Source organism: Enterobacter sp. Ag1 (genome assembly GCA_000277545.1).
In the GTDB taxonomy this organism is placed as follows: domain Bacteria; phylum Pseudomonadota; class Gammaproteobacteria; order Enterobacterales; family Enterobacteriaceae; genus Cedecea.
The window spans coordinates 1-56,809 of the sequence record AKXM01000006.1 but is presented as its reverse complement, the minus strand read 5'-3'; the positions used below and the strand labels follow the sequence as shown (position 1 = coordinate 56,809).

The following is a 56,809-nucleotide window of genomic DNA, read 5'->3' as shown; positions in this document are numbered from 1 at the left end:
GGTAAAGACTGGATCAGCCTTGATATGCATGGCCAACGTCCAAAAGGCGTAACGGTGCGTACTGCTCCGCACCCGGGTTTCCCTACCGATATGCAGGCGCAATTCACCCTGCTGAACCTGGTGGCGGAAGGGACGGGCGTTATCACCGAAACTATCTTCGAAAACCGCTTTATGCATGTGCCTGAATTAATCCGTATGGGCGCGCATGCTGAGATCGAAAGCAATACAGTTATCTGCCACGGTGTCGAAAAGCTTTCCGGCGCTCAGGTAATGGCAACCGATCTTCGTGCGTCTGCAAGTCTGGTTCTGGCGGGCTGCATCGCAGAAGGGACAACGATAGTGGATCGTATTTACCACATTGATCGCGGCTATGAGCGTATTGAAGATAAGCTTCAGGCGCTGGGGGCTAAGATCGACCGCGTCAAGGGAAGCGAGTAAACATCCTCCCTTAAAGACGGATAGCCGGGGCATGCCCCGGCTTTTTTATAGCTGCCGGATCTTCCGTGTTCGGTCGATAAACTCACGTGTCACCGGGTCGTGGTAGCGTGAAGGCCAGATAACCTGCGGTGCAACACCTAAAGCCTTAGCGATAATAAACTCCCCTTTGGGCCAGGGGCGAGACAGCGCATTGGCGAGTGTTGATGAGCTTAAACCTGACTGGCGTGATAAGGCCGCGAGCGACGTTTTCTTTTTTCGCAGTCCGGCAATAATGTCCGCCGGATGCCAGTCCACAAATTGATTTTCCATAATCTCTCCCTGTGATCTTACTAATCCTGCTCTGAGATGAGCGATGGCACAGGAAATTTATAACATAAAAATTTCCAAATAATTCCAGTAAGTGCAAGGAATAATAGATTCTGTGTTTTCATCCGCAAATATGATGAAAGCTAGTGAGAATGAAATATTCAGGAAAGAGGGAAGGGTTGAGGACCTGTTTTACTGGAAACTTTAGCGCGCCAACTGGCGCGCTAAAGTTGATGTTAGTGGTCGCGTTGAACGGACATGTGCGCCAAAGAAATTAGCGCTTCACGGTAAGGAGTATCAGGCAGCACAGAAAGGGCATCGATTGCTTTATCTGCCTCTTCTTCGGCGCGTTGACGAGTCCATTCCAGAGAACCGCAATCCGACATAGCTCTCAGTACGGGATCCAGTAAATGACGGCCATTTCCCTGTTCGATCGCTTCACGAATCATCTGAGCCTGCTCTGGTGAGCCGTTGCGCATGGCGTGTAACAGCGGCAGCGTCGGTTTGCCTTCGTTCAGATCATCGCCGACATTTTTACCCAGCGTTTGCCCATCTGAGCTGTAATCCAGCAGGTCATCAATGAGCTGGAACGCAGTACCCAGGTACCGCCCATAATCCTGCAGCGCTTTTTCCTGAATCTCCGTTGCGCCTGCCAGAATTCCAGAGCATTGAGCCGCAGCTTCAAACAGGCGGGCCGTTTTGCTGTAAATGACCCGCATATAGCTTTCTTCAGTAATGTCTGGGTCATTACAGTTCATCAGCTGTAGCACTTCGCCTTCAGCGATAACGTTTACGGCCTCTGACATCACCTCCAGCACTTTCAGCGAACCGAGGCTGGTCATCATCTGGAATGCTCGCGTATAGATGAAATCACCGACCAAAACGCTCGCAGCGTTGCCGAAAGCGGCATTGGCTGTGGCTTTACCCCGACGCATATCTGATTCGTCCACGACGTCATCATGAAGTAGCGTGGCGGTATGTATAAATTCGATCAGCGCTGCAATTCTGACATGTGCTTGCCCTTCGTAAGCAAGCGCCCGCGCGGCAAGCACGGCAATCATTGGGCGGATGCGTTTACCGCCACCGCTGACGATGTAGTAGCCCAACTGGTTGATCAGTTGAACATCGGAATTCAATTGCTCAAGGATTGTCGCATTGACACCCGCCATATCTTGCGCGGTTAACTCATTAATTTTTTCTAAATTCATCGCAAAAGTCTGGCTTTCGTCCTGTTTATTCCATATCCATATGGCATAACGAGAGGGTTGAGGTTCGATACTGTAGTACAGATTGTACTGAAAAAACGAGGCAGATAAACGGTGTGTGTGCTGTTGCGTTTTTTTTCTACGGTAATTGACGATCGGGCTTGTCAAACCCTCACGATTTGCGTAATATTCGCGCCCTATTGTGAATATTTATAGCGCTACCTGAAACCTATGTAAGGTAAGCGCGGAAAGCGGAGTTTTATATGTACGCGGTTTTCCAAAGTGGTGGTAAACAACACCGAGTAAGCGAAGGTCAGACCGTTCGCCTGGAAAAGCTGGACATCGCAACTGGCGAAACTGTTGAGTTCGCTGAAGTTCTGATGATCGCAAACGGTGAAGAAGTCAAAATCGGCGTTCCTTTCGTCGATGGTGGCGTTATTAAAGCTGAAGTCGTTGCTCACGGTCGTGGCGAGAAAGTTAAAATCGTTAAGTTCCGTCGCCGTAAACACTATCGTAAGCAAGCGGGCCACCGTCAGTGGTTCACTGATGTGAAAATCACTGGCATCAGCGCCTAAGACCTGAGGAGTAGATTAAATGGCACATAAAAAGGCTGGCGGCTCAACTCGTAACGGTCGCGATTCAGAAGCAAAACGCCTGGGTGTAAAACGCTTTGGTGGTGAAACTGTACTGGCTGGTAGCATCATCGTTCGTCAACGTGGCACCAAATTCCACGCTGGCAACAATGTAGGTTGTGGTCGTGACCACACCCTGTTTGCTAAAGCAGACGGTAAAGTGAAATTCGAAGTTAAAGGCCCGAACAATCGTAAATACATCAGCATCGTTGCTGAGTAAGTTTTTCGGTCCGGTAACGGATGAAAGCCCCGCAACGTGTTGCGGGGCTTTTTACATTGTACGCCTGGTAAATTAAGACAGGGAATGGGCATGGGGCAGCAGGCGGGAATCGGTATTCTTTTAGCGTTAACCACGGCGATGTGCTGGGGGGCGTTACCCATAGCGATGAAGCAGGTGCTTCCGGTGATGGCGCCACCGACCGTGGTATTTTATCGATTTCTGATGGCCAGTATTGGCCTGGGTATTTTCCTTGCGATTCGGGGGAAATTACCGCCGCTCAGGATGTTCCGTAAGCCCCGGTGGCTAGTGCTGTTAGCGATCGCCACTGGGGGATTATTTGGCAACTTTCTGCTCTTTAGTTCTTCCCTGCAGTATTTAAGTCCTACTGCGTCTCAGGTTATTGGCCAGCTTTCTCCTGTCGGGATGATGGTGGCGAGCGTAGTAGTGCTAAAAGAGAGAATGCGTGGCACGCAGATTATTGGTGCCATTATGCTCTTGTGTGGTCTGGTGATGTTCTTCAACACCAGTCTTGTAGAGATTTTTACCCGCCTGACGGATTACACCCTTGGTGTTATCTTCGGCGTGCTGGCGGCAACGGTTTGGGTCAGTTATGGTGTGGCACAGAAGGTGTTATTACGCCGGTTAGCCTCACAGCAGATCCTCTTTTTGTTGTACACTTTATGTACTATTGCACTTTTGCCGCTGGCAAAACCTGGTGTGATTTTCCAGCTCAGTAGCTGGCAACTGGCATGTCTGGTTTTCTGCGGTCTGAATACGCTGGTAGGCTATGGCGCGCTCGCTGAGGCGATGGCGCGCTGGCAGGCCTCCCAGGTTAGCGCCATCATTACGCTAACCCCGTTATTTACGTTGCTGTTCTCAGACCTGCTGTCTCAGGCCTGGCCCGAGTGTTTCGCCATACCGATGCTTAACCTTGTGGGTTATATCGGGGCTCTCGTGGTTGTGGCTGGTGCGATGTATTCCGCGATTGGCCACCGCCTTTGGGGGCGCTGGCATAAAACCGAAACGGTCACGCCGGTGCAGCGTTCGGGCGAATGATTTACGGAGAAGTAAGATGAAGTTTGTTGATGAAGCAACGATCCTGGTCGTAGCAGGTGATGGCGGTAACGGCTGCGTTAGCTTCCGTCGTGAAAAATATATCCCGAGAGGCGGCCCGGACGGTGGTGATGGTGGTGACGGTGGTGACGTATGGCTTGAAGCCGACGAGAACCTGAATACGCTTATCGATTATCGTTTTGAAAAGGCCTTCCGCGCAGAGCGTGGCCAGAACGGCCAAAGCCGCGATTGTACCGGTAAACGTGGGCATGACGTCACTGTAAAGGTACCAGTGGGTACCCGAGTGATCGATCAGGGCACCGGTGAAACCATGGGCGATATGACGCAGCATGGTCAAAAGCTGATGGTTGCCAAAGGCGGCTGGCACGGTCTGGGTAATACCCGTTTTAAATCCTCCGTAAACCGTACCCCACGTCAGAAAACGATGGGGACTCCGGGTGAAAAACGCGATCTGCAGCTAGAGCTGATGCTGCTGGCCGATGTCGGTATGCTGGGTATGCCAAATGCGGGTAAATCTACCTTCATCCGTGCGGTATCTGCAGCGAAGCCAAAAGTGGCTGATTATCCGTTTACTACGCTAGTGCCAAGCCTGGGCGTTGTTCGTATGGACAATGAAAAGAGCTTCGTTGTCGCGGATATCCCGGGGCTTATCGAGGGCGCCGCTGACGGCGCTGGTTTGGGCATTCGCTTCCTTAAGCACCTTGAGCGCTGCCGCGTATTGCTGCATCTCATTGACATTGAACCTATCGATGGCTCTGACCCGGTTGAAAACGCCCGCATCATCGTTGGCGAACTGGAGAAATACAGCGAAAGCCTGGCGTCAAAACCTCGCTGGCTCGTGTTTAACAAAATCGATCTGATGGATAAAGCGCAGGCAGAAGAAAAAGCGAAAGCCATTGCCGAAGCGCTTGGTTGGGAAGATAAATACTACCTGATCTCCGCTGCCAGCCAGATGGGCGTGAAAGATCTCTGCTGGGATGTGATGACCTTTATCATCGAGAACCCCATTACGGCGGCTGAGGTCGCTAAGCAGCCAGAGAAAGTCGAGTTTATGTGGGATGATTACCATCGCCAACAGCTCGATGAAATGGAAGCTGAAGCAGAAGAAGACTGGGATGACGACTGGGATGATGAAGACGACGAAGGCGTCGAAATTATCTACCAGAAGTAAGTTTCAACGAAGAAGGCCGGTGCTCCCGGCCTTTTTTATTGGATGCTGTTCGGAAGCCAGCAGTCAGCCTGCAAGCCGCCTTCCGCACGATTGCCCAACGCCAGGCGGCCATGGTGAAGTTGAACAATCCGCTGCACAATGTTCAGACCCAGTCCGCTACCGCCATAGCGCTGATCCATACGCCTGAAGGGTTCCGTGATTTGTTGAAGATATTCGTCTTTAATGCCCGGGCCGCTGTCGGCCACGCTCAAGAGCGTTCCACCCTCTTTTTCCGTCAATGTTACATGAATTTCGCCTTTTTCCGGGCTATAGCGGGAGGCATTTTCCAGCAGATTACGCAACATTAAACGCAGCAGCACGGCATCACCCTGCACGGTCAGAGTGGATGCTGCAGGCCAGATTAGCTTTTGCGAACGCTGTGCCGCCAACTCTTCCATTTCCATTTTAAGCGGCGCCATGATGTCGTCACTCCAGACCAGTGTATTGTAATGCCCGCTGGCCAGAGCTTGCCCGGCGCGCGAAAGCATCAGGAGCTGTTCAATGGTATGCATAAGCTGGTCGATACGTGTTAGCAGCATCGGGGCCTGCGCTACCCCATTTTTTACCATCAATTCCAGATGTAACCTGAGACCAGCAAGCGGTGTTCTCAGTTCATGGGCCGCATCGGCAGTGAATAAGCGCTCCTGTTGAATCGTATGATCCAGCCGGCCAAGCAGCTGGTTGAGGGAATTGGTTACGGCCACCATTTCGTCCATGTCGGAAAACATAGGCAGGGGAGTGAGGTTGTCGGCTGAGCGGTTAGCCAGGCTTGAACGCAGCTGATTCAGCGGGCGGGTTATCCAGGTAATTGCCCAGAAAGAGAAAAACAGCGTAAAGGCAACCATGACCAGAGAAGGCACCAACAGGGAAGCAATCGCTTCACGAATCTCTTTTTCGACCTGCTGGTTTCGGGCTTTTGCGGAGAGCGTTTCACTCACTAAAAAACCAATCTGCTCACGGCTCTCATGCCACAGCCAGACAACGCTAATCAACTGGAAGAAAAGAAGAATAAGCGCCAGCAGGATCATCAGGCGCCGGCGCATGCTGCTCATGAGCGGCTTTCCAGCCGGTAGCCAACGCCGCGCACGGTTTTGATTCTGTCTTTGCCTAATTTTCGGCGTAGGTTGTGAATGTGTACTTCAAGGGTGTTGGAGCCGGGATCGTCCTGCCAGCTGTAAATATCCTGCTGTAGCGTTTCACGGTGGACCGTCTGGCCGATTCGCATCATCAGGCGTGTCAGAAGAGCGAACTCTTTGGGCGTAATTTCTACAGCCTGATTGGCGAGCAGCACCTGCTGAGTCTGCAAATTGAGGGTTAAATCGTCTTCCTGAAGCAGATTGTCGCTGTGTCCCTGGTAGCGACGGATCAGCGCTCTCGCACGCGCCTGCAGTTCTGCAAGCGCAAAAGGCTTAACCAGATAATCATCCGCGCCGGAGTCCAGACCATTTACTCTGTCTTCAAGCGCGTCACGAGCCGTCAGGATAAGCACCGGATTTTTTACCCCACGCCGACGCCATTGACTCAACAGCGTGGCACCGTCTTTGTCCGGAAGCCCCAGGTCGAGAATGATCAGGCTGTATTCACCGCTTTGCAGCAAGGCATCAGCCTCCGCAGCCGTCGCGGCGCAGTCCAGCGCGTAGCCTTCCCCACCTAACGCCAGCGCAAGACCTTCCTGTAACAGTAAATCGTCTTCAACAATAAGCAGTTTCATAACTAGTTATTCTGGTAAATGTCTTTGTAAAGCCGGCTTTCGAAGCGCACTAACGGGATGCGGCGATTACGCTGGTCCGCTGGTTCAACGGCATAACCAGAGAGATACTGCACAAAGGCCATGCGCTGCCCGCTTGCCGTGGTGATGAAGCCAGCCAGATTATAAACACCCTGCAATGAACCCGTTTTCGCCGACACTTTCCCATCCACGCCAGCCTGATGTAGGCCGGCACGATACTGCAGAGAGCCATCGTAGCCCGCGAGCGGCAGCATAGAGATAAAGTTTAGCTGATTATCGTTCTGCGCGATGTATTGCAGCACCTGCATCATTGTGGCCGGTGAAATCAGGTTATGACGCGAAAGGCCTGAACCATCGACGACAATACTGTTCCCCAAATCTACGCCCGCTTTTTGGCGCAATATCTGGCGTACAGCATCAGAACCTGCCCGCCAGGTGCCAGGAACACCCAGCCGGTTATGTCCGATGGTCCTGAATACGGTATCGGCAATCATGTTGTCGGATTTCTTGAGCATGATTTTAAGCAGGTCATGCAACGGGGCTGACTGTTTGCTGGCTATCACCGTGCCCGGTTCGTTGGGTTGAGTCTGGCGCAGTAGTGTTCCGCTATAGCTGATCCCTGCCTGCTTCAGTTCATCTTTAATGATGGCACCTGCATAGCTTGCACCATCCTGAATGGCAAAGGCTAAGGGCAGCGGATCGGCACGTTGTGTAAGGCAGCCGGTAAGCGTATAGCGGTTGAGATCGCCCGGGACAACATCCAGTTCGCAGTATTGAGCGTCAGGAGAACCTTTGGCCAGCGTTCTGACCTGACTAAACATCACGACCGGATAGTACGAAGCAATGCGGATATAGGCTAAATCGTCAGCTTTTGGCGCACTGTATAAGGAAATAGAGAAGCAGTTACGGTCCACGATGGCGGCGGCGGGTGGTGCGCTGAAGCACTGTGTCATGTCGTTCCACGGCCAGCCCGGTGCTTTATCGTGGCTGGCGAAAATAGACGTGTCGACCAGCACGTTGCCCTTAATCTGTTGGACGCCCGCTTTTTTTAATTCGGCAACCATGTTGCGAATATCCTGACGCTTTAGCGTAGGATCTCCGCCGAAACGAGCGATAAGATCGCCGTTAAGTACGCCATTATCGATTTGAGCACGGCTTTCCAGCGTGGTGGTAAAACGAAAATCCGGGCCCAACTGAAGGAGTGCCGCTAGCGCCGTAATCACTTTCTGCGTACTGGCAGGCAGAGCCATTTGTTGGCTGTGATAATCAATGAACGGGCTTGTCGCACCGACTTTTTGTACCATCAGCGCCAGGTTCGCCCCGTCAGGCAACTGGGAGGTGTACTCTTCAACGTTCGCAGCCTGAACATTGATGGCTACGGCAGCGGTCAACCCAATGACAAATCTCAAAAATCGCATAATCTCGCGGTAACGGCCTGGAAACGTGACCGCCATACTACGGTGCATTATGGTGCAAAGTAAACGATGACCCTCAGGGAACTCCAGGGTAAAATACCGGTCAATTTGAAAACTGTTACTGACCTGGAGTCATTACCCCGGGTCGGTTTTCTTTTATTTGTTGCCGGAGAGACTTGCGTTACCGGCCATGCTCTTAAGCCAGCACGGTGTTTACCCTGCTGCAGAGGACTGATTTTAAGAGGTATAACAAATGCAACCTATTCCGATGACCTTACGTGGCGCTGAACAACTCCGCGAAGAACTGGATTTCCTGAAGTCCGTTCGTCGCCCTGAAATCATTGCTGCGATTGCTGAAGCTCGCGAGCATGGCGATCTGAAAGAAAACGCTGAATATCATGCCGCGCGTGAGCAACAGGGCTTTTGCGAAGGCCGCATCCAGGATATCGAAGCGAAGCTTTCTAATGCTCAGGTGATCGACGTCACAAGAATGCCAAATAACGGCCGTGTGATCTTTGGTACTACCGTAACAGTATTGAACCTGGACAGTGATGAAGAGCTTACTTATCGCATCGTTGGCGACGATGAGGCTGATTTTAAAAAGAATCTTATTTCTGTAAACTCGCCTATTGCTCGCGGTCTTGTGGGCAAGGAATGCGACGATGTTGTCGTAATTCGCACGCCGGGCGGTGATGTCGAATTCGAAATCTTAAAAGTAGAATATTTGTAATTTTTACTACGCTGGCTAAAGGGTTGGCGTATTGTAAAGAAAAGAAAAAGGCCGCATAGCGGCCTTTTATCAACGAACATAGCGTGGCATTTTGCACACCTCTGCTTATTTCGGCAGAGAAATCTTACGCTCTTTAGAAGGGCGGTAGAGCACCAGCGTTTTACCGATGACCTGTACATTACAGGCGCCGGTTTCCCGCACGATGGCATCCACAATTAAGGTTTTGGTTTCGCGATCTTCCGTTGCGATCTTCACCTTGATTAATTCATGGTGCTCAAGCGCTTGTTCAATCTCGGCCAGTACCCCTTCGGTCAAACCATTATTGCCAAGCATAACCACCGGCTTGAGCGGATGGGCCAGACCTTTTAGGTGCTGTTTTTGTTTAGTACTCAGATTCATCGTATTTTTTGCTTACGTTGGGATTGAAAACGGTTCATTCTACCGCCATCTCCAGTGTATCGCCAAATCGGCTGTGCTGATTGTTAGTTAGCCTGCTATTCACGATGAACAAAGTTGGATATTGAGATGACAGGTAAGAAGCGTTCTGCCAGCTCCAGTCGCTGGCTGCAGGAACACTTTAGCGATAAATATGTTCAACAGGCACAGAAAAAGGGGTTGCGGTCCCGTGCCTGGTTTAAACTTGATGAAATACAGCAAAGTGACAAACTTTTTAAGCCAGGAATGACTATTGTTGATCTTGGTGCTGCACCCGGCGGGTGGTCACAATATGTCGTGACGCAAATCGGGAATCAGGGGCGAATCATCGCTTGCGATCTTTTACCAATGGATCCTATCGTTGGTGTGGACTTCCTTCAGGGCGATTTTCGTGATGAATTAGTCGTCAAGGCCCTGCTGGAACGTGTTGGTGACAGTAAAGTGCAGGTTGTCATGTCAGATATGGCGCCAAACATGAGCGGGACACCGGCAGTCGATATTCCCCGCGCTATGTACTTGGTTGAACTGGCACTGGAAATGTGTCGGGACGTGCTGGCGCCGGGCGGTAGTTTTGTAGTGAAAGTGTTTCAGGGCGAAGGTTTCGATGAATACCTGCGAGAAATTCGCTCCCTGTTTACGACGGTTAAAGTTCGTAAACCGGACTCTTCTCGTGCCCGCTCACGTGAAGTGTACATTGTAGCGACCGGGCGCAAACTATAGTACCCTGACGCTGTTTGTTAACACAGTTGTAATATGAGGTTAATCCCTTGAGTGACATGGCGAAAAACCTAATACTCTGGCTGGTCATTGCCGTTGTGCTAATGTCTGTATTCCAGAGCTTTGGGCCCAGCGAGTCAAATGGCCGTAGGGTGGATTACTCCACTTTCCTGTCTGAAGTTAATCAGGACCAGGTTCGCGAAGCGCGCATCAACGGACGTGAAATCAACGTTACCAAGAAAGATAGTAACCGATACACGACTTACATCCCCGTTAATGATCCCAAGCTGCTTGATAATCTGATTACCAAGAACGTGAAAGTTGTGGGCGAACCGCCTGAAGAGCAGAGTCTGCTGGCAACTATCTTCATTTCCTGGTTCCCAATGCTGCTGCTTATTGGGGTCTGGATCTTCTTTATGCGTCAAATGCAGGGCGGCGGTGGCAAAGGTGCCATGTCGTTCGGTAAGAGCAAGGCGCGCATGCTAACGGAAGACCAAATCAAAACCACCTTTGCGGACGTCGCTGGCTGTGATGAAGCGAAAGAAGAGGTGGGTGAGCTGGTTGAATACCTCCGTGAGCCGAGCCGCTTCCAGAAACTGGGCGGTAAAATCCCGAAAGGCGTCTTGATGGTCGGCCCTCCGGGTACGGGTAAAACGCTGTTGGCAAAAGCGATTGCTGGCGAAGCGAAAGTACCGTTCTTCACAATTTCCGGTTCTGACTTTGTTGAAATGTTCGTTGGTGTTGGTGCATCCCGTGTGCGTGACATGTTCGAACAGGCCAAAAAAGCGGCACCTTGTATTATCTTCATCGATGAAATCGATGCCGTAGGTCGTCAGCGTGGTGCTGGTCTGGGCGGTGGTCACGACGAACGTGAGCAAACCCTGAACCAAATGCTGGTTGAGATGGATGGCTTTGAAGGTAATGAAGGGATCATCGTTATTGCGGCAACTAACCGTCCTGACGTGCTTGACCCTGCGTTGCTACGTCCTGGCCGTTTCGACCGTCAGGTTGTCGTCGGTCTGCCAGATGTTCGTGGCCGTGAGCAAATCTTGAAAGTTCATATGCGTCGCGTACCGCTTGCACCGGACATCGATGCCGCAATTATCGCTCGTGGTACACCTGGCTTCTCTGGTGCCGATTTGGCTAACCTGGTAAACGAAGCTGCGCTGTTTGCTGCTCGCGGTAACAAGCGTGTGGTGTCGATGGTTGAATTCGAGAAAGCGAAAGACAAAATCATGATGGGGGCAGAACGCCGCTCCATGGTGATGACGGAAGCGCAGAAAGAATCGACCGCTTATCACGAAGCAGGCCATGCGATTATCGGTCGCCTGGTACCGGAGCACGATCCGGTCCATAAGGTAACGATTATTCCTCGTGGCCGCGCGCTGGGTGTGACCTTCTTCCTGCCTGAAGGCGACGCAATTAGCGCCAGCCGTCAGAAACTGGAAAGTCAGATTTCCACGCTGTATGGCGGCCGTCTGGCTGAAGAGATTATCTACGGGGCAGAACATGTTTCTACCGGTGCGTCGAACGACATCAAAGTAGCGACTAACCTGGCTCGTAACATGGTGACTCAGTGGGGCTTCTCCGACAAACTTGGCCCGCTGCTGTATGCGGAAGAAGACGGTGAAGTATTCCTGGGCCGTTCAGTGGCAAAAGCGAAGCATATGTCTGATGAGACTGCGCGTATCATCGATCAGGAAGTTAAATCCCTGATTGAACGCAACTATGCCCGTGCTCGCCAGTTGCTGAATGAGAACATGGATATTCTGCACACCATGAAAGACGCATTGATGAAGTATGAAACCATCGATGCCCCGCAGATTGACGACCTGATGGCGCGCCGTGAAGTTCGCCCGCCAGCGGGTTGGGAAGATGCGAGCAAAAACAGCAATAACTCTGACAACAACGGTACCCCGAATGCGCCACGTCCGGTTGATGAACCACGTACGCCAAATCCGGGCAACACGATGTCTGAGCAACTGGGCGACAAATAAGACGCTCACGGAGATGTTTTTGCAGTAATCTATAAACCCCGGGCCTGCCCCGGGGTTTTTGTTTTTGTACAGCCTAAGACGAACGCAAAGGAAGAAGAATGAAACTCACCGCGCAAGGCTCCACGCTGGATCTCTCGCATCCTCACGTCATGGGGATTTTAAACGTCACGCCGGACTCCTTTTCCGACGGTGGTCAGCACAATTCCCTGGTTGAGGCCCTCAAGCATGCAAATGCGATGATCAATGCCGGGGCGACAATCATCGATGTTGGCGGAGAGTCAACCCGGCCTGGCGCGGCAGAGGTGAGCACAGAAGAAGAACTTGAGCGCGTTATTCCGGTGGTCGAAGCGATTGCTCAACGGTTTGAAGTCTGGGTCTCAGTGGATACATCAAAAGCCGAAGTTATTCGCGAATCTGCACGAGTAGGGGCGCATCTTATCAACGATATTCGTTCCTTAACGGAGCCAGGTGCGCTAGCTGCCGCTGCGGAAACGGGGCTCCCTGTTTGCCTGATGCATATGCAGGGCGAACCGAAAACGATGCAACAGGCACCACAGTACGATGACGTATTTGCCGATGTGAATCGCTTTTTTGTGGAGCACATTGCCCGCTGTGAAGCCGCAGGGATTTCAAAAGATAAATTGCTGCTCGACCCGGGCTTTGGTTTCGGTAAGAATCTCTCCCACAATTATCAGTTATTGGCTCGCCTTTCGGAATTTCATCACTACGGTATGCCGCTACTGGTAGGCATGTCCCGTAAATCGATGGTCGGGCAACTGCTTAATGTTGGCCCGGATCAGCGCCTGAGCGGTAGCCTTGCCTGCGCGGTGATTGCTGCGATGCAGGGGGCTCAAATTCTTCGCGTTCATGACGTAAAAGAGACTGTTGAAGCTATGCGCGTGGTCGAAGCTACGCTTTCAGTGAAGGAAAACAAATACTATGAGTAACCGTAAATATTTTGGCACCGATGGTATCCGTGGTCGCGTGGGCGATGCACCTATTACCCCTGATTTTGTTCTGAAGCTTGGCTGGGCTGCGGGTAAAGTCCTGGCTCGTCATGGTTCGCGTAAGATTATTATCGGTAAGGACACGCGTATTTCCGGCTACATGCTGGAATCTGCACTGGAAGCAGGTCTGGCTGCAGCCGGGTTGTCTGCTTCATTTACTGGTCCAATGCCTACGCCTGCAGTTGCTTATTTAACTCGTACATTCCGCGCTGAAGCCGGGATTGTTATCTCCGCCTCACACAACCCGTTCTATGATAACGGTATAAAATTCTTCTCGATCGACGGGACTAAACTGCCGGATGAGGTCGAAGAAGCTATTGAAGCGGAGATGGAAAAAGAGATCACCTGTGTGGATTCGGCGGAGTTGGGTAAAGCCAGCCGTATTGTCGATGCAGCAGGGCGCTATATTGAATTCTGCAAAGGCACGTTCCCAAACGAACTGAGCCTTAATGGCCTTAAAATCGTCGTAGACTGCGCCAACGGCGCGACTTACCACATTGCCCCGAATGTATTGCGTGAACTGGGTGCAAAAGTCATTGCCATCGGCTGTGAGCCGGATGGGGTGAATATTAATGAAAAATGCGGTGCGACCGATGTGCGTATGCTGCAAGAGCGCGTGCTGGCGGAAAAAGCCGATCTAGGCATCGCGTTTGACGGCGACGGCGACCGGGTAATTATGGTGGATAACCAGGGCCTTAAAGTCGATGGCGATCAGATCCTTTATATCGTTGCCCGGGAAGGATTACGTCAGGGGCAGCTTCGCGGCGGTGCCGTGGGTACGCTAATGAGCAATATGGGACTTGAAGTCGCGCTGAAGCAGTTGGGTATTCCTTTTGCCCGCGCGAAAGTTGGCGACCGCTATGTTCTGGAAAAACTGCAGGAGAAAGGCTGGCGAATTGGGGCTGAAAACTCCGGTCACGTCATTCTGCTGGACCAAACCACCACCGGTGACGGCATAGTCGCAGGTTTGCAAGTGCTTACCGCAATGGTTCGTAACCATATGAGCCTGCACGATCTCTGCAGCGGAATGAAATTGTTCCCGCAGATTCTGGTTAACGTTCGCTTTACCGCAGGCAGCGGCGATCCGCTTGAAAACGAAGAGGTCAAGCGCGTTACGGCTGAAGTGGAAGCTGCATTGGGCAGCCGTGGCCGGGTGTTGCTGCGTAAATCCGGAACGGAGCCACTCATTCGCGTGATGGTCGAGGGTGAAGATGAAGCCCAGGTTACCGCGTTTGCTCATCAGATCGCAGACGCAGTGAAGGCCGTTTAATATTTTTTCTTCGCAAACTGATTGAAAAGGCGGCAGTTGCCGCCTGTTTCTTTGGTGGAAATTACTTGTTTGCTGTTTTTTTCCGCAGTCAGTGCATTGTTAATAAATTGCCCTTGCGCACCAGTCTGGCTTTGGTTAGTATTCTCACCCGCTTCAGTGGGTAATGACAAACGTATCCGCTTAACTGGTTTGAAGCAATTGGCGTGCGGTAACCCCGCAAGGAACAGGTTGATTATGTACGAAGCTCTTTTGGTTGTTTTCCTTATTGTAGCGTTGGGCCTTGTCGGTCTTATCATGCTGCAGCAAGGTAAAGGCGCTGATATGGGAGCCTCCTTCGGAGCAGGCGCTTCCGCTACGTTATTCGGTTCAAGTGGTTCTGGTAACTTCATGACCCGCATGACCGGTGTGCTCGCAACGTTGTTCTTTATTCTGAGCCTGGTTCTGGGTAACCTCAGCACCAACAAAACCAGTAAAGTAAGCGAGTGGGAAAATTTAAGTCAGCCAGCACAAACTGAGCAGACTGCGCCAGCGGCACCTACCAAGCCGAGCAGCGATATCCCGCAGTAAGTTTGTCAGCTTCAATGCGGTGACATGAAGGTTACCGTGTTCAAAGAGTGCCGAGGTGGTGGAATTGGTAGACACGCTACCTTGAGGTGGTAGTGCCCGATTGGGCTTACGGGTTCAAGTCCCGTCCTCGGTACCAAATCCTAGCAATTCTTGCATTTAATGCAATTCTGGCGTAGTATTTGCCACGTTTTCGGACGCGGGGTGGAGCAGCTTGGTAGCTCGTCGGGCTCATAACCCGAAGGTCGTCGGTTCAAATCCGGCCCCCGCAACCACTTTCCCTGAGAGTTCTTTTTCAAATATACTGTGAACACCAGTTTCGGTGCCTTCGCGAAGAATTTAGAAAAAAATTCTCCTGGACGGTGTCCGGGCCGCAGTTGCGGCATACAGGGTTCAGTTATATAAAGCCCCGATTTATCGGGGTTTTTTGTTATCTGACTTTAGAATAACTGGGCTATATGCCCTTTTTTTATGTCTTGGGGGTGGGCTTGTCCACATTAGAGCAAAAATTAACAGAGATGATTTCAGCACCGGTCGAAGCACTGGGCTATGAACTTGTAGGCATCGAATTCGTTCGGGGCCGCACGTCTACGCTGCGCATCTATATTGATAGTGAAGATGGCATCAATGTTGATGATTGTGCTGATGTCAGTCACCAGGTCAGTGCCGTACTGGATGTCGAAGATCCCATCACCGTGGCCTATAACCTGGAAGTGTCCTCACCTGGCCTCGATCGCCCAATGTTCACCGCAGAACACTACGTTCGTTTTACCGGCGAAGAAGTGAGCATTGTATTGCGTATGGCTGTGCAAAACCGCCGCAAATGGCAGGGTATTATTAAAGCCGTAGACGGTGAGATGATCACGGTAACGGTCGAAGGAAAAGACGAAGTGTTCGCGCTGAGCAACATCCAGAAAGCGAACCTGGTACCCCACTTTTAATAGTTTGGATTGAGGTGAAAACCCAGGATGAACAAAGAAATTTTGGCTGTTGTTGAAGCAGTTTCCAACGAAAAAGCGCTGCCGCGAGAGAAGATTTTCGAAGCGCTGGAAAGTGCGCTGGCAACGGCGACCAAGAAAAAATACGAGCAAGAAATTGACGTTCGCGTTGAGATCGATCGCAAAAGCGGTGATTTCGATACCTTCCGCCGTTGGGTTATCGTTGAAGAAGTCACTCAACCTACGCGTGAAATCACTCTCGAAGCGGCTCAGTTTGAAGATCCGGCTCTCGGCCTCGGCGATTACGTTGAAGACGAAATTGAGTCCGTCACCTTTGACCGTATCACCACTCAAACGGCGAAGCAGGTTATCGTGCAGAAGGTTCGCGAAGCCGAACGTGCGATGGTAGTAGATCAGTTCCGCGATCAGGAAGGTGAGATTGTTACCGGTGTAGTGAAAAAAGTTAACCGCGACAATATCTCCCTTGAACTGAAATCGGAAGGCATGTCCGGCAACGCTGAAGCTGTGATTCTGCGTGAAGATATGCTGCCACGTGAAAACTTCCGCCCAGGCGACCGCATTCGCGGCGTGCTTTACGCAGTACGTCCTGAAGCTCGCGGTGCGCAGTTGTTCGTTAGCCGTTCCAAACCTGAAATGCTGATCGAACTGTTCCGCATTGAAGTGCCGGAAATCGGTGAAGAAGTTATCGAAATTAAAGCCGCCGCACGCGATCCGGGCTCTCGGGCCAAAATCGCCGTGAAAACAAACGACAAACGTATCGACCCGGTCGGTGCTTGCGTTGGTATGCGCGGTGCGCGCGTTCAGGCGGTTTCTACTGAGTTAGGCGGTGAGCGTATTGATATCGTGCTGTGGGACGACAACCCGGCGCAGTTTGTTATCAACGCAATGGCACCGGCCGACGTAGCATCCATTGTTGTCGACGAAGACAAACATACGATGGATATCGCGGTAGAGGCAGGCAACCTGGCACAGGCCATTGGCCGTAACGGTCAGAACGTTCGCCTGGCATCACAGCTGAGCGGCTGGGAACTCAACGTTATGACCGTTGATGACCTGCAGGCTAAACATCAGGCTGAAGCGCATGCGGCTATTGATACCTTTACCAAATACCTCGATATTGACGAGGATTTCGCCACCGTGTTGGTCGAAGAAGGTTTCTCCACGCTTGAAGAACTGGCCTATGTGCCAATGAAAGAGCTGCTGGAAATCGACGGCCTTGATGAAGATACCGTGGAAGCATTACGCGATCGCGCTAAAAACGCGCTCACCACACTGGCTCTGGCACAAGAAGAGAGCCTTGGCGATAAAAAACCTACTGAGGATCTGCTGAACCTCGAAGGGATGGATCGCCCGCTGGCCTTTAAACTGGCTGCTCGTGGTGTTAGCTCGCTGGAAGACCTTGCCGAGCAAGGTGTTGACGACCTGTCTGATATCGAAGGCTTAACGGATGAGAAAGCCGGCGAGTTGATCATGGCAGCGCGTAACATTTGCTGGTTTGGCGGCGAAGCGTAATAAACTGTAGCAGGAAGGAACAGCATGACAGATGTAACCGTAAAAGCGCTGGCCGCAGAGATTCAGACCTCCGTGGACCGCCTGGTACAGCAATTTGCTGACGCAGGGATCCCGAAGTCTGCTGATGACTCCGTTTCGGCGCAAGAGAAACAAACGCTGCTGGCACACCTGAACCACGAACATGGTTCAGGCCCAGACAAGTTGACTTTACAGCGCAAAACGCGCAGTACTTTAAACATTCCAGGTACCGGTGGGAAAAGTAAATCGGTACAAATCGAAGTCCGCAAGAAGCGCACCTTTGTGAAACGTGATCCGCAAGAGGCAGAACGCCTTGCTGCGGAAGAACAGGCGCAGCGTGAAGCGGAAGAGCAAGCCCAGCGTGAGGCAGAGGAAGCTGCCAAACGTGCGGCACAAGAAAAAGCTAAGCGTGAAGCTGAAGAACAAGCTAAGCGCGAAGCCGCTGATAAAGCGAAACGTGAAGCTGCGGAAAAAGACAAAGTGAGCAATCAACAAACTGATGAAATGACGAAAGCCGCCCACGCCGAGAAGTCTCGCCGTGAAGCGGAAGCTGCTGAACTGAAGCGTAAAGCTGAAGAAGAAGCCCGTCGCAAACTCGAAGAAGATGCCCGTCGCGTGGCGGAAGAAGCCCGTAAAATGGCTGAAGCTAACGCTGGCGTTTGGGAAGAGCAGGAGAAGGTAGAAGACGATAAGTCTGACTATCACGTCACCACTTCCCAGCACGCTCGTCAGGCAGAAGACGAAAACGATCGTGAAGTTGAAGGCGGCCGTGGTCGTGGTCGTACTGCAGCTAAAGCGCCGCGTCAGAAAAAAGCTGGCGGTAAGCACGGCGAGTCTAAAGCTGACCGTGAAGAAGCTCGTGCAGCCGTTCGCGGTGGCAAAGGTAAGCGTAAGCCAAGCAGCCTGCAGCAGGGCTTCACCAAGCCAGCACAGGCCGTTAACCGTGACGTTGTGATTGGTGAAACCATCAGCGTTGCTGAACTGGCTAACAAAATGGCCGTTAAAGGCTCTCAGGTCATCAAAGCGATGATGAAGCTGGGCGCAATGGCGACCATCAACCAGGTTATCGATCAAGAAACCGCTCAGCTGGTTGCTGAAGAGATGGGCCACAAAGTTATCCTGCGTCGTGAGAACGAGCTGGAAGAAGCGGTAATGAGCGACCGTGACACCGGCGCTGCGGCAGAAACCCGTGCACCGGTTGTGACCATCATGGGTCACGTTGACCACGGTAAAACTTCTCTGCTGGACTACATCCGTTCTACTAAAGTTGCCTCCGGCGAAGCGGGTGGTATTACCCAGCACATCGGTGCTTACCACGTAGAAACCGACAACGGAATGGTTACCTTCCTGGATACCCCAGGTCACGCAGCATTTACTTCTATGCGTGCTCGTGGTGCTCAGGCAACGGATATCGTTGTTCTGGTTGTTGCTGCCGATGATGGCGTAATGCCACAGACTATCGAAGCTATCCAGCACGCAAAAGCGGCGCAGGTACCGGTAGTTGTCGCGGTGAACAAAATCGATAAGCCAGAAGCGGATCCGGATCGCGTTAAAAACGAACTGTCCCAGTATGGCATCATGCCGGAAGAGTGGGGCGGCGAAAGCCAGTTCATCCACGTTTCTGCAAAAGCCGGTACCGGTATCGACGACCTGCTGGATGCAATCCTGCTGCAGGCCGAAGTTCTGGAGCTGAAAGCTGTCCGTAAAGGTATGGCAAGCGGCGTGGTCATCGAATCCTTCCTGGATAAAGGCCGTGGTCCGGTTGCTACCGTTCTGGTACGTGAAGGTACCCTGAACAAAGGCGATATCGTTCTGTGTGGCTTCGAATATGGCCGCGTGCGTGCGATGCGTGACGAGATGGGGCGTGAAGTGACCGAAGCGGGTCCTTCTATTCCAGTTGAGATCCTCGGCCTGTCCGGCGTGCCTGCCGCGGGTGACGAAGTGACCGTTGTTCGTGACGAGAAGAAAGCTCGTGAAGTTGCTCTGTATCGTCAGGGTAAATTCCGTGAAGTGAAACTGGCTCGTCAGCAGAAATCCAAACTGGAAAACATGTTCGCCAACATGACCGAAGGCGAAGTGTCTGAAGTGAACATCGTGCTGAAGGCAGACGTTCAGGGTTCTGTGGAAGCAATCAGCGACTCCCTGCTGAAACTGTCTACCGATGAAGTTAAAGTTAAAATCATCGGTTCCGGCGTGGGTGGGATCACCGAAACTGACGCAACGCTGGCTGCAGCATCCAACGCCATTCTGGTTGGCTTCAACGTCCGTGCTGATGCGTCTGCGCGCCGCGTGATTGAAGCAGAAAGCCTGGATCTGCGTTACTACTCCGTCATCTATAACCTGATCGACGAAGTGAAAGCGGCGATGAGCGGTATGCTGTCTCCAGAGCTGAAACAGCAGATCATCGGCCTGGCTGAAGTTCGTGATGTCTTCAAATCACCGAAGTTTGGCGCGATTGCTGGCTGTATGGTTACCGAAGGTGTGGTGAAACGTCACAACCCAATCCGCGTACTGCGCGACAACGTGGTTATCTATGAAGGTGAGCTGGAATCCCTGCGCCGCTTCAAAGATGACGCAAGCGAAGTCCGTAACGGTATGGAATGTGGTATCGGCGTTAAGAACTACAACGACGTGCGCGTGGGCGATATGATCGAAGTCTTCGAAATTATCGAGATCAAGCGTACCATCTCCTGATAGCCGTACCGCATCAACTATCTTAGGGGGGCCGTGTGCCCCCCGTTTTGTCTGGAGAAATTATTATGGCGAAAGAATTTGGTCGCCCGCAGCGCGTTTCTCAGGAATTGCAGAAAGAAATTGCCATTATCCTGCAGCGTGAAATTAAAGACCCGCGTCTGGGCATGATGACCACCGTTTCTGGTGTTGAAGTCTCCCGTGACCTGGCGTATGCCAAAGTATTTGTGACCTTCCTGAACGACAAAGACGAAGATGCCATCAAAGAAGGCATCAAAGTTCTGCAGGACGCGTCGGGCTATATCCGAACTTTAGTTGGCAAGGCAATGCGTCTGCGCATCGTGCCTGAGCTGACCTTCTTCTACGATAACTCGCTGGTTGAAGGGATGCGCATGTCTAACCTGGTTTCCAATGTCATCCGTCATGATGACGAGCGTCGCGTGAATACGGACGACAGCAAGGAGGATTGATGAGTCGTCCTCGTCGTCGCGGTCGTGATATTCATGGTGTACTGTTGCTCGATAAGCCTCAGGGCCTTTCGTCCAACGACGCACTGCAAAAAGTAAAACGTCTTTATAACGCGAACCGCGCGGGTCATACCGGGGCGCTGGATCCGCTGGCGACCGGTATGCTGCCGATTTGCCTTGGTGAAGCAACGAAGTTCTCCCAGTACCTGCTGGACTCCGACAAACGTTATCGCGTGATTGCCAAACTTGGGCAGCGCACGGACACGTCAGATGCCGACGGCATTGTGGTTCAGGAGCGCCCGGTTAACTTTAGCACCGAGCAGCTTGCTGCCGCGCTGGAGAGCTTCCGCGGGGATACCGAGCAGGTTCCATCGATGTACTCTGCGCTTAAGCATCAGGGTAAGCCCCTGTACGAATACGCGCGCGCGGGGATTGAGGTTGAACGTGAAGCTCGCCCAATCACGGTGTACGAGCTGTTGTTTATTCGCCATGAAGGGGATGAACTGGAGCTGGAAGTCCATTGCTCTAAGGGAACGTACATTCGTACAATCGTTGACGATCTCGGTGAAAAACTTGGCTGTGGGGCGCATGTTATCTTCCTGCGTCGTCTGGCTGTAAGTAAATATCCGATTGAGCGGATGGTCACTCTGGAGCAGCTTAATGAGCTGGTAGAACAGGCACATCGGCAGGAGCGCGAGCCAGCGGAAATGCTGGATCCGCTGCTGATGCCGATGGACAGCCCAGCCTCCGATTTCCCGCTGGTGAATTTGCTGCCTGAAGTTGCCGTCTACTTTAAAAACGGTAATCCAGTTCGGGTGGCAGGCGTTCAGGCCGAAGGGTTGGTGCGCGTCACCGAAGGCGAAGAGAAGAAATTCATCGGTATGGGTGAAATCGATGGCGAGGGCCGGGTTGCTCCGCGTCGTCTGGTCGTCGAATATCCCGTCTGACTTTTGCCGCTACCTTGCGGTAAAAGGGCGCTACAGGTAAAATAGCGCGGCTTAACGGCTGGCCGATTGTTTAACAAACGGTTCAGACGTGCACTGGGGTTGCTGAATTAGAGATCGGCACCCTGTTTATTTATCTATAATGTTGGAGTTGAAAATGTCTCTAAGCGTTGAAGCTAAAGCTAAAATCGTTTCCGAGTTTGGTCGTGGTACTAACGACAGCGGTTCTACCGAAGTTCAGGTTGCACTGCTGACTGCACAGATTAACCACCTGCAGGGTCACTTTGCAGAGCACAAAAAAGATCACCACAGCCGTCGTGGTCTGCTGCGTATGGTTTCTCAGCGTCGTAAACTGCTCGACTACCTGAAACGTAAAGATGTAGCACGTTACACTGGCCTGATCGAGCGCCTGGGTCTGCGTCGCTAGTTCTTGCGAGTTTCAGAAAAAGGGGCCTGTAAGGGCCCCTTTTTTCAACCAGACGGCAGCAATTCTATGGAAACTAATGTATTGTTGCTGAGTGTGATCTTTATTGCAGAGGTTCGCGCGGCTAATGAGAGGCTTTACCCGTCAGAGCGGGTTAGGATTGTCATTAGTCGCGAGGATGCGATGAAGGTCGGGTACCAACGGCGGCGCGTGAAGCCACGTGCTGCCCGTCATTTTAAAGGATCTTATTTTGCTGAATCCGATCGTTCGTAAATTCCAGTATGGCCAGCATACGGTCACGCTTGAAACCGGCATGATGGCTCGCCAGGCTACCGCTGCTGTAATGGTAAGCATGGATGACACCGCGGTATTCGTTACCGTTGTTGGCCAGAAAAAAGCCAAGCCAGGCCAGGACTTCTTCCCGCTGACCGTTAACTATCAGGAGCGTACCTACGCTGCTGGTCGTATCCCAGGTAGCTTCTTCCGTCGTGAAGGCCGTCCAAGCGAAGGCGAAACCCTGATTGCGCGTCTGATTGACCGCCCGGTTCGCCCGCTGTTCCCTGAAGGTTTCGTCAACGAAGTGCAGGTTATCGCCACCGTTGTCTCCGTTAACCCGCAGGTTCACCCTGATATCGTAGCCATGATCGGTGCTTCTGCAGCACTGAGCCTGTCCGGTATTCCGTTTAACGGCCCAATCGGTGCCGCTCGTGTGGGTTACATCAATGACCAGTACGTGCTGAACCCGACCGCTGAAGAACTGAAAACCAGCAAGCTGGATCTGGTTGTTGCCGGTACCGAAAGCGCAGTGCTGATGGTTGAATCCGAAGCTGAACTGCTGAGCGAAGACCAGATGCTGGGTGCCGTTGTCTTCGGTCACGATCAGCAGCAGGTTGTTATCAAAGAAATCAACGCGCTGGTTGCCGAAGCCGGCAAACCACGTTGGGACTGGCAGCCTGAAGCGGTAAACGAAGCGCTGAATGCGCGCGTTGCCGCACTGGCTGAATCCCGTCTGAGCGATGCTTACCGCATCACTGAGAAGCAAGAGCGTTATGCACAGGTTGACGTCATCAAAGCTGACGTTATCGCGACGCTGACCGCAGAAGACGAATCTCTGGATGCCGCTGAACTGTCTGACATTCTGCACGCTATCGAGAAAAACGTTGTTCGTAGCCGTATCCTGGCTGGTGAACTGCGCATCGATGGCCGCGAAAAAGACATGATTCGTGGTCTGGACGTGCGTACTGGTGTTCTGCCGCGCACTCACGGTTCTGCACTGTTCACTCGTGGTGAAACTCAGGCGCTGGTTACCGCCACGCTGGGTACTGCACGTGACGCACAGACGCTGGACGAGCTGATGGGCGAGCGCACTGACAGCTTCCTGTTCCACTACAACTTCCCTCCGTACTCCGTAGGCGAGACCGGGATGGTAGGTTCGCCTAAGCGTCGTGAAATTGGTCACGGCCGTCTGGCGAAGCGTGGCGTTCTGGCCGTTATGCCAGAAGCTGACAAATTCCCGTACACCGTTCGTGTGGTTTCTGAAATCACCGAATCTAACGGTTCTTCTTCCATGGCCTCTGTGTGCGGTGCATCTCTGGCACTGATGGACGCTGGTGTGCCAATCAAAGCCGCCGTTGCGGGCATCGCGATGGGCCTGGTGAAAGAAGGCGACAACTTTGTTGTTCTGTCCGACATTCTGGGTGACGAAGATCACCTGGGTGACATGGACTTCAAAGTAGCCGGTAGCCGTGAAGGTATCTCTGCGCTGCAGATGGATATCAAAATCGAAGGTATCACCCGCGAAATCATGCAGGTGGCTCTGAACCAGGCTAAGGGTGCGCGTCTGCACATTCTGGGCGTGATGGAGCAGGCTATCGACGCACCGCGTGGCGATATTTCTGAGTTCGCACCACGTATTCACACCATTAAAATCAACCCAGACAAGATCAAAGACGTGATCGGTAAGGGTGGGGCTGTGATTCGTGCGCTGACTGAAGAAACCGGCACCACCATCGAAATCGAAGATGACGGTACCGTTAAAATCGCAGCGACCGACGGCGACAAAGCGAAACACGCTATCCGTCGTATCGAAGAGATCACCGCGGAAATCGAAGTGGGCCGTATCTATAACGGTAAAGTCACTCGTATCGTTGATTTCGGTGCGTTTGTTGCTATCGGCGGCGGTAAAGAAGGTCTGGTTCACATCTCTCAAATCGCCGACAAGCGCGTAGAGAAAGTGACTGACTATCTGCAGATGGGTCAGGAAGTTCCGGTGAAAGTACTGGAAGTTGACCGTCAGGGCCGCGTCCGTTTAAGCATTAAAGAAGCAACCGAGCAGTCTCCGGCAGAAGGTGCAGCACCAGCCGCGCCAGAAGCTGAGTAAGGTTTGCCAATTAAGCTCTCCATGGTGACATGGAGAGCTGTTTGTTACGGGACAGGATGTCTCGTTTGCAGCCGGGGGACAGGACGTTCATCCATTTGTTGTCTTCGGGAGTAGGAAATGAAGCCTTTTTTGCGCTGGTGTTTCGTTGCGACAGCTATCACGCTGGCCGGATGCAGCAACTCTGCCTGGCGTAAGAACGAAGTATTAGCGGTGCCATTGCAGCCTACGCTGCAGCAGGAAGTGATTCTGGCACGCATGGAACAAATACTTGCCAGTCGGGCTTTAACCGATGACGAACGCGCACAGCTTTTATATGAGCGCGGAGTGTTGTATGATAGCCTCGGTCTGAGGGCTCTGGCGCGGAATGATTTTTCACAAGCGCTGGCCATCCGTCCCGATATGCCTGAAGTATTCAATTACTTAGGCATTTATTTAACGCAGGCAGGCAATTTTGATGCTGCCTATGAAGCGTTTGATTCTGTACTTGAGCTTGATCCAACTTACAACTACGCGCACTTAAATCGCGGTATCGCCCTCTATTACGGTGGTCGTTATCGTTTAGCGCAAGATGATCTGCTGGCGTTTTATCAAGACGATCCCAACGATCCTTTCCGTAGCCTGTGGCTCTATATTGCTGAACGCAATTTGGACGAAAAACAGGCCAAAGTGGCGCTACAACAGCGTCTCGAGAAATCGGATAGAGAGCAATGGGGATGGAATATTGTCGAGTTCTACCTGGGCAACATTAGCGAAAAAGAGCTAATGGAACGCCTCAAGGCGGACGCAACGGATAACACCTCGCTCGCTGAGCATCTCAGTGAAACCAACTTCTATTTAGGTAAGTACTACCTAAGTCTGGGGGATAAGGACAGCGCCAAGGCACTGTTCAAGTTAGCGGTTGCTAACAACGTACACAACTACGTTGAGCATCGTTATGCATTGTTGGAATTAGCGCTCTTGGGCCAGGAGCAAGACGACCTGGCAGAATCGGACCAGCAATAGCTGACGAACAACGATCGTCCCATAAACTTTTTAACTAAAGTCATCACCTTCACGGGTGAGGGCGTTTTTGTTCGTTAATCAATCAAATTTGAGCCGGTTCACACTTTTCAATGAAAATTGCAGATCAATTTCACGATGAGTTACGTAGACTGGCCGCCATCAACGAGGCACATGTACTACATGACTGATATCATCGAAACCACTTTTTCTGATCTGGGGCTGCACGCCTCCATCATTCAGGCCCTGAACGATCTGGGCTACGAAAAGCCATCACCTATTCAGGCTGAGTGTATCCCACACCTGCTGAATGGCCGCGACGTTCTGGGTATGGCCCAGACCGGTAGTGGTAAAACCGCAGCGTTCTCTCTGCCGCTGCTGAACAACCTCGATCCTGAGCTGAAAGCACCGCAAATCCTGGTGCTGGCCCCGACCCGCGAACTGGCGGTTCAGGTTGCTGAAGCCATGACGGATTTCTCTAAACACATGCACGGCGTGAACGTTGTTGCCCTTTACGGCGGTCAGCGTTATGACGTGCAGCTGCGCGCTCTGCGTCAGGGACCACAGATTGTTGTGGGTACCCCAGGGCGTCTGCTTGACCACCTGAAACGCGGCACTCTGAACCTGTCCGGCCTGAAAGGTCTGGTCCTGGACGAAGCAGACGAAATGCTGCGTATGGGCTTCATCGAAGACGTTGAAACCATCATGGCGCAGATCCCGGCTGAACATCAGACCGCGCTGTTCTCTGCCACCATGCCGGAAGCGATTCGTCGTATTACCCGTCGCTTCATGAAAGATCCTCAGGAAGTGCGCATTCAATCCAGCGTGACTACTCGCCCGGACATCAGCCAGAGCTTCTGGTCTGTTTATGGCATGCGTAAAAACGAAGCGTTGGTTCGTTTCCTGGAAGCAGAAGACTTTGATGCGGCGATTATCTTCGTTCGTACCAAAAACGCGACTCTGGAAGTGGCTGAAGCGCTGGAGCGTAGCGGTTATAACAGCGCCGCGCTGAACGGTGACATGAACCAGGCGCTGCGTGAGCAGACCCTGGAGCGCCTGAAAGATGGTCGTCTGGATATCCTGATCGCCACCGACGTTGCGGCCCGTGGCCTGGACGTGGAGCGTATCAGCCTGGTTGTTAACTACGACATCCCGATGGACTCCGAGTCTTACGTTCACCGTATCGGCCGTACCGGTCGTGCTGGCCGTGCTGGCCGTGCGCTGCTGTTCGTTGAGAACCGCGAGCGTCGCCTGCTGCGCAACATCGAACGCACCATGAAGCTGACGATTCCTGAAGTAGAACTGCCAAACGCAGATCTGCTGGGTGAGCGTCGTCTGGCTAAATTCGCCGCTAAAGTTCAGCAGCAGCTGGAAAGCAGCGATCTGGATCTGTACCGTGGCCTGCTGGCAAAAATTCAGCCTTCCGCTGAAGAAGAGCTGGACATCGAAACGCTGGCTGCAGCATTGCTGAAAATGGCTCAGGGTGAACGTCCTCTGATCCTGCCACCAGATGCACCGATGCGCCCACGTCGCGAATTCAAAGAGCGTGACGATCGCTTCGAACGTCGCGGCGACCGTAATGACCGTGGCCCACGTGGCGACCGTCCAGAGCGTGGTGGTGAAGATCGTCCGCGTCGCGAACGTCGTGATGCTGGCGATATGGAACTGTACCGCATTGAAGTGGGCCGTGATGATGGTGTTGAAGTGCGTCACATCGTTGGCGCTATCGCTAACGAAGGCGACATCAGCAGCCGTTACATCGGTAACATCAAGCTGTTCGGGACCCACTCCACCATCGAGCTGCCGAAAGGCATGCCGGGTGAAGTTCTGCAGCACTTTACCCGCACTCGTATTCTGAACAAGCCGATGAATATGCAGCTGCTGGGTGACGCGCAGCCTCGTCCAGAGCGCAGTGGCGAACGCCGTGGCGGTCGTGACGGCGGTGGCCGTGGCTTCGGCGGCGAGCGTCGTGAAGGCGGTCGTGGTCCACGTCGCGAAGGCGCTGGTGCCGGTGCTGGCCGTAGCTTCAGCGGTGAACGCCGTGAAGGTGGTCGTGGCCCGCGTCGCGAAGACGGAGCTGCAACCGCACGCCGTCGTTTCGGTGATGCATAATTGACCTATAATCTGCCGTATTATTTTTAAACGGCAGTGATAAAAGCCCCGGTTATTGCAATCGGGGTTTTTTTTATCCCTTTTGTACTCATGTACTGGTACAATGAACCGCATAAGACAATTTCGTCGTGCTCAGTTTTTCAGGGATTCGATATGACAACGTTAACCGCCCCCGGCACAAAGCCTTCATTAATTGGCGGGGTGATGATCATCGGTGGGACAATCATTGGTGCAGGGATGTTTTCGCTCCCGGTGGTGATGTCGGGGGCCTGGTTCTTTTGGTCGCTGGCTGCGCTGGTCTTCACCTGGTTCTGCATGCTGCATTCCGGGCTGATGATCCTGGAGGCGAACCTGAACTACCGCATCGGCTCCAGCTTCGACACTATCACTAAAGATCTGCTGGGGCGCGGCTGGAACGCGATCAACGGCCTGTCGATTGCGTTTGTGCTTTATATCCTGACTTACGCCTATATTTCTGCCAGCGGCTCCATCCTGCATCATACGTTTTCAGAGATGTCGCTGGACGTGCCGGCTCGTCTGGCGGGGCTGGCTTTTGCGCTGGCTGTGGCGTTTATCGTCTGGCTGAGTACCAAAGCGGTTAGCCGCATGACGGCCATTGTGCTTGGTGCGAAAGTCATCACTTTCTTTCTGACCTTCGGCAGCCTGCTTGGGCACGTCACGCCAGTAACGCTATTTAACGTGGCGGAGAGCAATGCCTCCTACACGCCCTATTTATTAATGACGCTGCCGTTCTGCCTGGCCTCTTTTGGCTATCACGGCAATGTACCTAGCCTGATGAAGTATTACGGCAAAGATCCTCGCACCATTATTCGCTGCCTGGTTTACGGCACGCTGATGGCGCTGGGGCTGTATACTATCTGGCTGCTGGGAACGATGGGGAATATTCCACGCCCTGAGTTTATTGGCATCGCGGAGAAGGGCGGCAACATTGACGTGCTGGTGCAGGCGCTGAGCGGCGTGCTCAACAGCCGAAGCCTGGATTTGTTACTGGTGGTGTTCTCGAACTTTGCGGTGGCGAGCTCATTCCTCGGCGTCACGCTGGGGTTGTTCGATTACCTGGCGGATCTGTTTGGGTTTGACGATTCCTCACTGGGGCGTTTGAAAACGGCGCTGCTGACTTTCGTCCCGCCGATTGTCGGCGGCCTGCTGTGGCCGAACGGCTTCCTGTATGCGATTGGCTATGCGGGACTGGCGGCGACGATCTGGGCGGCCATTGTCCCTGCGCTGCTGGCGAGAAAATCACGTAAACGCTTCGGCAGCCCGAAATTCCGCGTCTGGGGTGGCAAGCCGATGATTGCCCTGATTCTGATCTTTGGCGTGGGTAATGCGCTGGTACACATCCTGTCTACCTTCGACGTCCTGCCGGTTTATAAATAAATACTAACGGGCCCTCCGAGCTGAGAGGGCCCCACACCACGTTAGCCTAAAAGCTCTTCTTTCACCTGCATGGCCAAATCGAACGAATGTAAGCGCGCCTGGTGATCGAAAATCTGGCCGTTAACCATAATTTCATCCGCTTCAGTTTCGCGCAGAACGGACTCCAGGCCGTGGCGCACCTTCGCTTTATCCCCCACCAGAGACATGCTCAGTGCCTGCTGAACCCCATATTGCTCAGAGGCAGACCAAAGCTGGTGCATATTCTCCACCGGTGGCGGAAGCTGCCCGGTTTCACCGCGACGGAGGCGAACAAAAGCCTGCTGCATGGAAGTAAACAGGAACTCGGCATCGCGGGTGCTGTCTGCCGCCACGATATTGATGCAGACCATCGCGTAAGGTTTTGCCAGCCGCTCGGACGGCTTGAAGTTTTCACGGTAGAGCTGCAGCGCCCGGAACAGCATATCTGGCGCAAAGTGCGAGGCAAAAGCAAACGGCAGGCCCAGCTGTGCCGCCAGTTGAGCGCCGTACAGGCTGGAGCCTAATAGCCAGACCGGTACCTTTTCGCCATAACCCGGCACGGGGCGTACATGCGGGTTCGGATCGCGGGCATCAAACCAGTCCACCAGCTCAGCAACATCCCGGGGGAAGTTATCCACGTCGCCGCTCATATGGCGTCGCAGCGCCCTCATGGTCGGCTGATCGCTGCCCGGCGCACGACCAAGTCCGAGATCGATACGCCCCGGATAAAGCGCATTGAGGGTACCGAACTGCTCGGCAATCACCAGCGGGGAATGGTTCGGCAGCATCACGCCGCCGGAACCTAAATGCAGCGTGGTGGTATTCGCGGCCAGGTAACCAATCAGCACCGAGGTTGCCGCGCTGGCAATACCGACCATATTGTGGTGTTCCGCCAGCCAGTAGCGGTGGTAGCCGCGTTTTTCGGCCAGCCGGGCGAGATCCAGAGAGTGGGAAAAAGCCTCCTGCGCCGACGAGCCTTGAGGGATCGGCGCTAAATCCAGCACCGAGAAAGCAACATTTTTGTCAGTCATAACCGCTCACTTTAGTTACAGCGTAGTCATCAGATTGAAGGTCTTCTTCCAGCCTGGCGCAGGAATACCGCGCCGGCCAGAAAAGCTGCACTTTTAATAGTGCATTAAACGATGACCAAATTTGTTAACAAAGTGAGCTATTATCAGGCCCGAAGCTCCAGCCCGGCGATGCGTCGCCAGTAGCCGTTACAGTCGCTGCGGTTGGCCAGCGGCAGCGGTGCGCTACCGTTCTCATTAGCGCGGAAGGCGTTCAAAATATCCAGCGTCCCTAAGCCCATGGGGGACAGCCGAACAATATCCACCAGCCCTTTCATCGACGTCAGCTCATTGCCGAGGTTATAGACATAGCCGCTCATGGTCTGAATGCCGTTCAGCACAAAGACCTGCTGCTGCTCCTGAGAGCGCATATCCCGGCCATTGGGGTACTTAATGCAGCACGTTTCGCATTCGTCCTTAGCGCGGTCTTCGGAGCGGGCGGTAAAGCAGCGGGCGGAATAAGCCAGCGGCAGATGGCCATAGCTCAGCACTTCCACTTCGAATTTGTCACGAATGCCGAGCTCATCGCACTGGTTGAGCATATTGGCTAACCAGTCGCGGGAAAGCTCGACCGGCATACACCAGCGCGTCATGCCCTGTTTTAATAACAGGCGCAGCGTCACGGCGTTGTAGCAGTTGAGCGCATGCCCGGCGACAAACGGCAGTTTGCGTTCGGCGGCCATATTCACGCTGCCGATATCATTGGCTTCAATCAGAAAGTCGCCGTTTTCTACATAGCGCTTCAGTTCCCCCAATTCTGACGGAGCCTGCACCAGCGCCAGCGTGGAAAGCACCACCTGCTTGCCCTGGCCTGCGAGCATTTTCGCCATATCCAGCCAGTCGCTAACTTTGGTTGCCCGGCGCTTGCTGCATACCGCTTCGCCCAGGTAAATCACATCGGCCCGGCTTTTCGCCGCGGCCTGATAAAACTTTTCCAGCGTCTCTTTTGGCCAATAGTAAAGCACCGGCCCTAATGAATATTTCATGCTTTTCCCTACTGCCATTTGCGGTGATAGGCACCAAGCGTTGTTTGCGTGCCTTCGGCCATAGATCCTAGGGTCTCCATCCAGGTAGGTTGGGCCTGGTAGCCTTTGGGATCGGCCATACAGCGATCGATAGCCTGGCGCCAGACTTTTGCCACCTGAGTCACATAAGCCGGACTGCGCTGGCGGCCCTCGATTTTCACCGACGCAATATTGGCGGCGAGCAGCTCCGGCAGCAGTTCGAGCGTGTTAAGGCTGGTGGGTTCTTCCAGCGCGTGGTAAGGCCTGTCGTCAACCAGATAACGCCCTTTGCAGAGGGTGGGATAGCCCGCATTTTCGCCGTCTTGATAGCGGTCAATCAGCACGTCGTTGAGACGGGACTCCAGCCCCTGGGACGTCTGCTGCCAGCGCACAAAGCGAGCGGGAGAGCAGGCACCCACGGTATTGGGCGACTCGCCGGTAAGGTAAGACGAAAGATAGCAACGCCCTTCCGCCATAATGCACAGGCTGCCAAAAGCGAAGACTTCCAGCGGTACCGGCGTGACGCGAGCGAGCTGTTTGACCTGATGAATAGAAAGCACGCGCGGGAGCACCACGCGGGCAACATCGAAGTGGCGATGATAAAACCGGATCGCTTCTTCATTGGTGGCCGAAGCCTGCACCGATACATGGCGCTCGATGTGTGGATAGCGCTCAGCGGCATATTCCAGCATGGCTAAATCTGCCAGGATCAGCGCATCGGCACCCAGTTGGGCGGCCATATCAACCGCCCGCTGCCAGCGGGAGTAGCCGTCCGGGTGGGCAAAAGTATTGATGGCAATATGCAGCTTACGGCCGCGAAGATGCACGTAGCTGACGGCTTCCTGCAGCTTTTTCTCGGTGAAATTAAGACCGGCAAAATGACGCGCATTGGTATCATCTTTCAGGCCGATGTACACCGCATCTGCACCGTTATCGATGGCCGCTTTCAACGCCGGAAGGTTTCCGGCCGGGCAAAGCAACTCCATATTTTATCCTGAATCATAGGGGGCATGAATACGTGCCCGCGCTGCACAGGGACGGGCAGCATAATTGTTAACGAACCGGAATTTTAGTTAACCTGTCGGCGACAATTTTTGATTTGGGGCAGAGAAAGGCGTATTGCTTAGTGTAGCCGCCGCCAATTCGGCCCCGCAGCAACCTGCGGAATTGTTGATTTGGCGCGCCATCGGGAATTGTCGTTATGGCAAAATAGCGACAAATCTTTTAAAGGAGTTAAACCCGTGTTCGAAAAACTGCGTTCTCGCCTGGTTCAGGCTGGTCCTTCTTTGCTGCGGGTTCCGGTCAAGCTAACCCCTTTTGCCGTTAAGCGTCAGGTCCTGGAGCAGGTGCTGGGCTGGCAGTTCCGTCAGGCGCTGCAGGATGGCGAGCTGGACTTTCTGGCAGGCCGCTGGCTAAGTATTGAAGTACGCGATCTGGGCCTGAAGTGGTTTACTTCCGTTGAGGACAATAAGCTGCTGGTGTGCGACGATGCACCTGCAGATGTGAGCTTTAGCGCTGAGGCCAACGATCTGTTGCTGATCGCCGCTCGCAAGCAGGATCCTGATACCCTGTTTTTCCAGCGTCGTCTGGTCATTGAAGGCGACACGGAACTCGGGTTATATGTGAAGAATCTAATGGATGCCATTGAGCTGGATGCCATGCCTAAACCGCTGCGCATCCTGCTATTACAGCTGGCTGATTTTGTTGAGGCGGGTTTGAAACACAACGCCGCCCCTGAAGGTAATTCGATAGGTGAGCCATGTTAATTCGTGTAGAAATTCCCATTGATGCACCCGGCATCGACGCGCTGCTGCGCCGTTCCTTTGAAGGTGAGGGTGAAGCTGAGCTGGTGAAAGCACTGCGGGAAGACGGGCTGTTAACGCTGGGTCTCGTCGCCACCGACGATGAAGGGCAGGTGATTGGCTACGTGGCCTTCAGCCCGGTCGCTGTAGAAGGCGAAGAGCTGCAGTGGGTGGGGCTTGCACCGCTGGCGGTAGATGAGTCGGTTCGCGGGCAGGGCATTGCCAAACAGCTGGTATACGAAGGGCTGGATTCTCTGAATGAGTTTGGCTATGCCGCCGTGGTCACGCTGGGTTCGCCGGAGATGTATGGTCATCTTGGCTTCCAGCCTGCGGCCCGTTACGATCTGCGCTGCCGCTGGCCTGGCACCGAAGCGGCATTCCAGGTTCATCCGCTGGCGGATGATGCCCTGAACGGCGTCAGTGGCCTGGTAGAATATTCTGACCACTTCAACACCGTTTAGCGAGTTTCCCCTTGAAGGCTTGTCAGCAGGTCTTCAAGGGCTACCTTGCCCACTACCAGCCGCTCTTTCTCGGCCTTGCTCAACTGTTTAATTCGGTATTCGGCCCGCAGCGCCAGCGACCGGTTGCCCACCACCTGACTAAATACCAGATCCAGCTCCCCCTTGCCGCGCAGCGCCTTGGCTCCTTTCCCTGACTGATGCTGGGCAAAGCGGCGAGCTACGTCGGTGGTGATGCCGGTATAAAGGCGGTTATCGGGGCAGCGAATTAAATAGAGATACCAGGGAGTCATAGGGCGGGCGCATAATTAACATTTGTCGCAGAGTAACACTGTTCAGGATGACGATGGAATCACTCAATGCCATCAGCCGCTGGCTGACAAAACAACATGTTCTCAGCTACTGCGTGGGCAGTGGGCACTCGCTTTGGTGCGCGAACGCGTTTTACGTTTTCGACCCTGAACGCGTGGCCTTTTATCTGTTGAGCGAGACTTCATCCCGCCACGGTGAGCTGATTGGGGAGCAGGCCCCGGTCGCCGGGACGATAAACGGCCAGCCCAAAACCGTGGCGCTTATCCGGGGCGTACAGTTCCGGGGGGAAATTCGTCTGCTGGCGGCAGAAGAAGCGGCTGACTTTCGTATTCGCTACCTGAAGCGTTTCCCGATAGCCAAAGTCATGTCGGCCCCGATGTGGGAAATTCGGCTCGATGAGATAAAAATGACGGACAACACGCTCGGCTTCGGGAAAAAGCTACACTGGCTACGTGACGAGTAAATTCATTCTCAGGAGGCAGTATGAGTCGTGTTCTGATCGTCGGCGCCACGGGGCTTGTGGGCGGCCATTTACTCCGCCTGCTTAGTCAGGACTCGCGCGTTACCTCGATTGTGGCACCCACCCGCCGTCCGCTGCCGGTAGCGCTGAACAAGGTTGTTAATCCACACGATCCACAGCTGTCAGACGCGTTCGCGCAGGTCACGGAACCGGTTGATACGGTCTTTTGCTGCCTGGGTACAACACTTCGCGAGGCCGGCAGCAAAGAGGCGTTTATCCTGGTCGATTACACACTTGTCGTGGACGCCGCTCTCACGGGCCAGCGGCTTGGGGCAAAACAGATGCTGGTGGTCAGCGCGCTGGGCGCGAACAGCCGCTCGCCGTTCTTCTACAACCGCGTGAAGGGTGAAATGGAAGATACGCTGATAGCGCAAACCTGGCCGCGTCTGACTATTGCCCGTCCCTCAATGCTGCTGGGACATCGCCAAACCCGTCGCTTAAACGAAGTCGTCATGCTGCCGATTTTTAAAATGCTGCCCGGCAATCTCAAAGCCATTGAATCGCTGGACGTGGCAAAAGCCCTGCTTTTTGAAGCGTTCAACCCCGTTCGGGAAGGAGTAACTATTGTTAATTCTGCCGAACTACGAGAACGCGCTCAGTACTATGCCGTGGAGTAATTGTTCCAGAGAGCTTATGTGGCATTATTTACGTTGGTTTTGTAAATAAAAGCCACATTATTACATGGCTTTTTAATAGCAAAGGCATGCCGCTCAATAAACTATTGAGAAGATAACTGTCAGGTGTTAAAGGCTAAATATTAAAAGGACTGCAGGTAATCAATATATCCTTTGGCGCTATTTTCCAGCTGCTGGGCGGAAACTTCATATTCAGCCCCATAAAATGCGTAGAAGGGCTGATAATCCGCTTCGACATATTTCGCGGTCATTTCAAACGGCAGAAGTATTTCCTGTAACGAATGCTGATAGCGCCCATCACGAGAAAAATCCTCCTCTTTGATACCGGCGCTTACCGCCAGCGCGAACTTACGGCCTCTGAGCTTATGCCCGCTGGTAGAGCCGTAGGCCCAGCCATAGGTAAAGACCTCATCCAGCCACTGCTTTAACAACGGTGGGCTGTTAAACCAGTACAGCGGGAATTGCAGAATAATTTTATCGTGCTGTTCAATCAGTTTCTGCTCCCTTTCCACATCAATAACACCATCTGGATAAGCCTGATAAAGATTGTGGATTGTATATAACTCTGGATGAGTTTCTAATTCGCTTACCCAACGCTTATTAATTTTAGACTCATTAATATTCGGATGAATAACAATAATTAACGTCTTCATGGTTTATTCCTCTTGAGGTGTTTGTCCGTTGGCATTTATTTGATGTTTGCATCATAGGAGGCTTTAAATTAAAGTACAATACTGTCATTGTTGATATGTACTATACCAAAGGATAGTGTTATGAGCGAAAAGGCTGTGCCGGATTCTTGCGCATTTATGGGCGACACGGGCTTTGCCTACACGCTGTCGCTGGTGAATGGGAAATATAAAATGATCATTCTCTATGCGCTGGCTGAGCATAAGCCGGTGATTCGCTTCAACGAGCTCAAGCGCAGCATTGAGACTATTTCGTTCAGAACCCTGAGCCTGACGCTGAAAGAGCTGGAGAATGACGGGTTGATTATCCGGAACGAATATCCGCAAATTCCACCCAAGGTAGAGTACAGCCTTTCAGAGCGTGGTAAGTCGCTGATCCCGGTTTTGGATATGATGTGTGAATGGGGAAACGTGCATCGTCATGATGTGCTGCAGTGAAGCTTCCCGCCGGCTATCGGGAAGCCTGATTTAACGCAGATGATGAACGACCTGGTTACTGCTGCCTCGCCAGATAAGCGCCGGGTCTTTTAAATCCTGAACAAACTTACCGTCCACCAGCACGTTGATTAACGCTACCACTTCCTGCTGTGCGGCGTTCAGTTCATCAATCTTATATCCCGTCCACACCCAGATGTCCTTGCCCGGGCATTCAGTACGCACGCGCTGCACCAGCTTTAGAATCTCGGGCACGTTCTGCGGATGCAGCGGATCGCCGCCCGAAAGCGAGATTCCCTGGCGCTTAACGCGGGTGTCGTTCAGGTCGGTAATAATGCGATCGGCCATTTCTGCGGTAAACGGCATGCCCGAATTTACGCGCCAGGTGCTTTTGTTGTAGCAGCCGGGGCATTCATGCACGCAGCCTGAGACAAACAGCGTGCAGCGAGTGCCGGGGCCATTGACGATGTCGACGGGGTAGTACTGGTGATAATTCATTTTCGCATCTCAATTGACGCCATAGCTGCCTCACTCACCCCGGCCCTCTGTCACAGGAGAGGGAGAAAACCAGCGCGCGGCGTAAGTATTTACACAGACAGTTCCCTCTCCCCTTAGGGGAGAGGGTTAGGGTGAGGGGAGTTCGCTTTATGGCTTAACCGATCTGCCCGTTGCCCAGGTGCTTCACGCGGCGCTTAACTTCTTCCTGCTTGCCGGCGTTAAACGGACGTGCGTCCGGGCTGCCGAGATAACCGCATACGCGGCGGGTAACCGACACGCGCGCCGCATCGTGGTTACCGCATTTCGGGCAGGTAAAGCCCTTGCTGGTACATTCGAACTCGCCGGTGTAGCCGCACTCGTAGCATTCATCGATTGGCGTATTGGTGCCGTAGTAAGGCACGTGCTTGTAGCTGTAATCCCACACATCTTCCAGCGCCCGCAGGTTGTGCTGGATGTTCGGGTACTCGCCGTAGCAAATGAAGCCGCCGTTAGCCAGAGGTGGGTAAGGTGCTTCGAAGTCGATTTTGTCGTAAGGATTCACCTTTTTCTCCACGTCGAGGTGGAAGCTGTTGGTGTAGTAGCCTTTGTCGGTAACGCCAGGAACGACGCCGAACTCAGCGGTATCCAGACGACAGAAGCGGTCGCACAGGTTCTCACTTGGCGTGCTGTAGAGGCTAAAGCCGTAGCCGGTTTCTGCCTTCCAGCTGTCGGTGGCTTCGCGCAGACGAGCCACGATAGCAACAGCTTTCTTACGCAGGGCTTCGCTGTCATACACGTGCTGATTACCGAACAGGGCGTTCACCGTTTCGTGGATGCCGATGTAGCCCAGGGAAATGGACGCCCGGCCATTTTTAAAGATCTCAGACACGTCGTCGTCGGCCTTCAGGCGCACGCCGCAGGCGCCTTCCATATAGAGGATCGGGGCCACTCGGGCTTTGACGCCTTCCAGGCGGGCAATGCGGGTCATCAGCGCTTTACGCGCCAGCAGTAAGCGTTCGTCCAGCAATTTCCAGAAGGTGGCTTCATCCCCTTTGGCTTCCAGCGCAATGCGCGGCAGGTTCAGGCTGATCACGCCGAGGTTGTTACGCCCGTCGTGGATCTGCTCGCCGTTTTCTTCGTATACGCCGAGGAAGCTGCGGCAGCCCATTGGCGTTTTAAACGAGCCGGTGACTTTCACCACCTGATCGTAGTTAAGGATGTCCGGGTACATGCGTTTGGACGCGCATTCCAGTGCCAGTTGCTTAATGTCGTAGTTGGCGTCGCCGAACTTATGGTTCAGACCGTCCTGGATCGCAAAGACCAGTTTTGGGAACACCGCGGTCTTGCGATTTTTACCCAGGCCGGCGATGCGGTTGCGCAGAATAGAAGTCTGGATCAGGCGTGATTCCCAACGGGTACCGAGGCCAAAACCAAAGGTGACAAACGGCGTCTGCCCGTTGGCGGTATGCAGGGTATTCACTTCGTATTCAAGGGACTGGAAGGCGTCGTAGCACTCCTTCTCGGTGCGGGAGTGAGCATATCCCTCCGCGTCGGGGATCTGCCACTCTTCAGCAATTTTACGGTGCTTGTTAAAGCTTTCGGTCACAAACGGGGCCAGCACTTCGTCAATGCGGTTGATGGTGGTTCCGCCGTAAATATGGCTGGCAACCTGGGCGATGATCTGCGCGGTAACCGCCGTTGCGGTAGAAATGGATTTTGGCGGTTCGATCTCGGCGTTACCCATTTTAAAGCCGTGGGTCAGCATACCTTTGAGATCGATAAGCATGCAGTTGAACATCGGGAAAAACGGAGAGTAGTCGAGATCGTGATAGTGAATATCGCCGCGCTCGTGCGCGAGCACCACGTCGCGCGGCAGCAGGTGCTGCTTGGCATAGTGCTTGGCGACGATCCCGGCCAGCAGGTCGCGCTGGGTAGGAATCACTTTACTGTCTTTGTTAGCGTTCTCGTTGAGCAGGGCGGAATTAGTCTGCTCAACCAGGCCACGAATTTCCTGGTTCAGGCGGCCACGCTTCTCGCGCTCAATATCGCGGTCATGGCGATACTCAATATAGGCGCGCGCCAGCTGCTTGTAGTTTCCGGCCATGAGCTGGTTTTCTACGGCGACCTGGATCTCGCCGATGTCGACCTGGCTGCGACCGGCCATCTGCTGACTGACGATATCTGCGACGGTGGCGCAATAGTCCGCGTCATCGACTCCCGCTGCTTTAGCTGCACGCAGAATGGCTTCTCTGATGCGCTCTGAAGTGAAAGGTACCTTGCACCCGTCTCTTTTCATCACATGCGGTGTCATGATTTCTCCGTTTATTTTTAGGTTATCCACAAATGTAGGGGGATCTCCGGGAGCTCGTAGCCAGTTGTCCTGTCAAAATTTCCCGAAAGTTGGCCCTTTTTATCCACAGATAATCCCCAAGCTTATCCTGAGGGCGTTGTCGTTATAATAGTCGATGAATACAACATGTAGGGCCGGGATGCATTCTAAGTTCTATATATAGTGATTTGCATCAAACATGTTTGCGATTTTATTGATTCAGAACAAAGTAAATCGGGGGCGGTAGAAACGGCGGGCGTTGTCTATGGGAGGGAAATTATCCGATTAATTTTTCGTATAAATATTCTACAAACACCCGAGTCTTTGGCGGGATTTTTCCTCCGGCATACTTCACCCAGAGCTGCTGCGGCTCGGGGGCTGAACCCTGCAAAATCGGCACTAACTTGCCTTCGGTGATGGGACGGGTGAGATACCAGTCGGCGAGATAAACGATCCCCATGCCGGACAGCGCGGCATCCATCAGAGAATCCGGCGAGGTGGAGATAAACCAGGCTGAAGGCTCATCAAACAGTGTTTCGTTATTCATCCATTGCTGAAGGCGCCCGGTGCCGGAGTTGCGGTGGATGAGGCAGCGATGCTTCGCGAGATCTTCCGGCGTTTGTGGCGTTCCGTGTTGAGCTAAATATGCCGGTGACGCCGCCGTAATCATTTTCGAGGTATACAGCTCGCGCGCCACCACGCGGTTATCTCTTACCGTGCGGTGGCCGATGGCCACGTCAATGCGCTCGCCAATGAGGTTGACGCTGCGGGCTTCCATCGACATCTCAAAGCGAATCAGCGGATAGCGCCGCTGGAATTCGGCCAGGATCGGCATCAGGCAGTGGCGGCCAAAGCCAGGGATCACGCTGACGCGCAGCAGCCCCGAAGGTTCCGCCCCCGGATTAACCAGCGCCTGGTTCAGCGCCTGCCACAGCGGAGCGACCTCTTCACGCAGCGCAGTCCCTTCTTCGGTCAGTACCACAAAGTGCGTATTGCGCACAAAGAGCACGATGCCCAGCCGCAGTTCAAGCTGACGTATGCTTTTGCTCACCGCCGCGGGCGTAATGCCCAACTGACGGGCTGCCTCGGAAAAACTCTGGCAGTCTGCCGCCGCCAGAAAAGCGGGAATGAGCCGATGAACGTCAGCGGAAAGCATCATACTTGTAACCTTTGGTTGAAACAGATGTGCCATGTTATGGACTACAGGTAAGCCCTGTCATCTGAAAAGATAGCCTCATCCCAAAAATGAGGTCTGAAAGATGAATAAAATATTAGTGCTGGCGGCACATCGTGCCCCTGAAGAATCCCGTATTAACCGCGCTGGCGTTACGGCCCTGAAAAGCATCGCAGGCGTCACCGTGCACGAACTTAAGCGTGAGTACCCGGATCATCAGATTGACGTTGAGCGTGAACAGGCGCTGCTGGTGGAACATGACGCGATTGTGCTGATGTTCCCGTTCTGGTGGTACAGCTCCCCGGCGATCCTCAAAGACTGGCAGGATCAGGTGCTAACCTTTGGCTTTGCCTATGGGACTAACGGCACCGCGCTGCACGGCAAAAAGCTGATGGTCATGACGTCGACGGGCGGCCAGGCGGAGGCTTATCGTGCAGAAGGTGCTAACCGCTACACGGTGGAAGAGCTGCTGCTGCCGTTCCACGCGATGGCGAATAAGACCGGTATGATCTGGCAGGCACCTGCGCTTATTCAGGGGGCGAATACAATTACGGAAGCGCTGATCGACGAAGGCGTCAACGGCTGGCTGAGCCGGGTTCAGGCGTTGAAAGGGTGATTTTTATTCTCACCCCGCAGGGGGGAAGGGGGATAAACAACGGGCAAAACAGTACTCAATCTATCCCCTCTCCCTTTAAGGGAGAGGGTTAGGGTAAGGGTCGGAAGCGGCATTGGGGATTAAGCCAGCGTCCTGGACTAACGCTTAATCCAGTACACCGCCTCAAACGGCCTCAGGCTCATCTCCGCAGGTTTAGGGGCGGCATCAGCGTAGTTACTCATCAGTACTTCCCATTCACCTTCGTGCCCTTCCAGCTGCAGCCATTGCGCCTCTGCGCTAAGGTTTGCGGCAACTACCAGCGTCTGGCCTTCATGTTGGCGGCTGTAACTCCACACCAGCGGGTGCTCCGGCAGCAGATCCTGATAATTCCCCCAGGTCAGCACCGGCTCTGCCTTACGCAGCTTGATCAACTGCTGGTAGGTATAGAAGACCGACTCTTTGTCCTCCAGCGCCGCTGCGGCGTTGACCGTCTGGTAGTTATCGCACAGGCCAATCCACGGCGTGCCTTCGCTAAAGCCGGCATTACTGCCCGCATCCCACTGCATCGGCGTGCGGCTGTTGTCGCGTGACTTACTGGCAAGAATAGCCATCAGCGTGTTGCTGTCGCGTCCAAGGGTTCGCAGCTCGGCAAACATATTCAGGCTTTCCACGTCGCGGTACTGATCGATGCTGGAGAAATGCGGATTGGTCATCCCAATCTCTTCCCCCTGATAGATGTACGGCGTGCCTTGCATGCCGTGCAGCACCATCGCCAGCATCTTCGCGGAGGTGGTTCGCAGCTCGCCTTCGTGACCAAAACGGGACACGATGCGCGGCTGGTCGTGGTTACACCAGAACAGCGCGTTCCATGCCACGTTGTGCATACCCTGCTGCCAGTGGTTGAAGATTGACTTCAGCTCCACGTAGTCAGGTTTTGCCAGCGTCCATTTCTCACCGCCAGGATAATCCACCTTGAGGTGATGGAAGTTAAAGGTCATCGACAGCTCGCTGCCGTCGAGAGCGCCATATTTCTGGCAGTTATCCAGCGAGGTGGAGGACATCTCGCCGACGGTCATCAGGCCGAGCGGCTTAAAGGCATCGCGGCTGAATTCCCGCAGGTACTCGTGAACCCGTGGGCCATCGGTGTAAAAACGACGTCCATCCCCGCCGTTCACGTCATTCGGGAACGTCTGGTCTTTTGAAACCAGGTTAATTACGTCGAGGCGCAGGCCGTCTACGCCGCGGTTGGCCCAGAACTCGCAAACCTGCTTCAGCTCGGCGCGAACCGTCGGGTTTTCCCAGTTAAGGTCTGCCTGCTCAGGCGCGAAAAGATGCAGATAGTATTGCCCGGTTTCCGCCTGCCACTGCCAGGCGTTGCCGCCAAACTTCGAACGCCAGTTATTCGGCAGAATATCCGGCGTGCCGTCGCGCCAGATATAGAACTCGCGGTACGGGCTGTGTTTATCCTGCGCCTGCTTGAACCAGTCGTGCTCCGTGGAGGTGTGGTTAAACACCATATCGAGCACCAGACGAATACCGCGCTGGTGGGCTTCGGCCACCAGCAAATCAAAATCTTCCAGCGTGCCGTAGGTCGGATCTATCGCGCAGTAGTCAGCGACGTCGTAGCCGTTATCTATCTGAGGCGACACATAAAACGGCGTCAGCCAAATGGCATCAACACCCAGCGTTTTGAGGTAATCCAGACGCCGAATCACGCCCTTCAGATCGCCGGTCCCGCTGCCGGTCGTGTCCTGGAAACTCTTCGGGTAAATCTGGTAGATGACGCCGTTCTGCCACCACGGAGGAGTGATATTCATAGCGAGTTCCTGCTAGCTGAAGGGGCGGAATTGCCCCATAAACTGATGACAAACTTCTGGCAGTAGAAAGAACCGTAAGTGCCATCAAAAATAAACAAGGAAAATCAACGGGCTGATTTTCAGCTGATAACCCACAAAGCGAGAAAAAGTCACTTTGCTCTGACGAAAAGGGGGCATTTCTGCCCCCGGTCTATCTCACTACACCACCAGCAGCGTGCCCTGGCGGAATTTACGCTTGTAGACGATGGAGGTCAGGATAATCGGCACAATCACCGCGATAACAATTGCAATGGCGTAGACGCCCCAGAACTTAGGCTGAATGGACAGGATGCCCGGCAGACCGCCGACGCCAATCCCGTTCGCCATCACGCCGTTCAGGCCGCACAGCAGGCCAGCCAGGCCGGAACCGACCATCGCGCACAGCATCGGGAAGTGGTACTTCAGGTTGATCCCGTACATAGCCGGTTCGGTGACGCCGAGGTAGGCAGAAATGGCCGCCGGGACGGAGATTTCACGTTCATTCTGCTTGCGGCTACAGATAATGATGCCGACAACCGCAGAAGCCTGCGCGATGTTAGACAGCGCAATCAGCGGCCAAACCGGTGTCCCGCCCAGGCTCTGGATCATCTGCATGTCGATGGCCAGCGTGGTCTGGTGAACGCCGGTAATCACCAATGGTGCATACAGGAAACCAAACAGCGCGGCGCCGATAGGGGCGAAGCTGCCGGTCATCAGGTGGCGAACCGCGAACGCCACGCCGTCGCCGATCATACGGCCAAACGGCCCGATGACGGTGTGCGCCAGGAAAACTGCCAGGATCAGCGAGCAAACCGGCACGATAACCAGATAAAGATAATCCGGCACGATGCGCTTCATACGAGTTTCGATGAAGCCGAGCGCCAGACCGGCCAGCAGCGCCGGGATAACCTGCGCCTGGTAACCGACTTTCTCAATAGTGAACCAGCCGAAGTTCCACACTTCCGGGATCTTGGTGCCCAGTTCGTAGGCGTTCATCAGCTGCGGGGAGACCAGCGTAACGCCCAGCACGATGCCGAGGATCGGCGTGCCGCCCATTTTCTTCACCGCAGACCAGCAAATGCCCACCGGCAGATAGAAGAAGATCGCTTCACCAATCAACCACAGGAAGTCATAGACGGTTTTCAGCGCCGGGTACATCTGGGCAAGGGTTTCCCCGTTGCTCATCGGCAGGTCGCCAATGACGTTACGGAAACCGAGGATCAGGCCTCCGCTGATAAGCGCAGGCAGCAGCGGGAAGAAGATCTCTGCGAAGTGGGAGATCAGCTGCTCGTGCCATTTCATATTTTGACGCGCCGCCGTCTTGGCCTGCTCTTTGTCGGCGGAGTCCAGCCCGGTCGTGGCGATCAGCGCTTTGTAGTAATCATCCACATCGGTACCGATAACCACCTGGAACTGGCCGGCATTGGTAAAGCAGCCTTTCACCATGGGCAGATTTTCGATCTCTTTAGGATGGGCATTTTCGGGATGGTTCAGCACAAAACGCAGTCGGGTAATGCAGTGGCTGACGGTGGCGATATTCTCGCGCCCGCCAACCAGTTCGATCAGTTTGTCGATGTCTTGTTGTTTTACTTTGCTCATAAGTAACACCCTGGGTAGGAGGTAATGACCTGTTGTAAGGGTAGCCAGGTTTCTATTTTGCGAAAATGGGAACGTTCCCGAAACCGGGCGAAGATCACAAAATCCCGATCAGGGGCGGTTTTATTGCAGGTGACTAGGGATGACGATTTGCCGCAGCTGTTGGCCCTGAGAAATCTGCCCGATCAGCTGTAAAGCCGCGGCACGACCGGCTTCGGCGTAGCCTGGGTCAACGGTAATGATTTCAGGATGCAAGAATTTCATCAGCGGCGTGTTCCCCACGCTCGCCAGTTGAATATCGCTGCGGTTTTGCTGCTGGAGATATTTGCTTGCGCCCAGCGCCAGGGTGTCAGTGGCGCACAGCAGGGCGGTGGTTTTCGGGGTCAGAACTTCAACCACATGCTCGTAGCCCTGCTTCATGGCAAGGCCGGGCAGGGCGGCATTTGGAACGATATCGTGGTCACGGCAAAAAGCGAGATACGCCTGGTGGCGGCGGTAACCGGTGGTGACGTCGCCGTGCGGTACGCCAAGGAAGCTGATGTCCCGGTGACCCTGCTGATAAAGCGTGGACATCAGGATGTGAATAGAGCCTTCATCGTCATAACACACCGAAGCGAAGCCGCTGGCGTCTCGCGCCATCAGCACCAGCGTGGAACGCCATGGCTGCAGCACTTTCTCGTTGATGCCGGTGAAGCCAAACAGAATCACGCCGTCGATGTTGCGGCGGCGCAGCATGCCAAGATGCTCCTCAACCATCTCTGGTGAGAACTGGCTTTCCATCATGATCGGATCGTAGCCCTGCTCGTAAAGGCAAGGCAGCATGGTTTGCACCGCCAGATTTTCCGACAGTGAGTCCAGGCGGGTCACGATAATGGCGACGACTTTATCGCTTTGGCCCCGCATCGCGCGCGCCGAGCGGGAGGGGGAAAACTCATGCTGCTGCATTACCGCTTCAACCCGTTCCCGCGTGCGGGCGCTGACGCCGCTTTCATTGTTCAATACGCGAGAAACGGTAGATTTCCCCACGCCGCTCAGGCGGGCAATATCTTTGATGGTAAGGCGACTTTGCATGGTTGTTCTTTTCCCTGGCGGTCACGGTGCAAATTGGTTGGTTAGACAATGGCGGCTAGCCCTGTTCCCTTTGGGACACGAATGCGGTGATTGTCACTCGTTTGCCACCAACCTGTAATCCGGATTATTTAGAATATACTTATCAGGAGTAAAGTTTTAACGCGCTATCCCGTTCCCGATATGGGCAAAATCTGGTTTACAGACGGTTTAGTTTTACGGGCGTAGTATACCTGGCATTCTCATTATGCCAGAAGGCGTAATGCTATTTTTCTTTCAACGCTACCGGAGATGACATGGAACCCGATCCCAGTCCTCACCTTGAAGTAACAGGAATTTTCCGGTAAGCCACAGGTTAACGCCCGCTGCCTTACCGGTTTTGTAAGGCAGTGACGACCGCTCTCTTTTACGTCCCTGCTTGTTGATGCTCTCCTGCCTGATGCAGCTTTGTTGCGCCTGCAGGAAACTTAGGTACCGCTCAAGACGGTGCTAAGGACGTTTATGCAATTCAAAAACCTCACGCGCCAGCTGATGTCCCAGCTGAGCCGCCATCTGCCGCGCCGCCTGGTGCAGCGCGATCCTATGCCTGACGGGAAAGTGGTGGCGAAGGCCGCCGATATTCCGGCGACGCTGACCCAGGCCTGCCTGAAATATGCCGCCGCCAGCGAAGAGCAGCTCTACGTTGAGTTTGGCAGCCACCCGGAAGGGCTGGACGCTCGCGAAGTCGAAAAGGCGCGCGAAACCCACGGTCTGAACCAGATCCCGGCGCAGCAGCCCGCGCCGTGGTTTGTGCATCTCTGGGTTTGTTACCGCAACCCGTTCAACCTGCTGCTGACGGCGCTGGGGATTTTCTCCTACGCAACGGAAGATGATCTGTTTGGCGCCAGCGTCATCGCGCTGATGGTGGTGATTTCCACGCTGCTGAACTTCATCCAGGAAACCCGCTCCACCCGCGCGGCGGATGCGCTGAAGGCGATGGTTAGCAACACTGCGACCGTGCTGCGTGTGATCAACGAACAGGGTGAATATGCCTACGTCGAAGTTCCGCTGGACCAGCTGGTGCCGGGGGATATCGTTAAGCTTGCCGCAGGTGACATGATCCCGGCGGATCTGCGCGTGATTCAGGCGCGTGACCTGTTTGTTGGCCAGGCGTCGCTGACCGGGGAATCTCTGCCAGTCGAGAAAGTTGCCGTCAGCCGCCAACATGACCAGCACAACCCGCTGGAGTGCGACAACCTCTGCTTTATGGGCACCAACGTGGTCAGCGGTACCGCGCTGGCGATGATTATCGCCACCGGCGGCAACACCTGGTTCGGCCAGCTTGCCGGACGTGTCACCCAGCAGGAAAGCGAACCTAACGCCTTCCAGCGGGGTATCAGCCGCGTAAGCTGGCTGCTGATCCGCTTCATGATGGTGATGGTGCCGGTGGTGCTGCTGATTAACGGCTTCACCAAGGGCGACTGGTGGGAAGCGGCGCTGTTCTCGCTCTCCGTTGCCGTCGGCCTGACGCCGGAAATGCTGCCCATGATTGTGACCTCTACGCTGGCGCGCGGGGCGGTCAAGCTGTCGAAGCAAAAAGTCATTGTGAAACACCTGGATGCTATCCAGAACTTTGGCGCGATGGACATCCTGTGTACCGATAAAACCGGCACCCTGACGCAGGACCGCATCGTGCTGGAAACCCACACCGATATCTTCGGCGAACAAAGCGATCGCGTGCTGCATACCGCCTGGCTGAATAGCCACTACCAGACCGGCCTGAAAAACCTGCTCGACGTGGCGGTACTGGAAGGCGTCGATGCCGATCACGCCCGCACGGCGGTTGCCCGCTGGCACAAAATAGATGAAATTCCTTTCGACTTTGACCGTCGCCGCATGTCGGTTGTGGTCTCCGAGCAGGCCGACGTGCATCAGCTAATCTGCAAAGGCGCGTTGCAGGAGATCCTCAACGTCTGTACCCACGTGCGCCACGGCGACGAAATCGTACCGCTCAGTGAAGGGATGCTGACGCGTATTCGCAGCGTAACCGACTCGCTAAACAGCCAGGGGCTGCGCGTCGTTGCCGTTGCCACCAAATTCCTGCCAGCCCGCAGCGCAGACTACAGCCGCGTGGATGAGTCCGATCTGATCCTCGAAGGCTACATTGCCTTCCTCGATCCGCCGAAAGAAACCACCGCTCCGGCGTTAAAAGCGCTGAAAGCCAGCGGCATCGCGGTGAAAATCCTGACCGGTGACAGCGAACTGGTCGCGGCGAAAGTATGCCGTGAAGTCGGCCTGGAAGTCGGCGACCTGATTATCGGCAGCGACATCGAAGAGATGAGCGATGACGAGCTGGCTCGTGTGGCGCTGCAAACCACGCTGTTTGCCCGCCTGACGCCGATGCACAAAGAGCGTATCGTTCGCCTGCTGCGCGGTGAAGGCCATGTGGTTGGCTTTATGGGCGACGGCATCAATGATGCTCCAGCGTTACGTGCGGCGGATATCGGTATTTCCGTTGATGGCGCGGTGGATATCGCCCGTGAAGCTGCCGACATCATCCTGCTGGAAAAAAGCCTGATGGTGCTGGAAGAGGGCGTGATTGAAGGCCGTCGTACCTTCGCCAACATGCTCAAGTACATCAAAATGACCGCCAGCTCCAACTTCGGCAACGTCTTCAGCGTGCTGGTGGCCAGTGCCTTCCTGCCGTTCCTGCCGATGCTGCCGATCCACTTACTGATTCAGAACCTGATGTACGATGTCTCGCAGGTCGCGATCCCGTTTGATAACGTCGATGATGAGCAAATCAAGCAGCCGCAGCGCTGGAATCCGGCCGACCTGGGCCGCTTTATGGTGTTCTTCGGGCCGCTCAGCTCCATCTTCGATATCGTGACCTTCGGCGTGATGTGGTGGATTTTCAAAGCCAATTCCCCGGAAGCGCAAACGCTGTTCCAGTCCGGCTGGTTCGTGGAAGGCCTGCTGTCGCAGACGCTGATTGTGCACATGATCCGTACCCGTCGCATTCCGTTCCTGCAAAGCCGTCCGGCCTGGCCGCTGATGGTGATGACGCTGCTGGTGATGGCGCTCGGGATTGCGCTGCCGTTCTCCCCGCTGGCGGAGTACCTCCACCTGCAGGCGCTGCCGCTGAGCTACTTCCCGCTGCTGGTGATCATCCTGGTAGGCTACATGATGCTGACTCAGGCGGTAAAAGGTTTCTATAGCCGCCGTTACGGCTGGCAGTAATCCAAATATTGACGAGATGTGATCCACGTCTCGCCACCGCCTTGCTGAAAAATCCTTCACGTGATAACAGATTGTTTTTGCTGTTTTCTGGCCCGTCACGTGAAAGGATTATCCATGTTCAAATCGCTTCGTTTCAGCCTGCTGGCCGCAGGTATCGCCGTTGCCTGCCAGGCGCAGGCCGCCCCGGCAGGGGATCTCCCGTTAATGCCCTGGCCGCAGCAGGTCGAACTCCCGGCCACGCAGGGCAGCCTGGCGCTGACTAACGCCGTGTCTATTGCCATTATCGGCGACAAGCTCGACGGCGCCATTGACCGCTGGCGGCAGCGTATCAGCCTGCAAACCGGCTGGCAGCTTCAGCCTGCGGCTGCACAGCCGGCCAAACCCACGATTGCTATTCAAATCAAACAAGCCGTTGATCCACTGCCTAAAGCTGACAGCGACGAAAGTTATGCCTTAAGCGTGACGGCGGACGGCGTGAAGCTCACCGCTAACACGCGATTTGGGGCAATGCGCGGCATGGAGACCTTGCTGCAGCTGATTCAAAATGGCCCGCAAAACACGTCGATTCCTTATGTAGAAATCAAAGATGTCCCGCGCTTCCCGTGGCGAGGGCTGCTGCTTGATTCGGCTCGCCACTTTATGCCGGTGAACGACATTCTCCGTCAGCTGGACGGGATGGCCGCCGCCAAGCTGAACGTCTTCCACTGGCACCTGACGGACGATCAGGGTTGGCGCTTTGCGTCGACTCATTATCCAAAGCTGCAGCAGCTGGCGAGCGACGGGCAGTTCTATACACAGGCGCAAATGAAACAGGTGGTACGCTATGCCACCTCGCTGGGCATTCGCGTGGTGCCGGAAATCGACCTGCCGGGCCACGGTTCAGCGCTGGCTGTCGCTTACCCTGAGCTGATGAGCGCGCCGGGGCCTTACCAAATGGAGCGCAACTGGGGCGTCCTGAAGCCGTTGCTAAACCCGGCAAACGAAGCGGCCTACAAATTTGTTGATACGCTGATTGGCGAAGTTACAGCCATTTTCCCGGACAGTTACTTGCATATCGGCGGCGATGAGGTGGATGACACCCAGTGGAAAGAAAACGCCGCCATCCAGCAATTTATGAAGCAGCACAACCTGGCGGACTCTCATGCGCTGCAAACGTACTTCAACCAGCGACTGGAGAAGATCCTCGAGAAACATAAGCGCCAGATGATGGGCTGGGATGAGATTTATCACCCGGATCTGCCGAAGAACATTTTGATCCAGTCCTGGCAGGGGCAGGATTCGCTGGGGGCGATTGCGGCCAAAGGCTACAAAGGCATTCTGTCCACGGGCTTTTACCTCGATCAGCCGCAGTCCACCGCCTACCATTACCGCAATGAAATCCTGCCGGTTGGGCTAAACGGGGTGGATCACATCCGCGAGGCCGACAGCGCACAGAGCTGGTTCTTCAACATGCCTCGCCTGAAAGGCAGTGCGGTAGAGGGCAGTTTTACGCTGGTGAAAAGTGACGGCGGCTGGCGCGGATTTATCGACTTCAAGGGCAAATCCCGCCGTGCAGTTCATGACGTAAAATGGCTGAACCCAACTCAGGTAACCTTTACGGTAGACACCTGGATGGGGGAAACGCGCCCGGTAGTCACGCTGGAAAACGACAAGCTTAATGGCTACTTCCTGGTGGGCAACGTGCGCTATCCGGCGACCGGGCAGAAGCTCGAGGGCATCCCGGATGGCAAACAGCCTGTGGTCCCAACCGAAGCGCAGATGAGCAATATCCTCGGCGGCGAAGCGGCGCTGTGGGCGGAAAACGTGATCTCCCCGCTGCTGGATATCAAGCTCTGGCCGCGGACTTTTGCCGTAGCCGAGCGGCTGTGGTCGGCTAAAGACGTCACAGACGTGGACAATATGTACCAGCGTATGCAGGCCATTGATGCCTGGTCCACGGTCTCCGTTGGCCTGCGTCAGCACACCGAGTCCGTTACGCAGCTCACTCGCCTCGCCGGTACACCGGAGATCATGCCTCTGCAAATCCTCGCCCAGGCCATTGAGCCGGCGCAGTACTACACGCGCCAGCATCTGAAATTCCAGGCCGGGAATTACAACCACTTTGAGCCGCTGAACCGCTTTGCCGATGCGCTTGGGGCCGAAAGTGGGCAGGTCAGGGCGATTAACGGTTGGGTGGACAAACTGATTGCCGACAGGGAAGACGGGAACAGTGCGGAAGCGTTGCGCCATATCTTCACTCGCTGGCAGAACAACACCCCGGATGTATTGGCGCTGATCGACGGCAACTACGTGCTAAAACCGCTCAAGCCGGTTGCTGAAGACGTGGACAAGCTCGCCGGGCTGGGCTTAAGGCTGACGGATTTGGTGGCGAAGCAAGGTTCGCTCAGCGATGACGAGCTGAAGGCCATTCAGGCTCAGCTGGATGCTGCGGCGCAGACTCGTGATGAAGTGGTGATTGCGGCGGTGTATCCGCTGGAGAAACTGCTGCGGGCTGCCGTGAAGTAAGAAAGAAATGGCCCCGTGAAAGCGGGGCCAGAAGCAAAGCGCGACGGCGAACTAGCGGCGAACGGCGATAGCTTCGATTTCGATTTTAACGTCTTTCGGCAGACGAGCCACTTCAACGCAAGAGCGAGCCGGGAAGGTCGCATTATGTTCGTTGAAGAAGGCTTCGTAGGTGGCGTTTACGGTCGCGAAATCGTTCAGGTCTTTCACAAACACGGTAGTTTTCACGATGTCGCCCACTTTCAGACCTGCGGACTCAACGATAGCCTTCACGTTTTCCAGGGACTGACGAGCCTGAGCGGCTACATCTTCCGGCACTTCGCCGGTTTTTGGGTTCACCGGGATCTGCCCGGAAGTGATGATCATGCTCCCGAGATCGACACCCTGAACATAAGGACCGATAGCGGCCGGTGCATTTTCCGTGCTAAGCGTACGTGACATACTTTCTCCTTAGTATTGGATATAAACTCCGCCCATTATAGGGACGGGAAATTGCTTGTCATTAGTGGTCGTTAATCTACCAGAACCACGTGGCGAGCGAACTCTTTCTCGCAATACTTGCACTTCAGGCTGATATCGTCGGCGCGCTGCTTCACGGCGAACGAAGAAGCCACCGGCTCGTTGTGGCTGATGCAGTTGGTGTTCGGGCACAGCAGCACTTTCTCGATGCGATCCGGCAGGCTTGGGGTGCTTTTGCCCACCACTTCGTATTCGTCGATGCGGTTCACCGTGGCGTGCGGGGCGTACAGCGCCAGCTGATTCACCTGCTCGTCGGTCAGGAAAGTATTTTCAATTTTGATCAGATCTTTGCGACCCAGCTCGCGGGACGGCAAATTCAGGCCGATGGTAATGCGCTGGTCGGTTTCGGTCAGTTGGAACAGGGTCAGCAGCTTAAAGCCAACCTGAGCCGGAATGTGGTCGATAACGGTGCCGCGCTTGATGGCTTCAACCTGTAATTTATTATCGTGCGTCATCTTCTTGTCCTCTCACTTAAACCAGTTCGCGATTCAACACCAGCGCCAGCAGCGCCTGGCGAGCAAAAATACCGTTCCCGGCCTGCTGGAAGTACCAGGCATGCGGCGTGCTGTCTACGTCGGTGGTGATCTCATCCACGCGCGGCAGCGGGTGCAGCACCTTCATGTTGCCGCGTGCGCCGGCCAGGTCGGCGGCGCGCAGGATAAACTGCGCCTTAACGTTGGCGTACTCAGACGGATCCAGACGCTCTTTCTGCACGCGGGTCATATACAGAATGTCCAGCTCGCCCACCACTTCGTCGATAGACTCGTGGCGGCTCCAGGCAATGCCTTTTTCATCCAGCATGTCGAGAATGTACTGCGGCATCGCCAGGGCATTTGGCGCGATGAAATAGAAGCGGTTGCCGTTGAACTTCGCCAGCGCCTGGGCCAGCGAATGCACGGTGCGGCCATATTTCAGGTCGCCGACCATGGCGATATTCAGATTCTCCAGGCGGCCCTGAGTTTCCTGAATGGTGAATAAATCCAGCAGGGTTTGGGTCGGGTGCTGGTTCGCGCCGTCACCGGCGTTCAGCACCGGGATCTCACCGGAAAACTCGGTGGCCAGGCGGGCCGCGCCTTCCTGCGGGTGGCGCATCACAATGGCGTCCACGTAGGTACTGATGACGGAGATGGTATCCGCCAGCGTCTCACCTTTCTTGCCCAGCGAAGTGTTGCTGCTGTCGGAGAAACCCACCACGGACGCGCCCAGACGGTGAATGGAGGTTTCAAACGAGAGGCGGGTTCGGGTCGACGCTTCAAAGAAGCAACTGGCGATAACTTTGTGCTTCAGCAACTCCGGCTGTGGATTAGCTTTTAGCTTTGCCGCGGTTGCCAGCACCAGTTCAAGTTCTTCACGACTGAGATCATTGATGGAAATGATGTGTTTTTTATAGAGCGGGTTAGTCATGCTTCTCTCCTGTTCTCGGGCCGACGGGCAAAAAAAAGGCCCCTCAACGAGGGGCCTTAGCAATTTGGGAATTTAGACATTCGACGGTGCAACGGGAAGAAAAACGCCCTGCCGCGTCTGCTTTCAGACGTCGAGCTGCGACATTTTTTTGAACACAGTAAACCATGCTTCCTCCCGGCAAATTGTGGCGCATTATACGCGCGTGGGTGTTCTCTGCAAGCGCTAAAATCACACTTTTTCATGGGCGCTGCAATCGGTTGCGGTGCATTCAGGCCTGGCCCAGCATACGCATGATGCGGCGATGCACCAGCGGCGTTTTTTGCACTTCACGCGGCGCAATCCAGACCACGCTGCTGCCGGCGACCACGCCCAAAATCTCTGCGATGGCGTGATGATCGAGAATTTTTGCTATCGCTTTGCCGTAACCTGACACCGTATGCACCATGACAAATTCGCTGTTGTGCTCAACGCTTAACACCATTTCGGCCACCGAACGCGCCGCGTTGGGCTGGGGCAAAGTCTGCGGGCTAAGAGCATAGATTTTTTGCCCTTTGGCATTGCGCAATTTGATAACGCCCAGCAGCTTGAGCAGGCGGGAGACGGTGGACTGACTGATGGCTTCGAAGCCGTGCTGTTTCAGGTCATGGCGCAGTTGCTCCTGGGAGTGATAACTCTTGTGGCTGATGAGCTGTTGGCACAGTTCAAGCTGGCGCTGCTCTTTCTCGAACGAGAGGCGGGATGTCCTCATGATCTCTATACACTCCTGTGATGGCCGGTGCGTTTTCATTGCACGGTGGATGAACGTAATTTATTGATAGAAATGATTTTTATTAATTTTATCTTTTTAAAATGTTGCCAATGGATGGAGATGAAGCGTTTAACGCCACAATCGTGGCGTTAATGGCGTCAGGCTATCTGTAAATTTCCACTTATGACCAGTTTTAATGTCCATGCGGCCAGAGCCAGAATGGCCACGGCGATCGCCAGTTCATAGCTTTTCAGCAGCGGCTGACCCTGGGTTTTTTTCTGCCACAGGAACACCAGAATGCCCGGCGTGAATAACAGCGAGCTCAGCAACATCGAATCGCCTGCGGCGTAGCAAAGCCAGAAGCCGTAAGCCGTGGCAATCAGGCCAAGCACGATGCCGCCGGTTCGTGATTCCCCCTGTCCATAGCGCTCCCCGGTCCAGGCCAGCTTCAGCCCGTAGGCTGCGCTGAACAGGTACGGAGGTAAAATGGCCGCCGTGGCAATGGAGAATAGCGCCTGGTAGCCGGCGGCGTAGAACAGGGTAAGGATCAGGAAGAGCTGAATTAAGCCATTGGTGATCCACAGTGAAAACGAAGGTGAATGACGGGCGTTCTCTTTGGCGAAAATTTTAGGGAAAATGCCGTCAATTGCCGCGACACGCGGTAATTCTGCGGCAAACAGCGTCCAGGCCAGCAGCGCGCCGGCTACGGACAGAATCACGCCTCCGGCAACGAACTTCGCTCCCCATGCCCCGACCACGCTTTCCAGCACGCCGGCCATCGACGGATTCTTCAGCCCGGCCAGGCTCGCCTGATCGAGGATCCCCATCGACAGCACGCTGACCAGCACGTAAATCGCCAGCGCGCCCAGCAGACCAATGACCGTTGCCTTACCGATATCCTCACGTTTTGCGGCCCGGGCAGAAACAACGGTTGCCCCTTCAATGCCGATAAACACCCAGGTAGTTACCAGCATGGTGTTTTTAACCTGGTCGAAAATTTCCGGGCGAGATCCTTCGACCAGCATCATGCGGCCCCAGAAATCCGCCGTGAACACGCCAATCCGAAAGGCAATCAGCACCGCGACAATAAAGACCAGCAGAATGATGACCTTGACCACGGTGAGGATGGTGTTGATGTAGGCGGCTTCTCGCACCCCGCGAAGTACCAGGGCATGAACTAACCAAAGCACGATGGAGGCGCCGATAATCGACGGCAGGTTATTCCCGTCGCCAAACACCGGAATGAAAAAGCTCATGGCGCTGAACAGCAGCACCGCGTAAGAGACGTTCCCGAGCCAGGCGGAGAACCAGTAGCCCCAGGCGGACTGAAAGCCAATAAAGTCGCCAAACCCGGCCCGGGCATAGCTGTAAACGCCGCCGTCAAGATCCGGGCAGCGAGCGCTGAGATTCTGATAAATAAACGCCAGGCAAAGCATGCCGACGCCGGTAATGGCCCAGCCGATCAGCAATGCGCCGGGGGACGCTACCGAAGCAAAGTTTTGCGGCAGGCTGAAAACGCCCCCGCCAATCATGGATCCTATAACCAGCGCCACCAGCGCGCTGAGTCCGAGTTTTCTTTCACTGCTTGTGGAGGTGTCTGCGGCACCTTCATGGGTAACATCGGCCATTTCCTTTTCTCCCGCTGCGCGAAGCAGCACAAGGGCAATACGGGCAGCGAGGGGTTCCCACTGCCCGACAGCGTTACGCGCCGAGCGTGGCGACCATCACGGCTTTAATGGTGTGCATGCGGTTTTCGGCTTCGTCGAAGACAATGGAGTGTGCTGACTCAAAGACTTCCTCGGTCACTTCCAGCCCCTTCAGGCCGTAGGTTTCTTCGATCTCTTTGCCGACTTTGGTGTGTTCGTTATGGAAGGCAGGCAGGCAATGCATGAACTTGACGTTCGGGTTGCCGGTCGCATTAAGAACGCTCTGGTTAATCTGGTAGGGCGTCATGATGCTTACGCGTTCAGCCCAGGCTTCTTTAGGCTCGCCCATCGAAACCCAAACGTCCGTGTAGAGGAAATCCACGCCCGCAACGCCTTCTTCCACGCTGTCCGTCAGCATGATGCGGCCGCCGGTTTCTTTGGCGATGGCGCGGCATTGCTCGACCAGCGCCGCTTCAGGCCAGAAGGCTTTCGGCGCGACAAGACGAATATCCATGCCCATTTTGGCTGCGCCCACCATCAGGGAATTGCCCATGTTGTTACGGGCATCGCCGAGATAAGCGAAGGAGAGATCCTGCAGTTTTTTACCCGGAGCGTGCTCCAGCATGGTCATCAGGTCGGCGAGGATCTGGGTCGGGTGAAATTCATTGGTTAGCCCGTTCCACACCGGCACGCCAGCGTATTCCCCCAGCTCTTCGACAATGTCCTGGCCATAGCCGCGGTATTCAATCCCGTCGTACATCCGCCCCAGCACGCGAGCGGTATCTTTCATGGATTCTTTATGGCCGATTTGCGAGCCGCTTGGCCCCAGATAGGTCACCAGCGCGCCCTGGTCAAACGCGCCAACCTCAAAGGCGCAGCGGGTACGGGTGGAGGTTTTCTCGAAGATCAGCGCGATGTTTTTACCGCATAGCGTTTTTTTCTCTGTTCCGGCCTGTTTGGCGGCCTTCAGTTCACGGGCCAGGTCGATGAGGTACTGAATTTCTGCCGGTTTGAAGTCGAGGAGTTTCAGGAAATTACGGTTTTTTAGGTTGATAGTCATTTTCGTTATCCTTTGAATGAGAAGTTTTTTTACCCTCACCCCGGCCCTCTCCCTGGAAGGGCGAGGGGGGAAATGCTGGTGATTCTGTTTCGTTTCCTGTCCCCTCTCCCCTGGGGGAGGAGGAAGTGCAGGCGGCTCGGTTTTATCCCCTCTCCCCCAGGGGATGTACAGTCCGGGGACATGGTAGACAGGTGTTCGCAGACATGGTGAACACTTTTTAACATCCTTTACCCATGGTGATCGACTTATTCTTCAGGTCGATCACCCCCACTTTCGTGCTGTACCACCACACTTCATAACATCCGTCTTCCATCGTCTCTTTCAGCCCCACATATTCTCCTCTGAACGCTTTACCTGCCTTCAGACTGCTGCCCCTGAAGCTCAGCTTTCCGCTGATATCTACCTTCCGTACCTCCACTCCCTCATCGTATTCCGGTGGCTTAACGTCTGCACTGTACTGCCGGGACGATGGCTGATATCGCGAAGCCGGTGCCTTCATCGCGAGTGCCTCGTGGGGCCGCTCCAGGTTATACACCGTCCGCCAGTGGTCGAAGGCCCGTTGCACCTGCTGGCTGTCCGTAAACCACTGGCCCTGCAGCACTTCCGCCTTCAGACTGCGGTGAAAACGCTCCAGCTTGCCCTGCGTCTGTGGGTGGTAAGGCCGGGAATGGCTCACCCGGATACTCTGGCGCATCAGCCACAGTTCCAGTGCTGTCCAGGTCCCGGTGGTATCTCCCCACGGCGCACCGTTATCCATCGTCATCCTCTCCGGCAGGCCATAACGTTCAAAGACATTAATCAGTTGGGTCTGCACGGTGACACGGCGTTCATCGGTACAGTGAGC

55 protein-coding genes and 2 tRNA genes (1 of these 57 cut by a window edge) are annotated in these 56,809 nt (G+C 54.3%); 32 read left to right on the top strand and 25 right to left on the bottom strand.

Going from position 1 to position 56,809, the window contains the following annotated elements:
- Positions 1–438, top strand: the 3' end of a protein-coding gene (murA, locus tag A936_RS03840) for a UDP-N-acetylglucosamine 1-carboxyvinyltransferase (protein WP_008454818.1). The gene continues 825 nt to the left of window position 1, outside the view; the window shows 438 of its 1,263 coding nt (coding positions 826–1,263); its start codon lies beyond the left edge, outside the window; it ends in the stop codon at positions 436–438.
- Positions 439–483: 45 nt separating this feature from the next.
- On the opposite strand, the gene sfsB is transcribed toward murA, so the two are convergent.
- The gene (sfsB, locus tag A936_RS03835) at positions 484–747 is read right to left on the bottom strand and encodes a DNA-binding transcriptional regulator SfsB (protein ID WP_008454817.1); all 264 of its coding nucleotides are present in this window, start codon (positions 745–747) and stop codon (positions 484–486) included.
- A 233-nt stretch (positions 748–980) separates the two neighbouring features.
- The gene (gene ispB / locus A936_RS03830) at positions 981–1,952 is read right to left on the bottom strand and encodes an octaprenyl diphosphate synthase (RefSeq protein WP_008454813.1); all 972 of its coding nucleotides are present in this window, start codon (positions 1,950–1,952) and stop codon (positions 981–983) included.
- 260 nt (positions 1,953–2,212) lie between these two features.
- On the opposite strand from ispB, the gene rplU reads away from it, so the two are divergent.
- The 4 genes from rplU (at position 2,213) to cgtA (ending at position 5,046) form a co-directional block, all read left to right on the top strand.
- Complete coding sequence (rplU, locus tag A936_RS03825; protein ID WP_008454812.1) at positions 2,213–2,524, top strand: 50S ribosomal protein L21; 312 nt, start codon at positions 2,213–2,215, stop codon at positions 2,522–2,524.
- Between the two features lie 19 nt (positions 2,525–2,543).
- Positions 2,544–2,801, top strand: a complete 258-nt coding sequence (gene rpmA / locus A936_RS03820) for a 50S ribosomal protein L27 (RefSeq protein ID WP_007673187.1) — start codon at positions 2,544–2,546, stop codon at positions 2,799–2,801.
- A gap of 90 nt (positions 2,802–2,891) precedes the next feature.
- On the top strand, positions 2,892–3,857 hold the full coding sequence (locus tag A936_RS03815) for a DMT family transporter (RefSeq protein ID WP_008454809.1): 966 nt from the start codon (positions 2,892–2,894) through the stop codon (positions 3,855–3,857).
- A gap of 16 nt (positions 3,858–3,873) precedes the next feature.
- Positions 3,874–5,046 carry an Obg family GTPase CgtA gene (gene cgtA / locus A936_RS03810; RefSeq protein ID WP_008454808.1) on the top strand — a complete coding sequence of 391 codons (1,173 nt, stop codon included), beginning with the start codon at positions 3,874–3,876 and terminating at the stop codon, positions 5,044–5,046.
- Positions 5,047–5,081: 35 nt separating this feature from the next.
- On the opposite strand, the gene pmrB is transcribed toward cgtA, so the two are convergent.
- From pmrB to dacB, 3 genes are read right to left on the bottom strand one after another with little or no spacing between them, the layout of a single operon-like run.
- Positions 5,082–6,137, bottom strand: a complete 1,056-nt coding sequence (pmrB, locus tag A936_RS03805; RefSeq protein WP_008454806.1) for a two-component system sensor histidine kinase PmrB — start codon at positions 6,135–6,137, stop codon at positions 5,082–5,084.
- Positions 6,134–6,796 carry a two-component system response regulator PmrA gene (pmrA, locus tag A936_RS03800; protein WP_008454804.1) on the bottom strand — a complete coding sequence of 221 codons (663 nt, stop codon included), beginning with the start codon at positions 6,794–6,796 and terminating at the stop codon, positions 6,134–6,136. The genes pmrB and pmrA overlap by 4 nt, the downstream gene beginning before the upstream one ends.
- 2 nt (positions 6,797–6,798) lie before the next feature.
- Positions 6,799–8,232: a serine-type D-Ala-D-Ala carboxypeptidase gene (dacB, locus tag A936_RS03795; protein ID WP_008454802.1), complete on the bottom strand. Its 1,434-nt coding sequence runs from the start codon at positions 8,230–8,232 to the stop codon at positions 6,799–6,801.
- 250 nt (positions 8,233–8,482) lie between these two features.
- On the opposite strand from dacB, the gene greA reads away from it, so the two are divergent.
- On the top strand, positions 8,483–8,959 hold the full coding sequence (greA, locus tag A936_RS03790; protein ID WP_008454799.1) for a transcription elongation factor GreA: 477 nt from the start codon (positions 8,483–8,485) through the stop codon (positions 8,957–8,959).
- 105 nt (positions 8,960–9,064) lie between these two features.
- On the opposite strand, the gene yhbY is transcribed toward greA, so the two are convergent.
- Complete coding sequence (gene yhbY / locus A936_RS03785) at positions 9,065–9,358, bottom strand: ribosome assembly RNA-binding protein YhbY (protein WP_008454796.1); 294 nt, start codon at positions 9,356–9,358, stop codon at positions 9,065–9,067.
- 126 nt (positions 9,359–9,484) lie between these two features.
- On the opposite strand from yhbY, the gene rlmE reads away from it, so the two are divergent.
- The 4 genes from rlmE (at position 9,485) to glmM (ending at position 14,385) form a co-directional block, all read left to right on the top strand.
- Entirely contained in the window at positions 9,485–10,114 is a 630-nt protein-coding gene (rlmE, locus tag A936_RS03780; RefSeq protein WP_008454794.1) for a 23S rRNA (uridine(2552)-2'-O)-methyltransferase RlmE, read from the top strand.
- A 56-nt stretch (positions 10,115–10,170) separates the two neighbouring features.
- The gene (gene ftsH / locus A936_RS03775; protein ID WP_008454792.1) at positions 10,171–12,108 is read left to right on the top strand and encodes an ATP-dependent zinc metalloprotease FtsH; all 1,938 of its coding nucleotides are present in this window, start codon (positions 10,171–10,173) and stop codon (positions 12,106–12,108) included.
- Between the two features lie 98 nt (positions 12,109–12,206).
- On the top strand, positions 12,207–13,055 hold the full coding sequence (gene folP, locus A936_RS03770) for a dihydropteroate synthase (RefSeq protein ID WP_008454791.1): 849 nt from the start codon (positions 12,207–12,209) through the stop codon (positions 13,053–13,055).
- Positions 13,048–14,385, top strand: a complete 1,338-nt coding sequence (gene glmM, locus A936_RS03765) for a phosphoglucosamine mutase (RefSeq protein ID WP_008454789.1) — start codon at positions 13,048–13,050, stop codon at positions 14,383–14,385. Before folP ends, glmM begins: the two co-directional genes overlap by 8 nt.
- Here glmM and A936_RS23395 read toward each other — a convergent pair.
- Positions 14,382–14,555, bottom strand: a complete 174-nt coding sequence (locus A936_RS23395) for a hypothetical protein (protein ID WP_157141373.1) — start codon at positions 14,553–14,555, stop codon at positions 14,382–14,384. The genes glmM and A936_RS23395 overlap by 4 nt on opposite strands.
- 64 nt (positions 14,556–14,619) lie before the next feature.
- Between A936_RS23395 and secG the strand changes: the two genes are divergently transcribed.
- From secG to mtr, 14 genes are all read left to right on the top strand, one after another.
- A complete protein-coding gene (gene secG, locus A936_RS03760; RefSeq protein ID WP_008454787.1) occupies positions 14,620–14,952 on the top strand; it encodes a preprotein translocase subunit SecG in 333 nt (110 codons plus the stop codon).
- A 49-nt stretch (positions 14,953–15,001) separates the two neighbouring features.
- Positions 15,002–15,088 (top strand) — tRNA-Leu (locus tag A936_RS03755).
- A 59-nt stretch (positions 15,089–15,147) separates the two neighbouring features.
- Positions 15,148–15,224 (top strand) — tRNA-Met (locus A936_RS03750).
- A 213-nt stretch (positions 15,225–15,437) separates the two neighbouring features.
- Positions 15,438–15,890 carry a ribosome maturation factor RimP gene (rimP, locus tag A936_RS03745; protein ID WP_008454786.1) on the top strand — a complete coding sequence of 151 codons (453 nt, stop codon included), beginning with the start codon at positions 15,438–15,440 and terminating at the stop codon, positions 15,888–15,890.
- Positions 15,891–15,917: 27 nt separating this feature from the next.
- On the top strand, positions 15,918–17,420 hold the full coding sequence (gene nusA / locus A936_RS03740) for a transcription termination factor NusA (RefSeq protein WP_008454785.1): 1,503 nt from the start codon (positions 15,918–15,920) through the stop codon (positions 17,418–17,420).
- Positions 17,421–17,444: 24 nt separating this feature from the next.
- Positions 17,445–20,132 (top strand): translation initiation factor IF-2, encoded by a 2,688-nt coding sequence (gene infB / locus A936_RS03735; RefSeq protein ID WP_008454784.1) that lies wholly within the window; start codon positions 17,445–17,447, stop codon positions 20,130–20,132.
- Positions 20,133–20,197: 65 nt separating this feature from the next.
- Positions 20,198–20,599, top strand: coding sequence for a 30S ribosome-binding factor RbfA (gene rbfA / locus A936_RS03730; protein WP_008454782.1), 402 nt, complete (start codon positions 20,198–20,200; stop codon positions 20,597–20,599).
- Positions 20,599–21,543, top strand: a complete 945-nt coding sequence (gene truB / locus A936_RS03725; RefSeq protein ID WP_008454781.1) for a tRNA pseudouridine(55) synthase TruB — start codon at positions 20,599–20,601, stop codon at positions 21,541–21,543. The genes rbfA and truB overlap by 1 nt, the downstream gene beginning before the upstream one ends.
- Positions 21,544–21,697: 154 nt before the next feature.
- On the top strand, positions 21,698–21,967 hold the full coding sequence (gene rpsO / locus A936_RS03720; RefSeq protein WP_008454776.1) for a 30S ribosomal protein S15: 270 nt from the start codon (positions 21,698–21,700) through the stop codon (positions 21,965–21,967).
- Between the two features lie 247 nt (positions 21,968–22,214).
- Positions 22,215–24,344, top strand: coding sequence for a polyribonucleotide nucleotidyltransferase (pnp, locus tag A936_RS03715; RefSeq protein WP_008454773.1), 2,130 nt, complete (start codon positions 22,215–22,217; stop codon positions 24,342–24,344).
- Between the two features lie 117 nt (positions 24,345–24,461).
- Entirely contained in the window at positions 24,462–25,346 is an 885-nt protein-coding gene (gene nlpI / locus A936_RS03710) for a lipoprotein NlpI (protein WP_008454770.1), read from the top strand.
- 110 nt (positions 25,347–25,456) lie between these two features.
- Positions 25,457–25,534, top strand: a complete 78-nt coding sequence (gene yrbN, locus A936_RS23390) for a protein YrbN (protein ID WP_099458804.1) — start codon at positions 25,457–25,459, stop codon at positions 25,532–25,534.
- On the top strand, positions 25,527–27,455 hold the full coding sequence (locus tag A936_RS03705) for a DEAD/DEAH family ATP-dependent RNA helicase (RefSeq protein ID WP_008454769.1): 1,929 nt from the start codon (positions 25,527–25,529) through the stop codon (positions 27,453–27,455). Before yrbN ends, A936_RS03705 begins: the two co-directional genes overlap by 8 nt.
- Before the next feature lie 153 nt (positions 27,456–27,608).
- Complete coding sequence (gene mtr / locus A936_RS03700; RefSeq protein ID WP_008454767.1) at positions 27,609–28,853, top strand: tryptophan permease; 1,245 nt, start codon at positions 27,609–27,611, stop codon at positions 28,851–28,853.
- A 41-nt stretch (positions 28,854–28,894) separates the two neighbouring features.
- Here mtr and A936_RS03695 read toward each other — a convergent pair whose 3' ends face one another.
- The 3 genes from A936_RS03695 to ubiU all read right to left on the bottom strand — a co-directional run bounded on the left by A936_RS03695 (position 28,895) and on the right by ubiU (position 31,928).
- Positions 28,895–29,902 (bottom strand): luciferase-like monooxygenase, encoded by a 1,008-nt coding sequence (locus A936_RS03695; RefSeq protein ID WP_008454765.1) that lies wholly within the window; start codon positions 29,900–29,902, stop codon positions 28,895–28,897.
- A gap of 143 nt (positions 29,903–30,045) precedes the next feature.
- Positions 30,046–30,924: a U32 family peptidase gene (locus A936_RS03690; RefSeq protein ID WP_008454764.1), complete on the bottom strand. Its 879-nt coding sequence runs from the start codon at positions 30,922–30,924 to the stop codon at positions 30,046–30,048.
- 8 nt (positions 30,925–30,932) lie between these two features.
- Positions 30,933–31,928 carry a ubiquinone anaerobic biosynthesis protein UbiU gene (gene ubiU, locus A936_RS03685; RefSeq protein WP_008454763.1) on the bottom strand — a complete coding sequence of 332 codons (996 nt, stop codon included), beginning with the start codon at positions 31,926–31,928 and terminating at the stop codon, positions 30,933–30,935.
- Between the two features lie 255 nt (positions 31,929–32,183).
- Between ubiU and ubiT the strand changes: the two genes are divergently transcribed.
- Complete coding sequence (gene ubiT / locus A936_RS03680; protein ID WP_008454762.1) at positions 32,184–32,708, top strand: ubiquinone anaerobic biosynthesis accessory factor UbiT; 525 nt, start codon at positions 32,184–32,186, stop codon at positions 32,706–32,708.
- Positions 32,702–33,205, top strand: a complete 504-nt coding sequence (locus A936_RS03675; protein WP_008454760.1) for a GNAT family N-acetyltransferase — start codon at positions 32,702–32,704, stop codon at positions 33,203–33,205. The genes ubiT and A936_RS03675 overlap by 7 nt, the downstream gene beginning before the upstream one ends.
- Here A936_RS03675 and A936_RS03670 read toward each other — a convergent pair.
- Complete coding sequence (locus tag A936_RS03670; protein ID WP_008454758.1) at positions 33,202–33,495, bottom strand: GIY-YIG nuclease family protein; 294 nt, start codon at positions 33,493–33,495, stop codon at positions 33,202–33,204. The genes A936_RS03675 and A936_RS03670 overlap by 4 nt on opposite strands.
- Before the next feature lie 53 nt (positions 33,496–33,548).
- On the opposite strand from A936_RS03670, the gene A936_RS03665 reads away from it, so the two are divergent.
- Entirely contained in the window at positions 33,549–33,977 is a 429-nt protein-coding gene (locus tag A936_RS03665; protein WP_008454756.1) for a YhbP family protein, read from the top strand.
- Between the two features lie 20 nt (positions 33,978–33,997).
- On the top strand, positions 33,998–34,651 hold the full coding sequence (locus A936_RS03660) for an NAD(P)H-binding protein (RefSeq protein WP_008454746.1): 654 nt from the start codon (positions 33,998–34,000) through the stop codon (positions 34,649–34,651).
- Positions 34,652–34,791: 140 nt separating this feature from the next.
- Here the strand turns inward: A936_RS03660 and A936_RS03655 are convergent, their stop codons facing one another.
- Complete coding sequence (locus A936_RS03655) at positions 34,792–35,322, bottom strand: NAD(P)H-dependent oxidoreductase (protein ID WP_008454745.1); 531 nt, start codon at positions 35,320–35,322, stop codon at positions 34,792–34,794.
- A gap of 120 nt (positions 35,323–35,442) precedes the next feature.
- On the opposite strand from A936_RS03655, the gene A936_RS03650 reads away from it, so the two are divergent.
- Positions 35,443–35,796 carry a winged helix-turn-helix transcriptional regulator gene (locus A936_RS03650; protein WP_008454744.1) on the top strand — a complete coding sequence of 118 codons (354 nt, stop codon included), beginning with the start codon at positions 35,443–35,445 and terminating at the stop codon, positions 35,794–35,796.
- Positions 35,797–35,826: 30 nt separating this feature from the next.
- Here the strand turns inward: A936_RS03650 and nrdG are convergent, their stop codons facing one another.
- From nrdG to A936_RS03635, 3 genes are all read right to left on the bottom strand, one after another.
- Complete coding sequence (gene nrdG / locus A936_RS03645; RefSeq protein ID WP_008454741.1) at positions 35,827–36,291, bottom strand: anaerobic ribonucleoside-triphosphate reductase-activating protein; 465 nt, start codon at positions 36,289–36,291, stop codon at positions 35,827–35,829.
- Between the two features lie 154 nt (positions 36,292–36,445).
- A complete protein-coding gene (gene nrdD, locus A936_RS03640) occupies positions 36,446–38,581 on the bottom strand; it encodes an anaerobic ribonucleoside-triphosphate reductase (protein ID WP_008454740.1) in 2,136 nt (711 codons plus the stop codon).
- A gap of 295 nt (positions 38,582–38,876) precedes the next feature.
- Complete coding sequence (locus A936_RS03635) at positions 38,877–39,758, bottom strand: LysR family transcriptional regulator (RefSeq protein WP_008454738.1); 882 nt, start codon at positions 39,756–39,758, stop codon at positions 38,877–38,879.
- Between the two features lie 100 nt (positions 39,759–39,858).
- Between A936_RS03635 and A936_RS03630 the strand changes: the two genes are divergently transcribed.
- The gene (locus A936_RS03630) at positions 39,859–40,389 is read left to right on the top strand and encodes an NAD(P)H-dependent oxidoreductase (protein WP_008454730.1); all 531 of its coding nucleotides are present in this window, start codon (positions 39,859–39,861) and stop codon (positions 40,387–40,389) included.
- Between the two features lie 137 nt (positions 40,390–40,526).
- On the opposite strand, the gene treC is transcribed toward A936_RS03630, so the two are convergent.
- The 3 genes from treC to treR all read right to left on the bottom strand — a co-directional run bounded on the left by treC (position 40,527) and on the right by treR (position 44,870).
- Positions 40,527–42,185 carry an alpha,alpha-phosphotrehalase gene (treC, locus tag A936_RS03625; RefSeq protein ID WP_008454729.1) on the bottom strand — a complete coding sequence of 553 codons (1,659 nt, stop codon included), beginning with the start codon at positions 42,183–42,185 and terminating at the stop codon, positions 40,527–40,529.
- Positions 42,186–42,383: 198 nt separating this feature from the next.
- A complete protein-coding gene (treB, locus tag A936_RS03620; protein WP_008454726.1) occupies positions 42,384–43,802 on the bottom strand; it encodes a PTS trehalose transporter subunit IIBC in 1,419 nt (472 codons plus the stop codon).
- 120 nt (positions 43,803–43,922) lie between these two features.
- Positions 43,923–44,870: a trehalose operon repressor TreR gene (gene treR, locus A936_RS03615; RefSeq protein WP_008454725.1), complete on the bottom strand. Its 948-nt coding sequence runs from the start codon at positions 44,868–44,870 to the stop codon at positions 43,923–43,925.
- A gap of 498 nt (positions 44,871–45,368) precedes the next feature.
- Between treR and mgtA the strand changes: the two genes are divergently transcribed.
- Both mgtA and A936_RS03605 read left to right on the top strand, forming a co-directional pair.
- Entirely contained in the window at positions 45,369–48,086 is a 2,718-nt protein-coding gene (mgtA, locus tag A936_RS03610) for a magnesium-translocating P-type ATPase (protein WP_008454724.1), read from the top strand.
- A gap of 114 nt (positions 48,087–48,200) precedes the next feature.
- Positions 48,201–50,591 carry a beta-N-acetylhexosaminidase gene (locus tag A936_RS03605; RefSeq protein WP_008454723.1) on the top strand — a complete coding sequence of 797 codons (2,391 nt, stop codon included), beginning with the start codon at positions 48,201–48,203 and terminating at the stop codon, positions 50,589–50,591.
- 51 nt (positions 50,592–50,642) lie between these two features.
- Here the strand turns inward: A936_RS03605 and ridA are convergent, their stop codons facing one another.
- The 7 genes from ridA to A936_RS03570 form a co-directional block, all read right to left on the bottom strand.
- Positions 50,643–51,029: a 2-iminobutanoate/2-iminopropanoate deaminase gene (gene ridA, locus A936_RS03600; RefSeq protein WP_008454721.1), complete on the bottom strand. Its 387-nt coding sequence runs from the start codon at positions 51,027–51,029 to the stop codon at positions 50,643–50,645.
- 71 nt (positions 51,030–51,100) lie between these two features.
- Complete coding sequence (gene pyrI / locus A936_RS03595; protein ID WP_008454720.1) at positions 51,101–51,562, bottom strand: aspartate carbamoyltransferase regulatory subunit; 462 nt, start codon at positions 51,560–51,562, stop codon at positions 51,101–51,103.
- Between the two features lie 16 nt (positions 51,563–51,578).
- A complete protein-coding gene (gene pyrB / locus A936_RS03590) occupies positions 51,579–52,511 on the bottom strand; it encodes an aspartate carbamoyltransferase (RefSeq protein ID WP_008454719.1) in 933 nt (310 codons plus the stop codon).
- Between the two features lie 268 nt (positions 52,512–52,779).
- Positions 52,780–53,259, bottom strand: coding sequence for an arginine repressor (locus A936_RS03585; RefSeq protein WP_008454718.1), 480 nt, complete (start codon positions 53,257–53,259; stop codon positions 52,780–52,782).
- 158 nt (positions 53,260–53,417) lie between these two features.
- Positions 53,418–54,887 (bottom strand): arginine-ornithine antiporter, encoded by a 1,470-nt coding sequence (gene arcD / locus A936_RS03580; RefSeq protein ID WP_008454716.1) that lies wholly within the window; start codon positions 54,885–54,887, stop codon positions 53,418–53,420.
- 73 nt (positions 54,888–54,960) lie between these two features.
- Positions 54,961–55,965, bottom strand: coding sequence for an ornithine carbamoyltransferase (argF, locus tag A936_RS03575; RefSeq protein WP_008454714.1), 1,005 nt, complete (start codon positions 55,963–55,965; stop codon positions 54,961–54,963).
- 217 nt (positions 55,966–56,182) lie between these two features.
- Positions 56,183–56,809: IS481 family transposase (locus A936_RS03570; protein ID WP_008454712.1), on the bottom strand; the 627-nt coding region annotated here is incomplete at its 5' end.

Bases quoted from the DNA above. Each gene is read 5' to 3' on its own strand.
- sfsB (WP_008454817.1), bottom strand. From the start codon at position 747: ATGGAAAATCAATTTGTGGACTGGCATCCGGCGGACATTATTGCCGGA.
- ispB (WP_008454813.1), bottom strand. From the start codon at position 1,952: ATGAATTTAGAAAAAATTAATGAGTTAACCGCGCAAGATATGGCGGGT.
- rplU (WP_008454812.1), top strand. From the start codon at position 2,213: ATGTACGCGGTTTTCCAAAGTGGTGGTAAACAACACCGAGTAAGCGAA.
- rpmA (WP_007673187.1), top strand. From the start codon at position 2,544: ATGGCACATAAAAAGGCTGGCGGCTCAACTCGTAACGGTCGCGATTCA.
- A936_RS03815 (WP_008454809.1), top strand. From the start codon at position 2,892: ATGGGGCAGCAGGCGGGAATCGGTATTCTTTTAGCGTTAACCACGGCG.
- cgtA (WP_008454808.1), top strand. From the start codon at position 3,874: ATGAAGTTTGTTGATGAAGCAACGATCCTGGTCGTAGCAGGTGATGGC.
- pmrB (WP_008454806.1), bottom strand. From the start codon at position 6,137: ATGAGCAGCATGCGCCGGCGCCTGATGATCCTGCTGGCGCTTATTCTT.
- pmrA (WP_008454804.1), bottom strand. From the start codon at position 6,796: ATGAAACTGCTTATTGTTGAAGACGATTTACTGTTACAGGAAGGTCTT.
- dacB (WP_008454802.1), bottom strand. From the start codon at position 8,232: ATGCGATTTTTGAGATTTGTCATTGGGTTGACCGCTGCCGTAGCCATC.
- greA (WP_008454799.1), top strand. From the start codon at position 8,483: ATGCAACCTATTCCGATGACCTTACGTGGCGCTGAACAACTCCGCGAA.
- yhbY (WP_008454796.1), bottom strand. From the start codon at position 9,358: ATGAATCTGAGTACTAAACAAAAACAGCACCTAAAAGGTCTGGCCCAT.
- rlmE (WP_008454794.1), top strand. From the start codon at position 9,485: ATGACAGGTAAGAAGCGTTCTGCCAGCTCCAGTCGCTGGCTGCAGGAA.
- ftsH (WP_008454792.1), top strand. From the start codon at position 10,171: ATGGCGAAAAACCTAATACTCTGGCTGGTCATTGCCGTTGTGCTAATG.
- folP (WP_008454791.1), top strand. From the start codon at position 12,207: ATGAAACTCACCGCGCAAGGCTCCACGCTGGATCTCTCGCATCCTCAC.
- glmM (WP_008454789.1), top strand. From the start codon at position 13,048: ATGAGTAACCGTAAATATTTTGGCACCGATGGTATCCGTGGTCGCGTG.
- secG (WP_008454787.1), top strand. From the start codon at position 14,620: ATGTACGAAGCTCTTTTGGTTGTTTTCCTTATTGTAGCGTTGGGCCTT.
- nusA (WP_008454785.1), top strand. From the start codon at position 15,918: ATGAACAAAGAAATTTTGGCTGTTGTTGAAGCAGTTTCCAACGAAAAA.
- infB (WP_008454784.1), top strand. From the start codon at position 17,445: ATGACAGATGTAACCGTAAAAGCGCTGGCCGCAGAGATTCAGACCTCC.
- rbfA (WP_008454782.1), top strand. From the start codon at position 20,198: ATGGCGAAAGAATTTGGTCGCCCGCAGCGCGTTTCTCAGGAATTGCAG.
- truB (WP_008454781.1), top strand. From the start codon at position 20,599: ATGAGTCGTCCTCGTCGTCGCGGTCGTGATATTCATGGTGTACTGTTG.
- rpsO (WP_008454776.1), top strand. From the start codon at position 21,698: ATGTCTCTAAGCGTTGAAGCTAAAGCTAAAATCGTTTCCGAGTTTGGT.
- nlpI (WP_008454770.1), top strand. From the start codon at position 24,462: ATGAAGCCTTTTTTGCGCTGGTGTTTCGTTGCGACAGCTATCACGCTG.
- yrbN (WP_099458804.1), top strand. From the start codon at position 25,457: ATGAAAATTGCAGATCAATTTCACGATGAGTTACGTAGACTGGCCGCC.
- A936_RS03705 (WP_008454769.1), top strand. From the start codon at position 25,527: ATGACTGATATCATCGAAACCACTTTTTCTGATCTGGGGCTGCACGCC.
- mtr (WP_008454767.1), top strand. From the start codon at position 27,609: ATGACAACGTTAACCGCCCCCGGCACAAAGCCTTCATTAATTGGCGGG.
- A936_RS03695 (WP_008454765.1), bottom strand. From the start codon at position 29,902: ATGACTGACAAAAATGTTGCTTTCTCGGTGCTGGATTTAGCGCCGATC.
- A936_RS03690 (WP_008454764.1), bottom strand. From the start codon at position 30,924: ATGAAATATTCATTAGGGCCGGTGCTTTACTATTGGCCAAAAGAGACG.
- ubiU (WP_008454763.1), bottom strand. From the start codon at position 31,928: ATGGAGTTGCTTTGCCCGGCCGGAAACCTTCCGGCGTTGAAAGCGGCC.
- A936_RS03675 (WP_008454760.1), top strand. From the start codon at position 32,702: ATGTTAATTCGTGTAGAAATTCCCATTGATGCACCCGGCATCGACGCG.
- A936_RS03670 (WP_008454758.1), bottom strand. From the start codon at position 33,495: ATGACTCCCTGGTATCTCTATTTAATTCGCTGCCCCGATAACCGCCTT.
- A936_RS03665 (WP_008454756.1), top strand. From the start codon at position 33,549: ATGGAATCACTCAATGCCATCAGCCGCTGGCTGACAAAACAACATGTT.
- A936_RS03660 (WP_008454746.1), top strand. From the start codon at position 33,998: ATGAGTCGTGTTCTGATCGTCGGCGCCACGGGGCTTGTGGGCGGCCAT.
- A936_RS03655 (WP_008454745.1), bottom strand. From the start codon at position 35,322: ATGAAGACGTTAATTATTGTTATTCATCCGAATATTAATGAGTCTAAA.
- A936_RS03650 (WP_008454744.1), top strand. From the start codon at position 35,443: ATGAGCGAAAAGGCTGTGCCGGATTCTTGCGCATTTATGGGCGACACG.
- nrdG (WP_008454741.1), bottom strand. From the start codon at position 36,291: ATGAATTATCACCAGTACTACCCCGTCGACATCGTCAATGGCCCCGGC.
- nrdD (WP_008454740.1), bottom strand. From the start codon at position 38,581: ATGACACCGCATGTGATGAAAAGAGACGGGTGCAAGGTACCTTTCACT.
- A936_RS03635 (WP_008454738.1), bottom strand. From the start codon at position 39,758: ATGATGCTTTCCGCTGACGTTCATCGGCTCATTCCCGCTTTTCTGGCG.
- A936_RS03630 (WP_008454730.1), top strand. From the start codon at position 39,859: ATGAATAAAATATTAGTGCTGGCGGCACATCGTGCCCCTGAAGAATCC.
- treC (WP_008454729.1), bottom strand. From the start codon at position 42,185: ATGAATATCACTCCTCCGTGGTGGCAGAACGGCGTCATCTACCAGATT.
- treB (WP_008454726.1), bottom strand. From the start codon at position 43,802: ATGAGCAAAGTAAAACAACAAGACATCGACAAACTGATCGAACTGGTT.
- treR (WP_008454725.1), bottom strand. From the start codon at position 44,870: ATGCAAAGTCGCCTTACCATCAAAGATATTGCCCGCCTGAGCGGCGTG.
- mgtA (WP_008454724.1), top strand. From the start codon at position 45,369: ATGCAATTCAAAAACCTCACGCGCCAGCTGATGTCCCAGCTGAGCCGC.
- A936_RS03605 (WP_008454723.1), top strand. From the start codon at position 48,201: ATGTTCAAATCGCTTCGTTTCAGCCTGCTGGCCGCAGGTATCGCCGTT.
- ridA (WP_008454721.1), bottom strand. From the start codon at position 51,029: ATGTCACGTACGCTTAGCACGGAAAATGCACCGGCCGCTATCGGTCCT.
- pyrI (WP_008454720.1), bottom strand. From the start codon at position 51,562: ATGACGCACGATAATAAATTACAGGTTGAAGCCATCAAGCGCGGCACC.
- pyrB (WP_008454719.1), bottom strand. From the start codon at position 52,511: ATGACTAACCCGCTCTATAAAAAACACATCATTTCCATCAATGATCTC.
- A936_RS03585 (WP_008454718.1), bottom strand. From the start codon at position 53,259: ATGAGGACATCCCGCCTCTCGTTCGAGAAAGAGCAGCGCCAGCTTGAA.
- arcD (WP_008454716.1), bottom strand. From the start codon at position 54,887: ATGGCCGATGTTACCCATGAAGGTGCCGCAGACACCTCCACAAGCAGT.
- argF (WP_008454714.1), bottom strand. From the start codon at position 55,965: ATGACTATCAACCTAAAAAACCGTAATTTCCTGAAACTCCTCGACTTC.